Origin of the sequence: Chryseobacterium sp. UNC8MFCol (assembly GCF_000482305.1) — a bacterium.
In the GTDB taxonomy this organism is placed as follows: Bacteria; Bacteroidota; Bacteroidia; order Flavobacteriales; family Weeksellaceae; genus Chryseobacterium; species Chryseobacterium indologenes.
Genome location: NZ_AXUZ01000016.1, coordinates 115,344 through 173,014, shown reverse-complemented (window position 1 = coordinate 173,014; position 57,671 = coordinate 115,344). Strand labels below are relative to the sequence as shown.

Annotated in this window: 52 protein-coding genes and 14 tRNA genes (2 of these 66 cut by a window edge); 16 read left to right on the top strand and 50 right to left on the bottom strand. The window is 37.5% G+C overall.

Features of this window, described 5'->3' with window-relative positions:
- The 4 genes in view from M030_RS0111330 to recO are tightly spaced (at most 1 nt apart) and all read left to right on the top strand, a layout consistent with a single transcriptional unit that may run on beyond the window.
- Nucleotides 1–621, top strand: the 3' portion of a protein-coding gene (locus M030_RS0111330; protein ID WP_027373604.1) for a 5'-nucleotidase C-terminal domain-containing protein. It extends 138 nt beyond the left edge of the window; the window shows 621 of its 759 coding nt (coding positions 139–759); its start codon lies beyond the left edge, outside the window; the stop codon is at nucleotides 619–621.
- Nucleotides 621–1,571: a bifunctional metallophosphatase/5'-nucleotidase gene (locus M030_RS0111325; protein WP_027373603.1), complete on the top strand. Its 951-nt coding sequence runs from the start codon at nucleotides 621–623 to the stop codon at nucleotides 1,569–1,571. Before M030_RS0111330 ends, M030_RS0111325 begins: the two co-directional genes overlap by 1 nt.
- A gap of 1 nt (nucleotide 1,572) precedes the next feature.
- Complete coding sequence (locus M030_RS0111320) at nucleotides 1,573–3,834, top strand: T9SS type A sorting domain-containing protein (protein ID WP_027373602.1); 2,262 nt, start codon at nucleotides 1,573–1,575, stop codon at nucleotides 3,832–3,834.
- Complete coding sequence (recO, locus tag M030_RS0111315) at nucleotides 3,834–4,520, top strand: DNA repair protein RecO (protein ID WP_027373601.1); 687 nt, start codon at nucleotides 3,834–3,836, stop codon at nucleotides 4,518–4,520. Before M030_RS0111320 ends, recO begins: the two co-directional genes overlap by 1 nt.
- Nucleotides 4,521–4,555: 35 nt before the next feature.
- Here the strand turns inward: recO and M030_RS0111310 are convergent, their stop codons facing one another.
- From M030_RS0111310 to M030_RS0111295, 4 genes are all read right to left on the bottom strand, one after another.
- On the bottom strand, nucleotides 4,556–7,219 hold the full coding sequence (locus M030_RS0111310; protein ID WP_027373600.1) for an MGH1-like glycoside hydrolase domain-containing protein: 2,664 nt from the start codon (nucleotides 7,217–7,219) through the stop codon (nucleotides 4,556–4,558).
- Between the two features lie 128 nt (nucleotides 7,220–7,347).
- Nucleotides 7,348–8,157: a glucose 1-dehydrogenase gene (locus tag M030_RS0111305; protein ID WP_027373599.1), complete on the bottom strand. Its 810-nt coding sequence runs from the start codon at nucleotides 8,155–8,157 to the stop codon at nucleotides 7,348–7,350.
- Nucleotides 8,158–8,229: 72 nt separating this feature from the next.
- Nucleotides 8,230–8,703 (bottom strand): GNAT family N-acetyltransferase, encoded by a 474-nt coding sequence (locus M030_RS0111300; RefSeq protein ID WP_027373598.1) that lies wholly within the window; start codon nucleotides 8,701–8,703, stop codon nucleotides 8,230–8,232.
- Nucleotides 8,704–8,705: 2 nt separating this feature from the next.
- The gene (locus tag M030_RS0111295; RefSeq protein WP_027373597.1) at nucleotides 8,706–9,323 is read right to left on the bottom strand and encodes a DUF1684 domain-containing protein; all 618 of its coding nucleotides are present in this window, start codon (nucleotides 9,321–9,323) and stop codon (nucleotides 8,706–8,708) included.
- Between the two features lie 134 nt (nucleotides 9,324–9,457).
- Here M030_RS0111295 and M030_RS0111290 point away from each other — a divergent pair, with 134 nt between their 5' ends.
- On the top strand, nucleotides 9,458–11,038 hold the full coding sequence (locus tag M030_RS0111290) for a GMC family oxidoreductase N-terminal domain-containing protein (RefSeq protein ID WP_027373596.1): 1,581 nt from the start codon (nucleotides 9,458–9,460) through the stop codon (nucleotides 11,036–11,038).
- Here the strand turns inward: M030_RS0111290 and M030_RS0111285 are convergent.
- The 3 genes from M030_RS0111285 to mqo are packed head-to-tail and all read right to left on the bottom strand — an operon-like array spanning nucleotide 11,035 to nucleotide 13,873.
- Nucleotides 11,035–11,904 carry an AadS family aminoglycoside 6-adenylyltransferase gene (locus tag M030_RS0111285; RefSeq protein ID WP_027373595.1) on the bottom strand — a complete coding sequence of 290 codons (870 nt, stop codon included), beginning with the start codon at nucleotides 11,902–11,904 and terminating at the stop codon, nucleotides 11,035–11,037. The two genes, M030_RS0111290 and M030_RS0111285, sit on opposite strands and share 4 nt — an antisense overlap.
- A 1-nt stretch (nucleotide 11,905) precedes the next feature.
- Nucleotides 11,906–12,307, bottom strand: a complete 402-nt coding sequence (locus M030_RS0111280; protein WP_027373594.1) for a hypothetical protein — start codon at nucleotides 12,305–12,307, stop codon at nucleotides 11,906–11,908.
- A 60-nt stretch (nucleotides 12,308–12,367) separates the two neighbouring features.
- A complete protein-coding gene (gene mqo, locus M030_RS0111275) occupies nucleotides 12,368–13,873 on the bottom strand; it encodes a malate dehydrogenase (quinone) (RefSeq protein ID WP_027373593.1) in 1,506 nt (501 codons plus the stop codon).
- Between the two features lie 515 nt (nucleotides 13,874–14,388).
- Here mqo and M030_RS0111270 point away from each other — a divergent pair.
- The 3 genes from M030_RS0111270 to M030_RS0111260 are packed head-to-tail and all read left to right on the top strand — an operon-like array spanning nucleotide 14,389 to nucleotide 17,117.
- Nucleotides 14,389–15,495 (top strand): hypothetical protein, encoded by a 1,107-nt coding sequence (locus M030_RS0111270; protein ID WP_027373592.1) that lies wholly within the window; start codon nucleotides 14,389–14,391, stop codon nucleotides 15,493–15,495.
- 12 nt (nucleotides 15,496–15,507) lie between these two features.
- Complete coding sequence (locus tag M030_RS24925; RefSeq protein WP_051585017.1) at nucleotides 15,508–16,329, top strand: hypothetical protein; 822 nt, start codon at nucleotides 15,508–15,510, stop codon at nucleotides 16,327–16,329.
- Between the two features lie 11 nt (nucleotides 16,330–16,340).
- Nucleotides 16,341–17,117: a hypothetical protein gene (locus M030_RS0111260; protein WP_074942121.1), complete on the top strand. Its 777-nt coding sequence runs from the start codon at nucleotides 16,341–16,343 to the stop codon at nucleotides 17,115–17,117.
- A gap of 78 nt (nucleotides 17,118–17,195) precedes the next feature.
- Here M030_RS0111260 and M030_RS0111255 read toward each other — a convergent pair whose 3' ends face one another.
- Nucleotides 17,196–18,236: an NAD(P)H-dependent glycerol-3-phosphate dehydrogenase gene (locus M030_RS0111255; protein ID WP_051585015.1), complete on the bottom strand. Its 1,041-nt coding sequence runs from the start codon at nucleotides 18,234–18,236 to the stop codon at nucleotides 17,196–17,198.
- A 223-nt stretch (nucleotides 18,237–18,459) separates the two neighbouring features.
- Between M030_RS0111255 and M030_RS0111250 the strand changes: the two genes are divergently transcribed.
- A complete protein-coding gene (locus M030_RS0111250; protein ID WP_027373589.1) occupies nucleotides 18,460–19,479 on the top strand; it encodes a peptidoglycan DD-metalloendopeptidase family protein in 1,020 nt (339 codons plus the stop codon).
- A 252-nt stretch (nucleotides 19,480–19,731) separates the two neighbouring features.
- Here the strand turns inward: M030_RS0111250 and M030_RS0111245 are convergent, their stop codons facing one another.
- From M030_RS0111245 to M030_RS24010, 5 genes are all read right to left on the bottom strand, one after another.
- The gene (locus M030_RS0111245) at nucleotides 19,732–20,907 is read right to left on the bottom strand and encodes an MBL fold metallo-hydrolase (RefSeq protein WP_027373588.1); all 1,176 of its coding nucleotides are present in this window, start codon (nucleotides 20,905–20,907) and stop codon (nucleotides 19,732–19,734) included.
- 21 nt (nucleotides 20,908–20,928) lie between these two features.
- A complete protein-coding gene (locus M030_RS0111240) occupies nucleotides 20,929–21,582 on the bottom strand; it encodes an NAD(P)-dependent oxidoreductase (RefSeq protein WP_027373587.1) in 654 nt (217 codons plus the stop codon).
- 61 nt (nucleotides 21,583–21,643) lie between these two features.
- Entirely contained in the window at nucleotides 21,644–22,054 is a 411-nt protein-coding gene (locus tag M030_RS0111235) for an Rrf2 family transcriptional regulator (RefSeq protein ID WP_027373586.1), read from the bottom strand.
- 66 nt (nucleotides 22,055–22,120) lie between these two features.
- Nucleotides 22,121–23,071 carry a hypothetical protein gene (locus M030_RS0111230; protein ID WP_027373585.1) on the bottom strand — a complete coding sequence of 317 codons (951 nt, stop codon included), beginning with the start codon at nucleotides 23,069–23,071 and terminating at the stop codon, nucleotides 22,121–22,123.
- A gap of 155 nt (nucleotides 23,072–23,226) precedes the next feature.
- Nucleotides 23,227–23,661 carry an FKBP-type peptidyl-prolyl cis-trans isomerase gene (locus tag M030_RS24010; RefSeq protein WP_074942124.1) on the bottom strand — a complete coding sequence of 145 codons (435 nt, stop codon included), beginning with the start codon at nucleotides 23,659–23,661 and terminating at the stop codon, nucleotides 23,227–23,229.
- A gap of 363 nt (nucleotides 23,662–24,024) precedes the next feature.
- On the opposite strand from M030_RS24010, the gene M030_RS0111220 reads away from it, so the two are divergent.
- Nucleotides 24,025–25,038: a catalase gene (locus M030_RS0111220; protein WP_027373584.1), complete on the top strand. Its 1,014-nt coding sequence runs from the start codon at nucleotides 24,025–24,027 to the stop codon at nucleotides 25,036–25,038.
- Between the two features lie 80 nt (nucleotides 25,039–25,118).
- On the opposite strand, the gene M030_RS0111215 is transcribed toward M030_RS0111220, so the two are convergent.
- From M030_RS0111215 to M030_RS0111170, 10 genes are all read right to left on the bottom strand, one after another.
- Nucleotides 25,119–25,532, bottom strand: coding sequence for a nuclear transport factor 2 family protein (locus tag M030_RS0111215; RefSeq protein ID WP_027373583.1), 414 nt, complete (start codon nucleotides 25,530–25,532; stop codon nucleotides 25,119–25,121).
- Nucleotides 25,533–25,536: 4 nt separating this feature from the next.
- A complete protein-coding gene (locus M030_RS0111210; RefSeq protein ID WP_027373582.1) occupies nucleotides 25,537–26,064 on the bottom strand; it encodes a TetR/AcrR family transcriptional regulator in 528 nt (175 codons plus the stop codon).
- A gap of 168 nt (nucleotides 26,065–26,232) precedes the next feature.
- Entirely contained in the window at nucleotides 26,233–27,273 is a 1,041-nt protein-coding gene (locus M030_RS0111205; protein ID WP_027373581.1) for a TerC/Alx family metal homeostasis membrane protein, read from the bottom strand.
- Between the two features lie 89 nt (nucleotides 27,274–27,362).
- Complete coding sequence (locus tag M030_RS0111200) at nucleotides 27,363–27,971, bottom strand: TerD family protein (protein WP_027373580.1); 609 nt, start codon at nucleotides 27,969–27,971, stop codon at nucleotides 27,363–27,365.
- A gap of 72 nt (nucleotides 27,972–28,043) precedes the next feature.
- Nucleotides 28,044–28,901 carry a hypothetical protein gene (locus tag M030_RS0111195; RefSeq protein ID WP_138402244.1) on the bottom strand — a complete coding sequence of 286 codons (858 nt, stop codon included), beginning with the start codon at nucleotides 28,899–28,901 and terminating at the stop codon, nucleotides 28,044–28,046.
- A gap of 106 nt (nucleotides 28,902–29,007) precedes the next feature.
- The gene (locus tag M030_RS0111190) at nucleotides 29,008–30,183 is read right to left on the bottom strand and encodes a toxic anion resistance protein (protein WP_027373578.1); all 1,176 of its coding nucleotides are present in this window, start codon (nucleotides 30,181–30,183) and stop codon (nucleotides 29,008–29,010) included.
- 2 nt (nucleotides 30,184–30,185) lie between these two features.
- Nucleotides 30,186–30,743, bottom strand: coding sequence for a TerD family protein (locus M030_RS0111185; RefSeq protein WP_027373577.1), 558 nt, complete (start codon nucleotides 30,741–30,743; stop codon nucleotides 30,186–30,188).
- On the bottom strand, nucleotides 30,733–31,557 hold the full coding sequence (locus M030_RS0111180; protein WP_027373576.1) for a phosphoribosyltransferase family protein: 825 nt from the start codon (nucleotides 31,555–31,557) through the stop codon (nucleotides 30,733–30,735). The genes M030_RS0111185 and M030_RS0111180 overlap by 11 nt, the downstream gene beginning before the upstream one ends.
- A gap of 6 nt (nucleotides 31,558–31,563) precedes the next feature.
- Nucleotides 31,564–32,232: an HAD family hydrolase gene (locus M030_RS0111175; RefSeq protein ID WP_027373575.1), complete on the bottom strand. Its 669-nt coding sequence runs from the start codon at nucleotides 32,230–32,232 to the stop codon at nucleotides 31,564–31,566.
- Nucleotides 32,233–32,497: 265 nt separating this feature from the next.
- Entirely contained in the window at nucleotides 32,498–34,036 is a 1,539-nt protein-coding gene (locus M030_RS0111170) for a SulP family inorganic anion transporter (RefSeq protein WP_027373574.1), read from the bottom strand.
- A gap of 618 nt (nucleotides 34,037–34,654) precedes the next feature.
- On the opposite strand from M030_RS0111170, the gene M030_RS0111165 reads away from it, so the two are divergent.
- The 3 genes from M030_RS0111165 to M030_RS0111155 all read left to right on the top strand — a co-directional run bounded on the left by M030_RS0111165 (nucleotide 34,655) and on the right by M030_RS0111155 (nucleotide 36,962).
- Nucleotides 34,655–35,086 carry a transposase gene (locus M030_RS0111165; protein WP_027373573.1) on the top strand — a complete coding sequence of 144 codons (432 nt, stop codon included), beginning with the start codon at nucleotides 34,655–34,657 and terminating at the stop codon, nucleotides 35,084–35,086.
- A 44-nt stretch (nucleotides 35,087–35,130) separates the two neighbouring features.
- Nucleotides 35,131–35,436, top strand: a complete 306-nt coding sequence (locus tag M030_RS0111160; protein WP_227533167.1) for a helix-turn-helix domain-containing protein — start codon at nucleotides 35,131–35,133, stop codon at nucleotides 35,434–35,436.
- Nucleotides 35,437–36,515: 1,079 nt separating this feature from the next.
- A complete protein-coding gene (locus M030_RS0111155; RefSeq protein ID WP_027373571.1) occupies nucleotides 36,516–36,962 on the top strand; it encodes a VOC family protein in 447 nt (148 codons plus the stop codon).
- A 68-nt stretch (nucleotides 36,963–37,030) separates the two neighbouring features.
- On the opposite strand, the gene M030_RS0111150 is transcribed toward M030_RS0111155, so the two are convergent.
- Together M030_RS0111150 and M030_RS0111145 are read right to left on the bottom strand one after the other, a co-directional pair.
- Nucleotides 37,031–38,380 (bottom strand): SWIM zinc finger family protein, encoded by a 1,350-nt coding sequence (locus M030_RS0111150; RefSeq protein ID WP_027373570.1) that lies wholly within the window; start codon nucleotides 38,378–38,380, stop codon nucleotides 37,031–37,033.
- Nucleotides 38,381–38,383: 3 nt separating this feature from the next.
- The gene (locus M030_RS0111145) at nucleotides 38,384–41,080 is read right to left on the bottom strand and encodes a DUF6493 family protein (protein ID WP_027373569.1); all 2,697 of its coding nucleotides are present in this window, start codon (nucleotides 41,078–41,080) and stop codon (nucleotides 38,384–38,386) included.
- A 760-nt stretch (nucleotides 41,081–41,840) separates the two neighbouring features.
- Between M030_RS0111145 and M030_RS0111140 the strand changes: the two genes are divergently transcribed.
- From M030_RS0111140 to M030_RS0111130, 3 genes are read left to right on the top strand one after another with little or no spacing between them, the layout of a single operon-like run.
- The gene (locus M030_RS0111140) at nucleotides 41,841–42,266 is read left to right on the top strand and encodes a MarR family winged helix-turn-helix transcriptional regulator (RefSeq protein WP_027373568.1); all 426 of its coding nucleotides are present in this window, start codon (nucleotides 41,841–41,843) and stop codon (nucleotides 42,264–42,266) included.
- A 9-nt stretch (nucleotides 42,267–42,275) separates the two neighbouring features.
- Nucleotides 42,276–42,620, top strand: a complete 345-nt coding sequence (locus M030_RS0111135; protein ID WP_027373567.1) for a GIY-YIG nuclease family protein — start codon at nucleotides 42,276–42,278, stop codon at nucleotides 42,618–42,620.
- Nucleotides 42,617–43,507, top strand: a complete 891-nt coding sequence (locus M030_RS0111130; protein ID WP_027373566.1) for an alpha/beta fold hydrolase — start codon at nucleotides 42,617–42,619, stop codon at nucleotides 43,505–43,507. Before M030_RS0111135 ends, M030_RS0111130 begins: the two co-directional genes overlap by 4 nt.
- Nucleotides 43,508–43,538: 31 nt before the next feature.
- On the opposite strand, the gene M030_RS24005 is transcribed toward M030_RS0111130, so the two are convergent.
- The 25 genes from M030_RS24005 to M030_RS0111010 all read right to left on the bottom strand — a co-directional run.
- Nucleotides 43,539–45,512 carry an AAA family ATPase gene (locus M030_RS24005; protein WP_228375220.1) on the bottom strand — a complete coding sequence of 658 codons (1,974 nt, stop codon included), beginning with the start codon at nucleotides 45,510–45,512 and terminating at the stop codon, nucleotides 43,539–43,541.
- Nucleotides 45,513–45,633: 121 nt separating this feature from the next.
- Complete coding sequence (locus M030_RS0111120) at nucleotides 45,634–46,185, bottom strand: 3'-5' exonuclease (protein WP_027373565.1); 552 nt, start codon at nucleotides 46,183–46,185, stop codon at nucleotides 45,634–45,636.
- A gap of 154 nt (nucleotides 46,186–46,339) precedes the next feature.
- Nucleotides 46,340–47,353: an RNA ligase, Rnl2 family gene (locus tag M030_RS0111115; protein ID WP_027373564.1), complete on the bottom strand. Its 1,014-nt coding sequence runs from the start codon at nucleotides 47,351–47,353 to the stop codon at nucleotides 46,340–46,342.
- A gap of 3 nt (nucleotides 47,354–47,356) precedes the next feature.
- Nucleotides 47,357–47,713: a cyclic-phosphate processing receiver domain-containing protein gene (locus M030_RS24000; RefSeq protein WP_027373563.1), complete on the bottom strand. Its 357-nt coding sequence runs from the start codon at nucleotides 47,711–47,713 to the stop codon at nucleotides 47,357–47,359.
- Nucleotides 47,714–47,784: 71 nt separating this feature from the next.
- Nucleotides 47,785–48,270 carry a ribonuclease H-like YkuK family protein gene (locus tag M030_RS0111105; RefSeq protein WP_027373562.1) on the bottom strand — a complete coding sequence of 162 codons (486 nt, stop codon included), beginning with the start codon at nucleotides 48,268–48,270 and terminating at the stop codon, nucleotides 47,785–47,787.
- Between the two features lie 109 nt (nucleotides 48,271–48,379).
- Nucleotides 48,380–48,450 (bottom strand) — tRNA-Trp (locus M030_RS0111100).
- Nucleotides 48,451–48,596: 146 nt separating this feature from the next.
- A tRNA-Phe gene (locus M030_RS0111090) sits at nucleotides 48,597–48,669 on the bottom strand.
- Nucleotides 48,670–48,710: 41 nt separating this feature from the next.
- A tRNA-Leu gene (locus M030_RS0111085) sits at nucleotides 48,711–48,786 on the bottom strand.
- Nucleotides 48,787–48,966: 180 nt separating this feature from the next.
- A tRNA-Glu gene (locus M030_RS0111075) sits at nucleotides 48,967–49,038 on the bottom strand.
- An 81-nt stretch (nucleotides 49,039–49,119) separates the two neighbouring features.
- Nucleotides 49,120–49,203: transfer RNA gene (locus M030_RS25530), tRNA-Tyr, on the bottom strand.
- A 159-nt stretch (nucleotides 49,204–49,362) separates the two neighbouring features.
- Nucleotides 49,363–49,444, bottom strand: a tRNA-Cys gene (locus tag M030_RS25525).
- Between the two features lie 300 nt (nucleotides 49,445–49,744).
- A tRNA-Asn gene (locus M030_RS0111065) sits at nucleotides 49,745–49,816 on the bottom strand.
- 5 nt (nucleotides 49,817–49,821) lie between these two features.
- Nucleotides 49,822–49,895 (bottom strand) — tRNA-Met (locus M030_RS0111060).
- An 83-nt stretch (nucleotides 49,896–49,978) separates the two neighbouring features.
- Nucleotides 49,979–50,050: transfer RNA gene (locus M030_RS25520), tRNA-Pro, on the bottom strand.
- Nucleotides 50,051–50,118: 68 nt separating this feature from the next.
- A tRNA-Asp gene (locus M030_RS25515) sits at nucleotides 50,119–50,190 on the bottom strand.
- 8 nt (nucleotides 50,191–50,198) lie between these two features.
- Nucleotides 50,199–50,272 (bottom strand) — tRNA-Arg (locus tag M030_RS0111055).
- A 3-nt stretch (nucleotides 50,273–50,275) separates the two neighbouring features.
- Nucleotides 50,276–50,352 (bottom strand) — tRNA-Lys (locus tag M030_RS0111050).
- A 5-nt stretch (nucleotides 50,353–50,357) separates the two neighbouring features.
- A tRNA-Ile gene (locus M030_RS0111045) sits at nucleotides 50,358–50,431 on the bottom strand.
- A gap of 9 nt (nucleotides 50,432–50,440) precedes the next feature.
- A tRNA-His gene (locus M030_RS0111040) sits at nucleotides 50,441–50,513 on the bottom strand.
- A 569-nt stretch (nucleotides 50,514–51,082) separates the two neighbouring features.
- Complete coding sequence (locus M030_RS0111035) at nucleotides 51,083–51,211, bottom strand: hypothetical protein (RefSeq protein ID WP_034722467.1); 129 nt, start codon at nucleotides 51,209–51,211, stop codon at nucleotides 51,083–51,085.
- Between the two features lie 303 nt (nucleotides 51,212–51,514).
- The gene (locus tag M030_RS0111030) at nucleotides 51,515–52,537 is read right to left on the bottom strand and encodes a tetratricopeptide repeat protein (RefSeq protein WP_228375218.1); all 1,023 of its coding nucleotides are present in this window, start codon (nucleotides 52,535–52,537) and stop codon (nucleotides 51,515–51,517) included.
- Nucleotides 52,527–54,224: a hypothetical protein gene (locus M030_RS0111025; RefSeq protein ID WP_027373559.1), complete on the bottom strand. Its 1,698-nt coding sequence runs from the start codon at nucleotides 54,222–54,224 to the stop codon at nucleotides 52,527–52,529. Before M030_RS0111025 ends, M030_RS0111030 begins: the two co-directional genes overlap by 11 nt.
- Nucleotides 54,214–56,592 carry a hypothetical protein gene (locus M030_RS0111020; RefSeq protein WP_027373558.1) on the bottom strand — a complete coding sequence of 793 codons (2,379 nt, stop codon included), beginning with the start codon at nucleotides 56,590–56,592 and terminating at the stop codon, nucleotides 54,214–54,216. Before M030_RS0111020 ends, M030_RS0111025 begins: the two co-directional genes overlap by 11 nt.
- Nucleotides 56,583–57,326 (bottom strand): hypothetical protein, encoded by a 744-nt coding sequence (locus M030_RS0111015; RefSeq protein WP_027373557.1) that lies wholly within the window; start codon nucleotides 57,324–57,326, stop codon nucleotides 56,583–56,585. The genes M030_RS0111020 and M030_RS0111015 overlap by 10 nt, the downstream gene beginning before the upstream one ends.
- Nucleotides 57,299–57,671, bottom strand: the 3' end of a protein-coding gene (locus M030_RS0111010) for an AAA family ATPase (RefSeq protein ID WP_027373556.1). It continues 761 nt past the right edge of the window; only the last 373 of its 1,134 coding nucleotides appear in the window; its start codon lies beyond the right edge, outside the window — the gene reads right to left on this strand; its stop codon occupies nucleotides 57,299–57,301. Before M030_RS0111010 ends, M030_RS0111015 begins: the two co-directional genes overlap by 28 nt.

The following is a 57,671-nucleotide window of genomic DNA, read 5'->3' as shown; positions in this document are numbered from 1 at the left end:
TTTGTAAAGTTTATCGAACCCTACAAGCAAAAACTGGACAGAGAGATGAATCAAAAAATCTCCCATACCAATGTTGATCTTACAAAACAGGGTGATAACAGCAATCTGGGTAATCTTTTAGCAGACTATACCCTTGAAGGAGGCGATCAGTGGGCAAAAACTCATCTCAAGCAAAATGTAGATGCAGCGTTGATCAATATAGGAGGTATTCGTACCACAATTGGAAAAGGTGACATTATGCTGAAAAATGTTTTTGAGGTAATGCCTTTTGAAAATGAACTGATCATTGTCAAGATGAAGGGAGCAGATTTACCGGGACTTTTTGAATATTATGCAAAAACACAGGTAAACAACCCTGTTTCTCACCTTTATATTGAAACAAAAAACGGACAATTATCCCAATCTTTAATTAACGGAAAACTAGTTGACCCCAACAAAGACTATTATATTGCCACTTCAGACTATCTTGCTCTGGGTGGTGATAATATGAAGTTTTTCTCAAAAGGAGAAGCAATCCCAACGGGAGTTAAACTCAGAGATTTATATATTGAATGTTTCAAAAAAAATCCTGAAATTGTTCCTGCTACAGACGTTCGTTTAAATTTTATTGGTAAAAAGTAATGGATAGAAAAAGTTTTTTAAAAGCAATAGGTGGTGGATCTTTGGCAATGGCTCTGGCTCCGAATATGATGATGGCGGAAGAATTCAAAGTTCTTGACTTAAAATCTACCCATAAACTGACGATTCTTCATACCAACGATCAGCATAGCAGGATAGAACCTTTTGATGCCAGCTATACCAAAAATCCCAACCAGGGAGGTTTTGCCAGAAGGGCAAGCCTAATTCAGCAAATCAGAAATCAGGAGAGCAATGTATTGCTCCTTGATTCAGGAGATATTTTCCAGGGCACCCCTTACTTCAACTTTTTTGGAGGAGAACTGGAATTCAAATTAATGTCGATGATGAAGTATGATGCTTCTACGATGGGAAATCACGATTTTGATAACGGATTGGAGGGATTTCTGAAAGTTCTTCCCAATGCAAAATTTCCTTTTATCTGTTCCAATTATGATTTTAAGAATACCATTCTGGACGGGAAAACTTCTCCTTACAAGATTTTTAATAAAAACGGTATCAAAGTAGGAATTTTCGGACTGGGAATTCAGCTGGATGGTCTCGTAGGCAAGAAGCAATATGGAGAAACAGTATATTCAAACCCTATTGATGTAGCCCAGCACTATTCCAACTTCCTGAAAAACGAAGAAAAATGTGATCTAGTGATCTGCCTTTCACATATCGGTTATGATTACAAGGAAGAACCTGATAAGATCAGTGATAAAATTTTGGCTGCCAATACAGAGAATATTGATATCATCTTAGGGGGTCACACCCATACCTTTCTACCGGAACCTCAAACTTTCACCAACAGACAGGGGAAAAATGTTCTTGTCAATCAAGTGGGATGGGCAGGCCTTCTTTTAGGCAGGATAGATTTTTATTTTGATACAAACAAAAATGTAAAACATATCTCCTGGAACAACCAGGCAATAGACAGCAGTATAATCGCATAATATGAAAAAACTTTATATAATTTCTCTTGGTATTTTAGCCGCTCTGCAACTTACAAAAGCGCAGGTGATTTCCTCAAAAAAGTGGGCAGATCTTTTTTCCTACAACAATGTCATTGCTATGAAAGAAGACAATGGAAAAATAATTGCCGCAACAGAAAGTGGAATATTCTATTATACTATATCTACAGGAGAAATTACGAAGTTATCTAAAGCGAACGGCCTTCACAATATCGGAATCACTGCTTTTGATTATAATCCGCAGACCAAAACAGCTGTTATAGGCTATGATAATGGTTCCATGGACGTTATTACACCACAGGAAATCAAATATATCGTTGATATTCCTATTGCTACCGGTTACAACGGAAGTAAAAAAATCAATCATATTTCGATTACCGGAGATCAGGCTGTAATTTCTGTCGGCTATGGTCTTTCATTATTTAATTTGAAAAAGAAAGAATTCGGAGATTCTGCTTTTTTCATGCAATCCGGTGTTTATCAGGCCAGCAATGAAGCAGTGATATTTGGAAATAAAGTGTATACAGTTACAAATTCAGGATTAAAAAGCCATGAAATGAATACGACCTTCCCCGTATACACCACATGGACTACAGAAATTCCGGGTGCATTCAAGCATATAGATTCTGAATCTGATATTGTTTTTTCAAATGCTACTACTGCATATCTTTATAATAATGGTACTCCTACTCAACTTCCAACAAGTTTTAGCGATATCAAGGATGTGGTCATCACTCCCAACAATATTGTAGTTACCGACAACAGGATTTACACATATGGTACCAATGGTGTTTCTTTAAATGCCGTCAGTCTCGGTGAGGAATGTAATACGGCACTGATGGCGGGTGGAAAAGTATTCGGAGGAACTGTACTTTCCGGAATAAAAGATGAGGGAAATACTACCTATAAACCATCAGGACCATTTTATAATTATGCATACAAAATAAATCTGTATGACAACAACCAGATTCTTGTCTCTACCGGAGCAAGGACCGAAACATATAATTACCCTGCATACAATTCTAAAAAGCCGGGGTTTTATTACTTTAACGGTACAGAATGGATATATTCTTCCTTCTTTATCAATAATCCCAGGGAAAATATCAATGTACTGGATGCCATACTCAACCCGCTCAATAATAATGAAGTGTTTTTCACCAATTATGCCATGCGGGATCAGGGTGTATACAGAATGAAATACAACGCTACCAATAAAGATTTTGAGTTGGTAAAATATTATAACTTGGGAGCTCAGCCTTATTTAAGGCGTGCAACCGGCCTTGCAACTGATCCACAAAATAATATTTTCGCTTCTATCGGATTTGATAATGATGGAAATCCGGCGATAGGAATATATGACAAGGCTACGGATGATTTCGTTTTAAAAAAGATTGTTTTCACAAGTACAGGTGTACAAAAACCCATATTCTACGAGAATATGCTATGGATTCCTCTACCCAGGACGAATAACTTTTGGGTATACGACTATAAAAACGCAGCTAATCTTTCCGATGATTCGGACTATATTCTTAGTGAGCCCAACGGTCTCCCGAGCAGTTCTGCCGGATCACTATCTGTTGCTTTTGACAAATCCGGGGATGCATGGATCGGTACCGACAGCGGCTTAAGGGTAATGTCTAATGCAGCATCAGAAATCAGATCTTCTAAACCCAAAATGGAAGCTGTGGTCATCGAGCAAAATGGTATTCCTGAAGAATTATTCAAAGACTCTCATATCCTCCAGATTGAAGTAGACGGTGGTGATTACAAATGGGTATCTGTCGACGGAGGCGGTGTTTATTATCTATCTTCTGACGGCCAGAAAACCATTAAGCATTTCACTAAAGAAAACTCCCCACTTCCAACCAACAGTGTGACAGACATTAAAGTAGATAAAAAAACAGGAAAAGTATATTTTGCAACCTATAGCGGAATTGTGACCTATCAGGGAGATGTATCTGATGTGACGTCTAATTTTGGCGACGTAATGGTATATCCTAACCCCGTTGTATATTCTAATTTCAAAGGAAAAGTTACTATTAAGGGTCTTGCTGAAAAGACCAATATACGGATTGTAGATGCTGCAGGAAATGTAGTGCATTCAGCTGTAGCAAGAGGAGGCTATTACGAATGGGATCTTAATAATCAGAAAGGAAACAGAGTGGCCTCTGGAATTTACTTTGTTCTGATGACTAATGAAGATGGATCTGATAAAGCTACAGCGAAAATAGGAGTGGTCAATTAATGAATTCGCAAAACGGTTTTTTACTTTCATTTATTAAATATGGGGAAAATGATGCTGTACTGCATTGTTTTACTGAGGAAGAGGGTTTTCAGAGCTATTTTTTAAAAGGAATTTATTCCAAAAAAAATAAAAAGAAAGCCCTGCTGCAACCGCTGAATGAACTCTGTTTTTCTGTATCCGCAGCAAGAGGCAACGGTATAGCGTCCGTATCAAAATTTGAACTGGTAAAAAATAATGACATGTATACCGACATAAAAACCAATACAGTCATTTTTTTCATTTCAGATTTTTTGAATCAGATTCTTAAATATGAAAATAAAAACCTCAGTATTTATTCCGGAATTGACAGGTTTATCAGCGAATTGACAAACAAGAATTACCAGGCTCATTTACTTTTTCTGGTCGCTGTTTTAAAAATCCAGGGAGTTGCGCCTTTATTGGCTGACGGACATTTTTTAGATCCTGAAACCGGAACTTTTTCACCTTATCCGTCTCATCAGTTATTCAGCGAAGAAGTTTCAATGCTATGGAAACAAGCACTCAGCAGCGATAACTTATATGCCACAAAAATTCATAGTCGGTTAAGAAAAGACTTTTTGGATAGCCTTCTGGTGTATTACCATTACCATATCACTGATTTTAAAACACCAGCCTCACTGGAAATTATACAGCAGATTTTTGATTAAAACATGATAAAACAGTGAATGTTGGAAGCGATGGATCACTTCTTTTCACCGGTATCTTCCGGCATTTCAGTCTCTGATTCTGCAATTTCTTTTTGGGAAAATCTAGGCTGCAGAATTTTTGCAATAAGCCCCGTCCAGCCCGTCTGATGCGACGCTCCTACCCCACGTCCGTTGTCCCCGTGAAAATATTCATAAAACAATAGATAATCTTTAAAGTCCGGGTCTGTCTGAAATCTTTCATACTGACCATGAACAGGCCGCTTGCCCTCTGCATCCTGTAAGAAAATTTTAGAAAGCCTTTTGTTTAATGAGTTGGCAATCTGATCTAAATTGGAATAGTTTCCACTTCCGGTGGGATATTCCACCAAAAAATCAGGACTATAATAAAAGAAAAAACGTTGCAGGCTTTCAATGATTAAAAAATTAATAGGAAACCAGATAGGACCGCGCCAATTGCTGTTGCCTCCAAAAAGACCGCTATCACTTTCTGCAGGAGTATATTTTACCGTATAATCTGTTTCATTAAGATTTAAAGTATAGGGGTTTTTCTCATATTCTTTAGAAAGAGCTCTGACACCATAATCGCTTAAAAATTCATCGGGGTCCAACATTCTGCTTAACAACCTTTTCAAACGATGTCCCCGCAGCAGAGACAAAAGATGTTTGGAATCCTGTCCTTTGACTTCCCATCTTGAAACAAGGGACGCCAGTTCCGGCTTATTCTCGAGCACCCATTTCATTCTTTTCTTAAAATTGGGAAGATTCTCGATCATCTCATCATCGATCACCTCAACGGCAAACATCGGAATAAGACCTACGATTGTTCGCATCCTTAAGTACATATGTGTACCGTCACTGGAGGTAATAGCATCATAAAAGAACTCATCTTCATCATCCCACAGGCTGAATTTTTCATCCCCCATATTATCCAGTGAATGGGCAATAGAAAGAAAATGCTCAAAGAACTTCATCGCCATTTCTTCATATACATTGTTGTACAAAGCCAGTTCCAAAGCTATCCTCATCATATTCAGTGCAAACATGGCCATCCAGCTTGTTCCGTCGGACTGTTCCAGTTGCTCACCATTGGGAAGCGTAGCGTTTCTGTCAAAGACACCGATATTATCAAGTCCCAGGAATCCGCCTTCGAAGATATTATTGCCGTTGACATCTTTTTTATTGACCCACCAGGTAAAATTCATCAGCAGCTTCTGAAAAGCACTTTCTAAAAACTCCAGATCCGGCTTATCTCTTAAATATTCATCAATTTTGAATACCCTGAAAACGGCCCAGGCATGCACCGGAGGATTAACATCGCTTAAGTCCCATTCGTAAGCTGGGAGCTGGCCGTTAGGATGCATATACCATTCAAACAGAAACAGTTTCAACTGATGCTTGGCAAAATCCGGGTCTATCAATGAGAAACTGATGGTATGAAATGCCAGATCCCATGTGGCATACCAGGGATATTCCCATTTATCAGGCATCGAAATAATATGTTCGTTATTAAGATGCTTCCAGTCATAATTCCTTATTTTTTCACGGGATTTTGGGGGTGGCATTTGAGAAGGATCTCCTTTCAGCCACTTTTCAACATTATAATGATAAAACATTTTATTCCACAGCATACCGGCAAATGCCTGCCGCTGTACAAGCTTCTCATCATCTGATTTTATACCTTTCTGAATCTCCGCATAAAATTCGTCGGCCTCTCTGGTTCTTTCATCAAAAACAGTAGTAAAATCGCTGAAAGGATCTCTTATATCTTTATCGGTAATCCTGAATTCAAATGTCTTTGACTCATTACCATTAAAATCTTCATCAATAAAGAATGCGGCTTTAGTCCCGGTGTTTTCCGGATTAACGGTTGCAGAGTTTCCTGTAAGAATAAATTGATTGATACCGTCTTTACAATATTCATTTACATTAGCAGACTGATACAATCTGTGGTTATTCGTTTCATTGTTACAGAACAGCGTTTTTAAAGATTGTTTTGCATACAGATTTTTTATGTCAAGATCTTTACAATTTACTTTAATACGTCGCGCCTCTCCTCCGGAAAGCTGTGGCTGATAATCATCGTAGCCCCAGTTCCATGTATTTCTGAACCAAATAGTAGGTAACAGAACCAGAGAAGCTTCATTTTCAGATTTATTAACAACCGTTATCCTCACTAAAATGTCATTCTGACTTTCTTTGGCATATTCAATAAAAATATCAAAATATTCATTGTGATCAAAAATGCCTGTGTCAATAAGTTCGTATTCCGGTTCCTCTTTGCCCCTTCTGCCGTTGGTTGTTATCAGATCTTCGTAAGGAAAAGAGTTTTGAGGGTATTTATACAACATCTTCATGTAAGAGTGCGTGGGAGTGGAATCCAGATAATAAAAATATTCTTTCACATCTTCTCCATGATTTCCTTGTCCGTTGGTAAGGCCAAAGAATCGCTCTTTCATCATTTTATCTTTTTTATTCCAGAATCCTACCGAAAATACTAGCTTTTGAAGGTCATCACAGATTCCGCATATTCCTTCCTCACCCCATCGGTATGTTTTGGCTTCAGCCGTATCATGATTGGTGTAATTCCAGGCATCTCCGTTTTCACTATAATCTTCACGTACAAGGCCCCATTCACGGTTACTTACGTAAGGGCCCCACTTCTTCCATGAAACATCTGAAATTCTTTCTTTTTCTGACATAAACGATAATTATGAGTAATGAGTAATAGGTAATAAGTGCTGTATTGAACAAAACCTCCGGACTGACAAAGTTTTCAATGGTAAGATTTAAATTTTAAACGACAAACACGATACTGTGAATATCAGGACTATCCTCCGGTTGAAAAGCTTTCAAAAGTGGTCATTCCTCCATCCACAAAAATGCTGGTACCTGTAATATAATCCGCAAGATCACTGGCTAAGAATGCTGCAAGGTTACCGATATCCTGTGGTTGTCCGATCCTGTTATAAGGAATAAGGTTGAGAAGTGAATTCAGTGCCTGAGGTGTGCTCCACGCATCTTTATTAATCGGGGTTTGAATGGCACCCGGACAAATAGAATTAACCCGGATTTTGTCTGCACCATATTCCTGAGCCAGAGTCTGCATAAGCATCCTGATCGCTCCTTTGCTGGCAGCATAATTCGCGTGCCCAGCCCATGGTATAATCTCATGAACAGAACTGATATGAATAATTTTTCCGCAGGCTACAGACCTTGAAGGATCAATTCCCCGGCGTAAAAATTCTTTGATCGCTTCTCTGGCACATAAAAACTGACCTGTAAGATTGATCCCAATGACAGTATTCCATTGGTCTAAAGTCATTTCTGTGAACTTTGCATCTTTCTGCACTCCGGCGTTATTGATCAAAATATCTACTGTCCCGAATTGTAAAACGATGTCCTGAAACATTTTAACAACCTGATCTTCCTTAGAAACATCACATTGATAGGTTGTTCCACTTCCGCCGGCATCAGTGATTTCTTTCAATACAGCTTTTGCTTCTTCTACAGATCTTTCAGAAGAATGGTTGACAATGACTATTGCTCCTGCTGCGGCTAATGATTTTGCAATTCCGGAACCTATTCCGCTGGAGGCTCCTGTAACTACAGCAACCTGGTTATGAAGTGATACTTCCATATTTTGAATTTGATGTTACTCAAAGTTAGGGAAAGAAATCAGCAGTAAAGAAATTATGGTTTTAAAATTTTATTAAAGTTTTTTATACATCAGATATTGCGGTCCGCTCCGCCCTATTCTGGTCTTGCCCTCATCAACGTATCCGACACTGAGATAGATATGGTATGCCGCTTCATTTTTCTGGTTGACTGCCAGTACAATTTCGTTGCAGTTTCTGAAATTATCTCTTACAAAGTCGTCAACTTTCAGCATGGCTGCTTTTCCAATTCCTTTGCCCTGCATTTCAGGGTTTACAGATAATGATCGTACCAAAACAGAACTTTCATTATCTGTCAGTTCAAATTTATCTTCACCAAAATCAAGCACAAAAAAGCCTACAGGTTTTTCATCTTCGGTGATGGTCACAGCAAATCCCTTATGATCTTCCCTTAGTTCGAGATTGTGCAATGCCTGTTCAACGTTTGCCGTAAAGCGAGACTGGTTTTCATCCAGAGCATAGTTGAGTTCAGAAAGATCTCCTTTAGTAAAAAATCGTAGCTGTATCATGATTAGTGATGATAAATATCCTGATACATAACACCGGCCCTTATTTCTACGGGAAGTTTATTCTCATCAGGAACGATCGGACAGTTGTAGTCATAAGCGTTGTAAGCACAAAACGGCTGATAGGACTGGTTAAAATCCAACAAAATTGTATTTCCTTTCGGAATCTTCAGGTCCATATATTTTCCTCCACCATATGTTTCTTTTTCATTGGTAGCATCCCTGAAAGGCAGGAAAAGATCATTTTTATATTTTTCTTGCCTGATCAGATCCAGGCTTTGGTATAAAGTAACCTTGTATGATTTACCATCCAGCTTAAAGGTAGCTTTTCCATATTCCCGGTACGATTTTGTTTTTCCTGAAGAAGTTGGCAGGTCAAAAGGTTTCGGATCTTTTGTTTTCACAAATTTTGCGGTGATTCTGTATTTTAAATCAAAAGGAAAGAATGGATGTTCTTTAAAGTTTTTAAAATTATCCCCGCGTAATGGTGTTGTTTTAGGATTCAGGTATTCTTCGTTGAGATCATCCTGAAATTTCTTCACATCCATGACTTCCTGAGAAACGATCCGTTGTGAAAAAAAACATAACGGAACGAGTAAAAAAATCAATATATATTTTTTCATGAATCTAAAATTATAAAGTAAAACTATGAATTTTTCACGGGACAGCAGCGTTAAATTTGTAATAAAAAATGATAATCTGTTGTAAATAAAATATTCTTCAACATCATTAGCATACTTTTTGAAAAACAAGATTCATGGACAGAAAAGGATTTATTAAGACGAGTGTACTAGCCTTATCAGGTTTTTATTTTCTATATTCCGATGTATTAAAAGCAGTACAACCTAGAATCTCTAAACAGGAAAAAACAATAGAAGCTCCTATCATTATTATCGGGAGCGGATATGGTGGTGCTGTTTCTGCCCTTCGTTTGTGCGAAGCCGGAAAAAAAGTGATTCTTCTTGAGATGGGTCTTCACTGGGAAAAGTCCGGAATTCCTTATTCCAATTTACTGAAACCGGGCAAAAGCTCGGCTTGGTTAAAGAAAAAAACAATTGCTCCTTTTATGAACATTTTTTCTTTAACTCCTTTCACCGGAACCTTGGACCGGCTGGAATTTGAAAACATTAACATCTGGGTAGGACGGGGTGTTGGCGGAGGCTCACTGGTAAACGGTGGAATGGCTGTTACTCCCAAAGAAAGTTACTTCAAAGAAATTTTCCCTGATCTTGATTCCGGAAAGTTTTACAGTCATTATTTTCCGTTAGTACGGGAAGAACTTAAAGTCAATGTCATTGATGAGCAGTTTGTAAAGGATTGTCCTTATTACAAATTCACAAGAGTAGGTGAAGCGGAAGCACATAAAGCAGGTTTTAGGACGATAAGAGTGCCTAATGTATATGATTTTAAGTACATGGAAAAAGAATTCCGGAATGAAGTTCCCCGCTCGGCTCTCAATACAGAAGTCATCTATGGAAACAACTACGGCAAAAACAGTTTAGACAAAACATACTTAAAAAAGGCACTGGCAACCGGTAATCTTGAGATCCTTGATCTTCATCGTGTAGAACATATTCAACTCAATGATGATAAAAGCTACTCCGTCAGCACGGAGCAGATTGACACTTCCGGAAATATACTTGCCAGTAAAACATTCAATTGTAAAAAATTAATTCTTTCTGCTGGAACAATGGGAACTTTACAGCTTCTCCTGAAATCAAATGCTATTCATACCTTTCCTATCAATGAAAAAGTAGGAAAAAGCTGGGGGAATAACGGCAATTTCATGACCGGAAGAAATTGGGTACATCCTTTATCAGGAGGAACCGGCTCAAAGCAATCAACGATTCCTGTTGGAGGAATTGATAACTGGGATGATTCTGAACATCCGTTTTTCACTGAAATAGCTCCTCTGCCAATGGGTATGGATGTTGCAACCGCTTTATATTTACTGATCAACAGGGTTGACAAAAAAGGTGAAGTGACATTTGATAAGGCAAAGCAGGCTTTACAACTTGACTGGAACCAAAATCATACTGTGAAAATGCGGGAAAATGCTAAATATTTTGTCAGAAAAATGAATAAAGCCAATGGAGGCACCCGAAGTCATTTTTTGTTCAATAATGGTTTCGGAGCTGATATTTGTTACCATCCACTCGGTGGTTGTGTACTCGGGGAAGCCACTGATCAATATGGTAAATTAAAGGGTCACGAAAATCTTTATGTTCTGGATGGATCACTTATTCCCGGAACGATTGGCGTAAATCCTTTTGTAACTATTACTGCCATCGCCGAATATTGTATTGAAAATCTGATTCAGCATAATGAGTTTGCTTAAAACGATATTTCCCGTACTTCAGCCAGATAATTCCGGATATCATTTTCGAGTGTAACCGGGTAGGTGAAATTGAGTTGATAAGCCAAAGCAGTTCCCAGTTCATGAACCAGGTCAGCAAAAGCGAATAAAGCAGCCCAGTTTTCTTCAATGTTACTGCCTGAGAAGGTTAGTTCAACCTTATTCCACAATTCCTGTGAAAGATATTTTTTAAAGAGTCTGCCATGTTTATTGGTGGTGATGTTATTCCAGTCATGGGAAGAGGCAATATACCATTCTATCAATGGAACCAGGTAATCTGTCCTCAGGATATTTTCGGACATAAATTTGGCATAAAAAATATCTCCACGCTTAAGGCATTTGGCAACGTAAGTGGTGTCCCACCAAAAATCATTAAGCAGTTGTCTGAACTCTTTTTCTTCAGGCTGATGAATCATGATCGATCGGTAGCTTGGAGGTTTCATCTCTGTGGTCAATTCATCTTTATCAACCAGCACCTTGTAGCCCAAATCCCAGTCGTCGGGAAGTTTTTCAGCTTTAATTTCAGCAATAAAGTCTGAAAGCTGATACAATTTAAAATCAACCTTCACATGATCTTTATACAAAACCATTTTCATCGCATGTTTTCCCTCAAAAACTTCGTCACCTTCCTCAACCATTGAAATTGGCTGGCCGAATAGACTGATCCACTGATGATCATCTTCATAGGGTTTCCTGCTTTCAAAAACAAGTTCGACGTCCAGATCGCTGAAATCATCTACCGGTGCATAAGGATTCACTAAAGAACTCGTCAGCAGAACGACACGAACATCCCTGTTGTCGGTTGCCCATTGAATGATTTGTTCAAGCTTATCTTCTCTTATTTTCATGTTAATAGGATTCTGAGATTTTCACACGATACACATCTGTTGAATTTCTTTTAATTGATTCTACAAAAAATCCGCCTTCTTCAGGAATGACTTCTTTTAAATCAAAGCTTTTGCAATCTTTAGGAAGGCCTGAAAATATTAAAGTAAACCAGAAATCCTTCATAAAGGGAACAGGCGTCCAATAAGGGGAAATAGAAATATTTTCAGCATGAATCAGCTTACTTCTATGTTCAGACTGGTTATCAAAAAGATAAGTGGAATGCCAGATTCTAATGAGATTGCCTAAAAATGGTGAGGCCGGAAAACAACAATGAACAATAACCTGCTTTTCCTCTTCTACTTTTGTCTGAAGAGATTCAAGAAGCTCTTTTGCAATGACTGGTTTTACAACTATTTCTTCCACTTTTATAAGTATGAATAACGGGCAATTGATACTATTTGTACCTATTGCCCATTATTGATGTTAGTATTCTAATTCTAATTTTTCTTTTGTATAATTTCTTAATTCTTCTGTCAGCTCAGGATGTTCTGCCAGCTTTTTCCCATAAGAAGGTACCATTTCAAGGAGTTTGCTGTTCCATTCCCCGTTAAGTTTCTCAGGGAAACACTTTTCAATAACGGTCAGCATGGCATGTACCGCAGTGGAAGCTCCGGGTGAAGCCCCTAACAGTGACGCGATAGTACCCTTTTTGTTAACTACCACCTCTGTTCCAAATTCAAGTTTACCTCCTAATTTATCATCTTTTTTAATGATCTGAACCCTCTGTCCTGCTACTTTCAATTCCCAGTCTTCTTCTTTGGCATCTTTGATAAACTCTCTCAAATGCTGTATTCTCTGAGATTTTGTCATCGCTACCTGCTGAATAAGGTATTTTGTTAAAGGAAGATTATGCCACCATGCCCCAAAAAGCGATCTTAAATTTTTAGTATTTACACTTTCAGGCAGATCCAGGTAGCTTCCTTCTTTTAAAAATTTTGTTGAAAACCCTGCAAAAGGGCCAAACAGAAGAGCTTTTTTACCATCAATGATTCTAAGGTCAAGGTGAGGTACAGACATAGGCGGGGCATCTACCGTTGCTTGTGTATATACTTTTGCCTGATGCTTTTCTACCAATTCCTGATTGTGCGTTACCAACCATTGTCCGGAAACCGGGAAACCGCCATATCCTTCACTTTCTTTGATATCTGAACTATCCAGTAATGGAAGCGCATATCCTCCAGCCCCGATAAATACAAAGTCGGCTACTACTTCCTGCTTATGATTGTGGATTCTGTCTTTTACCTTCATCTCCCACTTTCCGTCTTCGCGAGGATCAATATCTTTCACTTCATGGTAAAGGAAAACTTCTACATTAGAATCTTCAAGCAAATGTCTTCCCATCTTTCGGGTCAATGTTCCAAAGTTCACATCCGTTCCCATATCCATCTTGGTGGCTGCCATCACTTCAGATTTATTTCTTTTGCTCATCACCAAAGGAATCCATTCTTTCAGTTTCTCATGATCTGTAGAAAATTCCATTCCGGAGAAAAGTACGGATTCAGACATTTTATCGTGGCGTCTTTTAAGGTAATCTGCATCTTTTTCACCAAATACCAGACTCATGTGCGGACAGGAATTGATAAAATCTTTGGGTTCCTGGATGTATCCTTTGCTTACCAGATACGCCCAGAATTGTTTTGAAATTTCAAATTGTTCGGCTATACTCTCCGCTTTCTTAATATCAATGGATCCGTCTTCTTTTTCAGGGGTATAATTTAGCTCACAAAAAGCCGAATGGCCAGTTCCTGCGTTGTTCCATGCTGCTGTACTTTCCTTGGCAAATCTTCCGAGTCTTTCGAAGATGGCAATTTCAAGATGTGGATCAAACTCATGAAGCAGCGTTGCTAAAGTGGCGCTCATAATTCCGCCGCCTATCAGTACAACGTCATATTTAGGTTTCGGTGTTCTGCTTGTAAGCGATTGTGACATAATTTTAAATTTTACTTCAAATTTCGGGAAAAGTTTTAAAAACAGAAACGCGTTTAACGATTTTAACACGTTATTTTTTGAAGTAAAACGACTTCTTACATACACAACAAAATGCAATGGAAAGTTTCAATAAAGTTTCATTGAAATGATTCATGAAGACAATGACAAGAAGTCTTATTTGAAATAAAAAAAATACCACATTTTCAAAGTATTTAATTCACTAATGAAGGGGTTGCATAAAGGGTAAAATTTTATAAAAACTTAAGTTTATTTAAGTTCACGATATAAAAGACTTCAACCATAATACTTTACGCCAGTACTTTTTTTCAATAAAAGGTGATAAAACATTACGAAATATTGATTAAAAATCACATTTTATTGATAAATAATCATATTTATCGATAAAAATCTACTCAAAAAATATAAAAAGAATATTTTTTATATGTATCTTTCAATAAATAAATACCATATTCCAGTGTATTTAAATTAAAATTATTTCGTAAAACATTACAAGGATGAAAATTGTTAACTTCGTGTGTACGTTTTTCGCAACAGTGGCATTTGCCCAAAGCGGAAGTGTAGGAATCAATACGTCCAAACCGGACCCCAGTGCAATTCTGCATATTGAAAATTTCAATGGAGTTCCAGCTACTGCCACTGCTACCATATCAGGAGGAGCAGTAACAGGGATTACCATTACCAATGGAGGAAGTGGATACACCACTGTCCCTACTGTCAACTTCTATGGAGGAGGATCCGTTGTAAACGGCGGCAACAAAGCACGTGCTACAGCTATACTTTCCAATGGTGTGATTACGGGTGTAACGATCAACAATGGAGGAAGCGGCTACAGTACAGCTCCTGCCGTTGTGATATCGGGAGGAAATAAAGGAATGTTATTTCCCAATCTGAATATTGCCAACCTAAGCAGCACTACCAGTCCTGTGGCATCTCCTGCCAATGGTCTTATTGCATATAATGGAGGTAGTAACAGCAACAATAAAACACTGCATACTTTCAACAGTACAACCAATCAATGGCAAAGTACCATTGATGCAGAAAATACACCTAAAGTTGCTTACCTCGATTTTACGGGATCACTATCTGCATTAGACAATGCAGTCGCGGGTGCAAACACTCAGCTTTTAGTAAATCCCCCTGCAATTTCCGGAGTATCCAACATCAATGGTTTCAAAGTTGTCCAGAACCCAAATTCGGGAGGCTATTCACTGGTTCTTCCGCAAGGAAATTATCTGGTGGAAGTAAACCTGAATCTCAATTCTCCTCAGGAGAATCCGGCCGGCCAGGGAGGAACTGCACCTTTGTCAGGCAGCACCTATTATCTGATGGGATATTTCATCGATTTTACGAATGATACGTACAACAATACGACCAATACATTCACCGGAGGTGCCAACACCAGAAAAGAAGTTCCTATAGTTTCAAAAGTGAATACAAACCATCTGGCAACCTGGTCTTATTATTACAGTGTTCCGAGTAATGCTGATGGTAATATCATCGGAGGATTGAGGTTGAGATTAGGAAGAATGCAAAACAGCACCTTTTATGACCTGGTCAATGTCATTGCTAACGGGTCTTATATTAAAATATCACAACTTTAAAAAAGCCGACCTATGAAAAAAAGTTATATCCTGCTATTATTTATCATAGCACAGACCCTATATGCTCAAGTAGGAATAGGTAAAACAACCATCAACAGCTCTGCAGCGCTTGAAATATCTGAATCTACCAATAAGGGAGTTCTTCTTCCCAGAGTTGACATAATCGATATATTAAACAAAACTACACCAGTTAATAATCCTGCGGAAGGTCTTGTGGTGTATAATAAAGGTAATTCAATCAGCCCCGGAATTTATGTATGGAAAGGCAATAAATGGACACAAATGGCAGATACGTATAATCTGGTAAGCTATATGATGCTCCAGCGCAGTACGGATTATACCGTATTGGGGAGTTTCGCGAACGGTACATTTAAAAACTTCAACGATGCAGCTTTTACTGTGATGTCTAATGATATCGGAGGTTCTTATAATGCAGCAACAGGTGCAATCACTCTTCCCGGAAACAGTGGTTATTTAGTCAACGTATGTCTGAATATCAGAACAACCCAGGAAAGCACAACAGCGGGAATCGGAGGAACCCAGGTTCATTTGCATCAGTACCTGGTCAGGCTGGTAGATCCGGTAACGGGTAATGTATATGGAAAGACCATCAGCATCAATGCTCAATCAATAGCAAGTAATAAAACGCATACACTCAATATGAGCTTTTCATTTGTCTCTACCTCTGCTACTCCTATCACATTAATTCCTTCCATCGCTCATGATGCGGGAGGCACCTATCAGATGGGAGCCGGAGGCACTGCTCCAAACAATGGTGAAATCATTATAACGAATGCAAAAGTTGACATTCAAAGATCAGCTCTTAATCAATAATCAGTATTACAATGAAAAATTATTTTTATATTGTTTGTCTGTTTACCATACTATTGGCCATACCCGTTAATGCTCAAGTAGGTATCAATACAAGCACCCCCAGCGCAAGCAGTGTTTTGGACATCACTTCTTCTAATAAAGGAGTACTTTTTCCTCAATATGACCTCACTGTACTCAACAGTACAGCAACTCCTATAGCCAATCCGGCAGATGGTTTGATGATTTATAATAAAGGAGGAGCTTCCACTTTTCCGAAAGGATACTATATTTGGATCAGGAACCAGTGGCAACGGGCTATTCTTTCGGGTTCTGAGCCTCAGGCGATGTCGCTGATCATTAATTCCGGTGTTTTAATTCCTACAGGAAGTACCAATAATACTTTGGCCAACTTTAGTGTAGCCGCCAATAAAATTACCGGTGCTTCACTGGGAGCAGATAATTCGACCATTACATTACCTGCCGGAACGTATATCCTTCGCTATTCTGTAGATTCAAGTAATGGAGGTAATAATAATGGAACGGCTAATACCCAATACCTTTCACAAAATTTTACGTGTACGCGCTCATACATGATCAATGCGGCGACCGGTACAAATATTACGGAGACGAACAGAATGTGTCAGTTATCAAGTTCTTTCACATTTTTCCAGGGAAGTTATTTTTTAACGTTAGCAGCACCTACTACGATCCGACAAAAATTTGAGTTTGATACAGGAAACGGATTTACGGCCAGCAACCTGAATATAAGATCCTCACTGGCTCTTATTATTACTAAAATGAGTCAATAAAAAAACTTAAGCATATGAGGAATGCTTAAGTTTCAGATATATTTTACAATAAGGTTCTCACTGCAGGACCTTATTTTTTTAATTCAGCTTTGCCGTCAGTTTTTTAAATTGCTTCTCTGCATTTTTACCTTCATATAAAATAGCATAAACAGTATCAATGATAGGTAACTTAAGATTCTTCTGCTTTGCTGTTTTATAAATCGAGTCAGCAGCATAATACCCTTCTGCCACCATATTCATGGATTGAATAGCTGATTTTACAGTGTATCCTTTTCCAATAAGGTTACCCAGGTTCCTGTTTCTTGAGAAAAGAGAATAGGCCGTTACCAAAAGATCTCCAAGGTAAGCACTTTCGTTTACATCTCTGGGAGCTTCATAAATTGCTTCGAGAAAAGTTTCCATTTCACGGATGGCATTAGACACAAAGACTGCCGTAAAGTTGTCTCCATATCCTAACCCACTGGCAATACCCGCTCCAATGGCAAAAATATTTTTAAGAATAGCACTGTATTCGTTACCTAAAATGTCCTTACTCGTATGTACTTTAATAAAATCTGAACTGAAAACATTTTCAAGCTTTTCAGCGATCTCGTCTTCTACTGTTGCAATCGTAAGATATGACAGCCTCTCCATTGCCACTTCTTCTGCATGGCAAGGACCGGCAATTACAGCCTGATTTCTGAATCCTATTTTAAATTCATCACGAAGATAATGAGCAACCACATCATTTACTCTCGGAATAATCCCTTTAATAGCTGAAACAAAAATTTTGTCTGAATAATCACACGTCATTTTATCCAACGCATCCGAAAGATAAATCGAAGGTGTTGCCAAGACAATGACATCGCAGGCAGAGACCAGCTCATTGATATCTGTCGTCAGTTTTAAACTTTTAAGGTTAAAGTGGGCAGCAGTAAGGTAGGTAGGATTATGCCCACGAAGTTCAATAGCCCCTTTTACAAACTCACTTCTTACGCACCAGTGTACTACTTTACAGTTTTCAACCAACATTTTTACGATAGCAGTAGCAAAACTTCCGCTTCCTACTACCCCAACAGAAACATCCTTTTTATTCTTTTTTGGATTCGAAGATTCTGAAATTATTTTCTTTTTAGCCATAATTGGAATGTGAACTGCAAATATATTAAACAAAGATTTAACACAGGGCTCGAAAATATGATAAAAACCATATTCTTAAAAAAATGCTATGCATACACAATTAAATATAAAATCTGACGTTAGATACAGAAAAAACTGAATTTTACTTAAGAATAATCACCAAAGATTATTTTTATGTAAATTTGCAGTCTTAAAAAAACCGTTTTACCCATACTGAAGAAATATGAAAAAATTTCTAAACAGCAAAAAGAACGTAAATATTCTTCTTGGAGGACTTTTACTAGTAGTTTTTGGCCAAGGTATCTTTATTGCCAAACTGTTTTCTGAAAAAGATGACAAGAACTATGAAGTGAACCTTGTGAAAATAAACACTGAAAAAGACAGTGTAGATTATTTAAAAATGAAAACTGATCTTACTCTGGTAGATCAGACCGTTGGTCAGCTGAATTCTTTCCTCAGATCCAAAGATATTTCTAATGAAAAGCTGATGATGCTCGACCAGGACAGTATTTCAAATTCCATTTACCTTTCCAAGCAAGCCAACCGATATAGTCAATACTTAATGGACCTTCAGAAAAAATTGATGGAGGTACCGCTGGGAATGCCTACAGACGGCTATATTTCATCAAACTTTGGGGTGAGAAAAAATCCCATTCCGTTTAAAACAGTCTACGCTTCGGTGAAATCTCATTCAACCTCAACAGCGGCAGTAGCAGCTCCACAACCGGAAGTCAAAGCTGAACCTGTTGAAAAAATTGTTGAACTAACCGACAGCTACGGAAATAAAAGGGAGGTAAAAGTAATGGTAACTCCAAAAGCTGCGCCGGTGGCTTCTGCGCCGACAGCTCCAACAACCGCTCAAACTGTTGCTACCAATGCCTCAAAAGCTGGTCCTGCTGAGAAGAACAATCCGCCTGCTGAGGCAGATCAGATGCAATTCCATAAAGGACTGGATATTGCTGTTGCTTTTGGATCTGACGTAAGAGCTGCTGCAGCCGGAACCGTAATATTTTCCGGGCAAAAGGGAGGTTATGGAAACTGTGTCATCGTTTCTCACGGAAACGGGCTAGCCACCCTTTACGGACATTTATCACAACTTGTTTCTAAAGTAAATGATAAAGTGAAAGTAGGTCAGGTAATTGCCAAATCAGGAAACTCAGGACGGTCTACAGGGCCTCACCTTCACTATGAAGTACACAAAAACAATACTCCGGTGAATCCGAAATTGTTTATGAATCTATAAAAGAAAGCTGTCCCTGATGAGGCAGCTTTTTTATGCTATTTAATTATTCTGTCGCTGATTGGGTTGATTTTGCAGATTTATATATATCTGCGGAATCCGTGGGAGATAGGTTCGACGCAGAGTTTTTATAAACCTTCCTATAATTTTAAGTAAGCTAAGGAGACAATCAGCCGGCTGATTGGATGAAGATTTAAGGTTAATCTTGAGGAGTAATTTATTCAAAAATCTCGGCTGCCAGAGGCAGCCGAGATTTTATTTTAAAATTTTAATAGTTCCTTTAGGATGTGTAAATGTCCCGTCAGGACCGGCAATATTAGAATAAACAATATTTTTATTATAATCCTGAATATGGGTTACATTAAAACCGAGATGGGGCTCATGCCAATACACCATAAAAACATTTCTGGATACTTCAACGGCTGTATATTCTACCGTATCAGTACTGTTCTTTGAACTTCCTTCCGTTCCTATAAATGTCATGGTTTTGTTGTCTTTAAAATCAAGAACAAATTTCACTGTTCCGAAATCTACTTCAACCTTTCTGCCGATAGCGGGATAAGGTGATTTTAAATCCCAATCCATTTCTCCGCGGAAGACTTTCACTCCCATTTCAAGCTCATCTTTTCCCGGAAGATTCGGATATTTTTTAACCATAAAATCTACAATCGCAGGTGTCGTCTTATTTTCTGTTACGGCTTTCCTGTAATTCTCAAGATAACTTTTCACAAAATCAAGCGATTGAGGAGCTAAGGATTGTTTTGCGAAGTGTGAAGGTATAACCTGCTGAGGATGCAGTGCTTTCATAGCATCAATTTGACCGATCCACTGATCAATAGCCTTTACATTCTGTGTATCTGCCATCCAAAGGTGCGAATCTACAGAAACAGAAATTCCTCCGGCAATTGTTTTGATTGATGGGATCCAGAGAAAACTGTGAGCAGGATCTTCAGGATTTTGTTTGATTTCAATTTTATTTCCTTCAAGATCAGGAATTGAAACTGCTGCTTCCGGAACAATTATCTCAGAAGGAGCATCCGTCTTCAACTGTGGCTTCCATACCGCCAATTTATCATCTTTTGAAGCTGAGATCAGATAGGCTGTTTGTGCTGTTGAAATAATTTTCACATTCGGGAAAGCTTTTTTAATCACATCCAGTCCAAAGTAAAAATCAGGATCACTGTGAGAGATAAAAACAGTGGTAAGGTTTTTACCCGTAGCCTTTATTTCTTTTACCAGCTGTTCTGCATATTGCTTCTGAAACTGTGCATCAACAAGTATCGCATCTTTATCTCCATAAATAATAGTAGAGGTAACGGGAAAAATCGCTTTTGTTCCCGGATTATACACCTTCACTTTCAGATTCCCTGCCCACACCAAGCTGACGAAGCTCAGTACTGTGATCAACGATAATAATTTCCTTTTTAACATTTTGTTCTTTTAGATTAAAAATTAGTAAGCTGCTGTAAAACGTTCACGGATGTGGTTGTTTTGTTCCAATTCATCAACTAAAACTACGGCTACATCTTCTACAGAAAGACGGCTTCTTCCATTGTCATCAAATACGGGAGTTTCCAGTGAAGTTCTGTATTTTCCTGTTCTTTCTCCTACGTTGGCCTGATTCATTTCTACAGCAGGGCTAAAGAAAGTCCAGTCTAGAGTGTTGTTTTCTTTGATTTTATTTAAATAGTCCCTTGCTGCGGTTGCTCCCGGTTTGTAAGCATCCGGAAAGTCCGGTGTGTCTACAATTTGAACATTATCAGGTGTATAAAGGCTGCCTGCACCACCAACAACGATTAATCTTTTTACTCCTGCTTCTTCTACGGCTTTTTCAATATTTTCAGACCCATGTAAGAAATCATTGTAAAGATTAGGATTCGTCCAACCTGCGTTGAAAGCACTGATTACAGCATCGCTACCTTTTAAAGCGCCTGCCAGTTCGTTTACATTGTTTACATCAACGCTCTTTGCGGTTACATTTTCCTGTGTTTTTACCTTCGATGCATCTCTTACCAATGCTTCAACTGTATAGCCTCTGTGAGCAAGTTCATTTACTATTTGTGTTCCTACAAATCCGGTTGCTCCGATTACTGCTACTTTTTTCATAATGTTTTATTTTTAAAAATTAAATTGTAATAAATCTTGTTACATTTACAGGTAAAAAATTTTAGTCGAACTGGTCTGTAAATTCCTGTAATGACTTATCGCCTAAAAATTGTGTTACCAATTGATCTGTTTCTTCAAATAAAGTATTTAAATGAATATTAATTTCTTTTCCCACACTACATGCCGGATTAGGATTTTGATTTTTCTTTCCTAATACTTCGGTATTTTTCACTGCTCTGTAGATCTGTGAAATAGTAATGCTTTCCGCATTTTTTGCAAGCTGGCTGCCTCCTTCTTTTCCCTGTCTGCTTACAATCAAACCTGCTTCCCTCAATACACTGATTTCTTTGCGTACAATGACCGGGTTGACATTAATGCTACCCGCCATCCATTCAGAAGTAAGCCACTCCTGAGGACTTTTTGCCAATAAGGTCATAATATGTACTGCCGTAGCAAATCTTGTATTATTCATTTCAATTACATGGCAAAGATATAACTTTTTTCAAATGTAACAAATTTTATTACAGTTAATTTTTTCTTAAAGTATTAATTTGTCTAAATCTAACAGTAAATAATTGATGTTTTGATTGATCGTTCGCGTTGCAGATTGCATCTGGTTAAGCATAGCTGCGCGGTTATGCAGGTCATCTGCCCGGTAAAATCCCCCGTCACTGAAAATTACTGACTGATCGGCAGCCGTTTTATTATCATCAAACTGGTAATGCAGCCATCTTGTTTTCATGTTACTGATGATGGAATGCTCTTCCCTGTTAGAAAACTTTTTCTCTGTATACATGTACCAGATAAATGGTGGAAAGTTCGGAGACTCCAGTTTTTCCCGCCATATGTCTCTTAAAAGATTTCTCTGATGGATAAACTCTACTTTTTTGCCTTTGGGATTGAGTGTTGCCAATCCAAACCCGGCTCCCAGGATACCTCCTCCGATGCCAATCGCATTATCCCATCCGTCGCTTTTTACAATTCCTCCAGCAATAGAGGAAGCTGCACCTGCAATGATTGAATATAAAATAAGTTTATTATTTCTTGAGGAGTTGAGGTTATCCACATAATTTCCGATCTGTGCTACCCTTTCCCCTTCACAGTCGAACTCTGCTGCTACGGCATCAAGCTCGGTTAAAGCAATGGTAATTCTGCTGTTGATTTTCGTTTTAAGCTGCAGGATTTTAACCTGAGAAGCCAAAGATGAATCTTTTTTAAGTTCAACAATTTTATGAACCTCATCAAGATTGTTCAAAGCGTTCAGAATTAAAATGCTTTGATCAGAAAACATAGTCTTCAGATCTTTATTCTTTTCTAAAATTGAATCTGAATTGTAGGATGGAAGTTTATTGCTGTAATTGTACTTGAAAGGAGCTTTACAGTAACTGTCCTTAAGGGTGAGAATATTTTGTTTAATAGCCTGATTTTTCTTGGAAACACAAGAAACCAACAGACCACAAACAATAAAAAGATAAAAAAGTTTTTTCATTCAGTCATATTTTTTGTGCCGTACAGCTGCCCATTGCAAACAGATTGATATTCAGGAACAATTGATTTTCTATTGCAATTGATCAACACTAAGATAATACAAATAAAAAAATTTACCTGATGTCAGGTAAATTTTTAATCTATTTTTAAGCTGTACTATTTAATATCCAGCAATTCTACTTCAAAGACCAATGTAGAGTTGGGGCCGATTTCTTTGCTGATCTGCTGATCTCCATATGCCAGATGCGGAGGGATGATTAATCTCCATTTGCTTCCTACAGGCATTAGCTGAAGAGCTTCCGTCCACCCTGCAATTACTCTGTTCAATGGAAAAGATGCAGGAGTTCCTCTTTTTACAGAGCTGTCGAATACCTTTCCGGAAATTGTAGTTCCGTGGTAATGGCATTTTACTGTAGATTTAGGTCCCGGTTTTGCACCGTCTCCTTCTGTGATGATTTCATATTGTAAGCCGCTTGGTAATTCAACTACCGTTTCTCTCTTACCATATTCTTCCATATATTCTTTACCATCTTTCAGGTTCTTTTCTGCCAATTCTTTTTTACGTTTAAATAACATGTCTGCTACTCCCATAATTTTATTTTTTTACAAAGATAGTGCTTTTTAGCATTAAGGTTAAATACCCAACCAACCACTGATTTTGCTTTTAAAGACCTTATTGATACCTAATATTGATATAAAAATCAATTATTTTATGTTTTACTGTATTCGTCTTGCCTGGAATTATTGATAACCCGCCGAAAATGAAAACTAAAGTTCAACATCACAAAACATTCTGAAAATCAAATTTTTAAACAATTATTAATTCCAAATATACAAGCTTTAAAATGATACCTTGAGTATTTCATATTTTCTTATCTATAAAATTCAAATAATTGTAATACTCTCTTAACACAGAATCCGAAACTTGGCGTTATAATTGAATTTAAAAACTAAATGCCAGATCCACTAAAATATAATAAGAAGTTCGACGAACTGAATGAAGAAGAAAAAGAACTCCTAGAGATTAACAAACAATCTATAGCAGATTTCGTTGAACAATCTTCCTCTATCAGTGACGTCAATTATGCTACCAGAAATGCCCATGCAAAAACCTATGCGGTGGCGAAAGGTACATTTTGGGTAGATAAAAATATCCCTGAATGGGTACAGCCGTTTTTTGATAACGAGAAGTTTGATCTTACCATCAGGTTTTCAAATGCCCAACTGAAAATTAAGAATTCCAGGAAAGATATCCCGGCTTATGGTTTTGCAATACAGATCAAGGATGAAAAAGGAGGATTACTGGCCAATTTTCCTCTGGTTAATTTTCCATTATTTCCTATTAACTCGGTTTCTACTTTTCTGAAACTTTTTACGGCCATTAACCGCTCTTACATCAAAAAAGGAAGCAGTCTGTTCTCTATTGCAGCACAGATAATCAAAATAATACCCTCAGTTGTAACGGGTAGCTTTTTCAAAAACACCCTGAAGCTTTTTCAAAAACGGAATGATTTTCTGCTGTCTTTTGATTATTATTCTGTCGGGGCTTATCGTCTCGGAGATTATATGATTAAAATTAAGCTGGAACCTCAATCTGTGGACAAGAATATCGGGAAGAAACAAAATATAAAAAAGACATTGCGGAATTATTTTCAAACGACAGATTTTACGGCAGATATTTTTATTCAATTTTGTTATGACCTCAAAGACCAGCCCATCAACAAACTGAATGTAGAATGGAAAAATTCTCCTTATCTTAAAATTGGTGAAGTGAAAATAAACAAAGATTCATTATTGGATCCGCGTATCTGCAGCAATGAGCTGCTGTCATTTAATCCATTTGAGAGCAAAGCTATTTTTCAACCTGTGGGCAAAATCCAGAAATTACGTGATGAAGCGTATAAAGTATCTGTACAGACAAGGAGAAAAATCAATAAACTCCTGCATGGAAAGGGTACGGAGTTGTAAACCTGGTGCTGTTCAGTCTACGAAATCTAAGCCATAAATATACTTTATAATCCGCCTGTGCATTCGTGGCAAAAAGCTATTTACCGGAACTTTCTGTCTTCTTCCCGGATTGCCAGATCATTGATACTTGCGTACCTTTTGGCCATCAACCCGTTTTCATCGAATTCCCAGTTTTCATTTCCATAAGCCCTGAACCAGTTCCCCTCTTTGGTTTGGTATTCATATTCGAAACGTACGGCAATACGGTTACCGGTATGAGCCCAATATTCTTTCTTAAGCTTATAATGCAGCTCTTTTTCCCATTTCTTTTGAAGAAATGCGATGATCTCTTCCCGTCCTGTCACAAAAGTATCCCGGTTTCTCCACTCACTGTTGACGGTATATGCTTTGGAAACTCTTTCAGGATCCTGACTGTTCCAGGCATCTTCTGCCAGTTGAATTTTCTCTTTAGCCGTTTCTAAGGTGAACGGCGGAAGCGGATGTTTCTGTTCCATACTATTAAGGTATTAAATGAATGACTATTTTCTTTGATTTTTCAATCAGTTCATTGGATTTAAAAAGCTGGCTCTCAATAATACTGCTTTCAAAAAGCATGTAGATATGATCGGATACTACGTCATCTTTCAACAATTTTAAAAAGTAATTCCGGAGATCTGCCTTATGAGATTGTATGACCTCCAGGATTTTAACATTGTCTGCAGGAATTTCAGATAGAATATTCAGGAAACTGCATCCCCTGAAATGCTCCTTCTCATTCATATAGATCAGGAAATCAAAAGCCTTTATTATTTGATCCTGAAGGCTTGTCGCCCGGGATGAAAAATTAATCAGCTCATTGAACCAGTATTCGTGTCTCACGTTGAGAAATTCTACACACAGATCTTCTTTAGATTTAAAATGCTGATAAAAACTCGCTTTCGCCACTTCTGCTTCTGCAATAATCTGATTAATACCTGTAGAATTATATCCCTGCCGGCTAAACAGGTCAAAAGTTGTTGCTACTATTCTCTCCTTTGGTGACGCCATATTATCTTATTGTAGAGCAAATGTAAGACAAAAATACATAATAGACAAACCTGTCTGTCTAAATAAAAAAGATAATTGCCTCTTCCAGTCTCCTGTTTCTATCCCATATTCCACAAAAAGCCCCTAAGATTGATTCTCAGGGGCTTTTTATATATTAAACAGTATATACTATTCTTCCAGCTTCTCTTTTTCTTCCTCTTTATCAGGAAACATAATAGACAGAATAACGGAAATAACCAATACTCCACCTACAATTCCTAGTGAAACCGGGGATGAGATGTGATACCAAGGGGCGATCAACATTTTAACTCCGATAAATGAAAGGATAATTGCCAGTCCATACGGAAGTTTGCTGAACATGTGAATAAAATTGGCCAATAGGAAATACAGTGATCTAAGACCTAAGATCGCAAAGATATTCGACGTATACAGGATAAACGGGTCATCCGAAATAGCAAAGATCGCAGGGATGGAATCTACAGCAAATAGAACGTCTGTGAATTCGATAACTCCCACTACTACTAAAAGTGGTGTTGCCATCTTGATTCCGTTCTGAATGGTAAAGAACTTGTCCCCATCGTAGTTATCTGAAACTTTCCAAAAGCTCTTGATCAATTTTGCTCCTGCAGTATTGCTGTAGTCTTCGTCATCGTCATCATCACCGTCACCCCATGATTTGATCCCTGCATACACAAGGAACAATCCGAACAGGGTCATTACAATGTTGATTTTTACTGCTTCTCCGAAAATATGCATTTCAGGAAGATAAGTCAGGTTGATAAGCCCTACTCCTGCAAAAATAAATATCGCTCTGAAAATCAATGCACCGATGATTCCCCAGAAAAGGACTTTGTGATGAAGAAATTTGGGCACTTTAAAAAATCCGAAGACCAGGATAAATACGAACAAGTTATCCACTGAAAGTGCTTTTTCAATCCAATAGGCCGCCTGGTATTGTGTAAATTTCTCTACAGCCAGCGCATGGCTCTCCGGGGTTCCGTCTGTATTGAAAACCCAATATACTACCCCTGAAAAAACCATAGACAACGAAATCCATACAATGGTCCAGATGGTAGCTTCTTTGGATGAAACTTCATGACTTTTTTTGTTGAATACTCCTAAATCCAGGAGCAGCATGATAACGACCGTTACCGCAAATCCCCACACCAGCCCCGGGTGCAGTTCTAAAATACTCTGATGTTTTTCCACTTGATTAATGTGTTATTATATATGATAAAAGCAATAAGTGTACAAGGTACAAATATTGCTGTTTACTTTATCTGTTGATTGATAATTGATTACAAATAATTCATCTGCACCGTCTGCACTGTCTGCTCCAGCTTCCTGTCAGCAGTAGGATCTCCGATGGCATTGAATTTCCATTCTCCGTTTCTTTTGTAGAATACTCCCATAACCATGGCAACATGTCCGCTGAAAGAAGCATCGTTCGCAATATCATATTTTGCAAAAACTTCTTTTACATTGGTAGGAGTTCCTTCGTAAATACGGATAGAAGCGAAAGGAATCGTTCCGAAATCCTGACCTCTGTAACTGTTTAGAACCATGGCAACGTGTTCTACATTAGGCTCCAGTTTGCTGAAATCTACTGTGATCACCTCGTTATCCAGTCCGTCATCTCCGTCAACATCTCCGGTAAGGTCATCTCCACTGTGTCTTACAGAACCGTTTCTTGATTTTAGGTTACCGAAATAAATTACTTCCGTTACATTTTTGTTTGAATCATATAAAATACAGCTTCCATCTAAGTCTACTGCTTCTTTTTTAGTTCCGAAAAATCCTTTTTTTTCAATTGCTCCCCAGTTGATTCCTACACAAGCCTGGGAAAGCTCAGCTCCGTTTTCTTTTTTAAGGTTAATTCTCTGACCTTTCTGTAAGTTGATAGCCATTTTTTTATGTTTTGTTGTTGTTTATTGGTTCAAAAAAGTGAAAAAGCAAAATACTATTTTACAATCTACCTTTTAGTTATTATTTAAATTTAAATTAAGCATTGCACGCAGAATATTTGTTTCTTCATTAAAGTCAAATATTTTACTCATAATATCAATATTTTCAAGGTTTCTGAGATAGTCTTTCAAAACGCCTTCTACTTCTGGCGGTACAATTCGTTTTCTTTCGTTCATACTGCTTTCGAGTTGTTCATTCTTTCTTTTCAGCTGATCGATAATGGTTGTTTGGTTCGACTGATTTTCAGAAATATCCAGTTGATCAAGATCTTTATCGAAAAGATATAATTTCCTTTCGTCTACACTGAAAACAAAATAATCATCCGACTGAAAGATTTTGAAAAGCTCATAATCATGGGTTCCGATAAGATAACCACATACAAAACGTACTTTAAAGCTTTGTATATTGAGTCTTCCCAACAGCTTTCTCTCAATAGAATAATCTTTATACTGATAAGCCGGAAAATTTCCGGTTTTCAACAGGGATTCATCTACATCTGTCCTGTAAAATTCCTGTGCATATTTCTTATGAAAATACAGGACATTATCCCAGTTGGCCGTGAAAATATCTTCTGTGAGATCTTTATACACGGTTTTCAGATGTTGTGAAAATATACCGCTATACATTTTACGGTCCGTTTCAAAACTATCGACTCTTCTTTCTTCGAAACCTGAAATATATTTATTGTTGATGTCAATTTCATTAATGACAGCCAGCATGTCGTTTTCCTTCTGCCTTTTAATTTTGGTCAGAAGTTCGATGAGACTGTCGGTATACTGCAGGTGGAAAAGCTCCAGTTTATTGTAATCCAGGGCCGTATTTTCCTGGAACAAATTGTGGATAATATCGGTTTTAATATAAATCGATATCATGTCAATATGTTCAAAAAAATTGGCGAGAAGCTTAAGCCGTGTTAATCTTCTTTTGCTCTGTGACCATATGGTTGCTGCATCATCCCCCACCTTTGCATCCTATAAATTAACCTCTGACATTTGCTTTTAATTCATGTTCCAATGTCTGAAGATCCTGATCCAGCTTTCTTCTGTTGTCTGCACCCTGTTTCTGAATCTGTTTCACTTCATTCAAGGTATTGATCAGCATTGAAGTAGTCTCCCTTAATGTTTCTACAGAAACGATAGTCTGTTCATTAGCTCTGGCAACATTGATAGAGTTCTGACCAAGGCGTTCCGCATTCTTTCTTAAGATCTCCTCTGTTGTATGGGAAACTTTCTGCTGGATTTCAATATTCTGCTGCTGTCTGTACATTGCTACAGCCAGTGACAGCTGATTTTTCCATACAGGAAGTGTCGTCGTAAGAATTGTCTGTGCTTTTTCTGCAATTGAAACATTATTATTCTGAACAAGTCTGATCTGTGGAAGTGACTGCATCATGATGACGCGCACAACTTTCAGGTCAGCCATTCTCCTGTCTAATCTTGCGATAAAATCTCTTTTGTCTGCAATCTGATAATCCTGGAAATTCTGAGGATTAGCTTCCATCTGCGCAAGCTCAACAGCAGCTCTTTCCATTCTGATATTTCCGGCGATGACAAGATCTTCAATCTGCTTAATAGAGTTCACATTGCTTTCAAAAATAGTCTGCAAAACGGCATTATCTTTTGTTGAAGTAATGATCCCTGCATTCACTTTGTAAGAGATCTGCTCGATATTGTTGATGATCTTATCATATTTTGCAAATAAGTTTTCCACCTGCGTCATTACCTTCTTCATGAAGGGTAATTTGCTTAAGAAACTTTTTACTTTATTTCCGTTAAGCTCTTCTACGTCCACATAGTTAAGCTCTACCAAAAGGTCATTGATAAGCCCTCCCACTTCACCGGAGTTTGATCTTCTAACATTTCCTAAAAAGCTGTCACTCTGATTGGTTAACGTTTTCTGAAGTTCTGCACCGAAATTCACAATAGAACCCGGATTCGCCTCATCGATGGAATTGGCGAGAACTTCATATTTCTGGCGTTCTTCAGTCTGTAGCTGAGTTAAGTTTACATTTCCCTCTCTGTCTACAAGAACTGCCGGCGCTGCATTTTGAGCAGACTGAGCCGGTGTTGGCGGAACCATGGGTGTAGGTTCAAATGTTCTGAGAGGCTCGATGGATCCAAGTGGATCTATAGGTTGATTTTCCTGATTGTCCATGATTACTTCTGATAAATTGATACAAATTTCTCAAGGCCGTCTCTCTGTCCTGCTCCTACAGCCTCAAATTTCCATTCTCCGTTTCTGTTGTAGATTCTTCCGAATTCTACTGCTGTTTCGATTGAGAAATCTTCGTCAAGTTCATACTTTAAGATTTCCTCATTCGTATCTGTATTGAAAATTCTGATAAAAGAATTTCTTACCTGTCCAAAATTCTGTCTTCTTGCATCTGCATCATGAATCGTTACCACCACAGTGATTTCTTTTACAGCAGCATCAATCTTTGTAAGATCAATTTTGATCTGCTCGTCATCTCCTGCGCCTTCCCCGGTAAGGTTATCCCCTGTGTGAACAACTGCTTTATCCGGAGATTCAAGGTTGTTATAAAAAATAAAGTGATTATCTGACACTAACTTTTTATCATCTCCCAACAAAAATAAAGATGCATCAAGATCGAAAGCAGTTCCTGTAGAAGTATTATTGATATCCCATCCTAAACCTACAGTGAATTTAGGTGCGTTGATGTTTTCTCTTTGTCCTTTTTGTAAGTTAATAGCCATAATATAATTCCGTTTGTGTTAAAGTATTGATGTTATTTTTATATTCTTTTATTAAATGATAATTGTTGCTGATGGCCAACTCCAACAGAAGATCCATCTGCTCTTTTTTTACTTTAGACGTAAGATAGTCAAAATTACTTGAATCCAGGCCTAAAATATATTTTACAATCCTTGTATTGAACTCAAAATTAGGTTTCTGCATTACTTCTGCAACATCTTTTACATCCTGTACTGCGTAATAATTGAAAAAATTTTCAATCTTCGGGTCAAGATCAAAGTTCATTAATTCTGCATAATAGATAAACATAAAGTCTGCTTCCACGTCATATTGATCCAGGATTCTGTTGACTGTATATTCATGGCTCCCGGTGATTTTGATATCGTCTATAAAAATACAAAGTTTTCCTCTCAAAAAATCCTTATCGATATAATAAGTATCATTGGCAATCAGATTTTTACGGTCTTCAAAGCTAAGATTCCCGTAATCTGTGATGTAGGTATGATTTCTGTTGATTTTTGATAAAATGCTTGATTTTTTCCCTTTTTGAAAAAGGTAAAAATCAAGATGTTTTTTGAAGAAAAAACATAAAAAGTTGGAAGCCGTAGGAATGGCCATGTATGGGCTTGGCAGCACTACAATTTCTTTATCTGTTTCTAAAAGGTTCTCATGTCCGGAAATAAATCCGTCAAATAATTCTTTTGCAAATTTTTCAGCATACGACTTATCGCCATATTTGAAATAGCTGTATTCAGCCGGTGAAAAACTAAACTCATCCGCCGAATGAATGTGGTGTAAGCTGTATCTTTTGTTCATGTTATATTAGTGTTTAAGTAAATGTGCACTGAAACCGAAGTCCTGAGCTCCTTTATAATCTGCAATGGGATTATCTCCGATGTGCAAAATTTTTTCAAGAGGCAGATCCTGATCTTTCAGTTGATTTTTCACTTCCTGAAAAATAAGGGGATTCGGTTTGGAACAGTTGATTTCATCAGAATAGATATGGAAATCAATATACTGATCGAGATTTTCATGAATCAGAAATTTTCTCATCGTCGTACCTTTGATAAATCCTGTGTTGCTCAGAATATTAATCGTCTTCCCATGACTTTTAATATTGTCAAAAACATCATGTATATTTTCAAAAATAACAACAGGCTTATATTGTAAAAACAAATCTTCACTTTTCAAATAAAATTCGTTAAGCTTTTCTTTGTTTAAAAGTTTTACATCCACTTCCAGAGCTCCCAGAATCATCAGATATATTTCAAAAGTATCTATATTTCCTCCTGTGATCTCATTGATCGTATTGCAAAGATCATCATAATATTTTACGGTTTTTGCAACTTCATCCATAGGTTTGTTAACCTCAAAAAATGAGGAGAACAGCTCAACTCTTTTTGCTTTAAATTCGGGATGAGATTTGATTAGAGTGAGCCACAAGTCAAAGGAAAAATGACAGTGGTTGTGAATGTCGATATCTGTTTTCAATATGTTTCAGTTAATAGTTTTATGTAGCTTTTGTTGAAAAAGATTTACTCATATTTTTCCATCAAAAAGTGTTTAATTTTCTATTCTTCCCAAAGATAAAATTTTTATCATAAATGCATTACTTTAGTTTTCTGTTTTAAGATATTTTATGATTTAAAAAGAGAATACAAAGACAAAAAATAAGGACCGTAAAATGATACGATCCCATTCTTATGCAATATTTATACGTGAATTATTACTTAAAGCGATTCACTTTGATCTTTCCTTATCTTTCCGGCATGACCTTATACGTCGGGTCTTCCTGAATATTCACTTCTACTACGGCTTCTGCATTCTTCAGCATTTTCCGGCAATCTTCACTCAGGTGGCGCAGATAGACGGTTTTATTCATTTGTTTGTAACGCTTTGATAATTTATCCAAAGCATCAATCGCACTCATATCCACAATCCGGCTTTCTTTAAAATCAACAACAATTTCCTCGGGATCATTCATCGGATCAAACTTATCGGCAAATGCTGTAACTGAACCAAAGAATAAAGGCCCGGATATTTCATAATGTTTAATTCCATGTTCATCGGTATGTTTTTTAGCCCGGATTCTTTTGGCGTTATCCCACGCAAAAACCAATGCGGAAATAATAACCCCGATCAAAACGGCCAATGCAAGATTGTGCAGGATAACCGTAATCAACGCCACGGTAATTCCGATAAATATATCAGATTTCGGCATCTTATTAACAATTCTGATGGACACCCATTGAAATGTACTGATTGCCACCATCATCATCACTCCTACCAAAGCAGCCATGGGAATCTTTTCTATAACGGGAGCACCAAACAGGATGATCATTAAAATCATCAGCGAAGCAATAATACCAGAAAATCTGGCTCTGGATCCTGCGTTAAGATTGACCAGGGTTTGTGCTACCATCGCACAACCTCCCATTCCGCCAAAAAAACCATTGGTCACATTGGCAAGCCCCTGTGCTATAGATTCTTTATTGGTGTTTCCTTTTGAATTGGTAATTTCATCTACCATGGACAAGGTCAGAAGAGATTCTATAAGACCAACTCCGGCCATAATCATCGCATAAGGAAAAATAATCTGTAAAGTTTCCAATGAAAAAGGTACCTGAGGGATATGGAAAACGGGAAGACTCCCGCTGATATGAGCAATATCCGCTACTGTTTTTGTATTGATATGGAAACCTAAAACGATCGCAAAGACCACCATAATAGCAATCAGTGAAGCCGGAACTGCTTTTGTGAGCTTCGGAAAAAAGTAGACAATGGCAATCGTAAGCGCTGTTAATGCACCCATAATGTATAGAGAGGTTCCTTGCAGCCAACTTGTAGCCCCGGTACTATCGGTAATTTTAAATTGCTCAATCTGTGCCATAAAAATAATAATGGCCAAACCGTTCAGAAAACCATACATTACCGGTTGCGGTATTAGTCTCACGAATTTACCCAGTTTAAAAATTCCTACAAGCATCTGGAGAATCCCTGCCAGAGCTACTGTGGCAAAAAGATATTCTATTCCATGAGATTGTATCAGCGCAATGAGCACAACGATGGTAGCTCCTGCTCCTCCTGAAACCATTCCCGGTCGTCCCCCAAAAACAGCTGTGACCAGCCCCATCATAAATGCGGCATAAAGTCCTGTAAGTGGTGATAGCCCTGCCAGAATAGCAAATGAAAGAGATTCCGGAATCATCGTCATGGCTACGGTAAAACCTGCCAGCAATTCATTTTTGTAGTTTATTTTTTTGGGGAAATCGGATAAGGTAATCGTATTTTTCATTGAGCTACAAAGGTATACACTTACACAGTTCTATACAATTTTTTTATTTTCACTTTTTTTTAAAAATAATTTCAACTTATCAAAATAATTCACACATCCGCTTACATAATATGTTAATTTTAATTAAAATTTGATTATAAACCCACTTTTTTGTAAATATTCATATTCCGCTTTTAATTTTTGTTTAAATTTGAAACTCATTAAGCAGATTATTTATTGCGAATTAAAAAAAACAAAGCATAATCTACTGGTTGTCAACACATACAGCCCGGCAATAAATCACCGTTTAAAAAATAGAATTGCATGACAGAACTTTAATAGGTAATATATTATTTACACAAATGGTAAGAAAAAAGAAGTTTGAAGGAGAAGAAAGTTATGAACCCATTACAATAATAAGGAATATATTTCCATGTATTAAAGCAACAATGAATACATCTTTTTTAAGAAGTTAAGTTATCCCGGAAATTTCATTTTTTATTAAAGTATTCTATGATTCCTGAATAATTTTCACTTTTCGCAATTTCAAAAAAAATTGAATTATGTCCTACAATACATAATGATATACTACCTTTTTAGTTTCGTTGCATTAGTTTAATAAAAGATAATATTCAATAAATGTTATATAAAGAGATCCATATAGGAAAGTTTATTAAGGAGAGGGTTGATGAAAATGAAGTACCAATGGAGAGGATATGTAAATTCCTGGGTAAAGATGAAGAATCTGTTGAAAAGATGTACAACAGCGCGTCACTGGATGCTGATCTTCTTCTAAGGTGGAGCAAATTATTGGAATATGATTTTTTCAGGCTCTATAGTTCACATTTAATTTTATATGCTCCTCCGGCAGCCGTTCATAAAAATCAACAGAAATCTGAAAAAATTCCTTATTTCAGAAAGAACATTTACACTCAGGAAATTAAGGATTTTATTATGAAGAGAATTCTGTCCGGAGAAATGACTCAAAGTGATGTCATCAAGGAATACTCGATTCCTAAAAGCACCCTTCACAGGTGGCTTCAAAAGACAGATAATACCAACAACGGATAAACACCATATGCATGCGGCCCAATTATAAAAAGATTTATCAGGATATGCTGAAAATGGAGTATCCTGATAAATTAAAAGATCCAAAAATAAAAGAACTTTTAGAAAAACTTTCTACTACAGAAGATGTTTTAAAGTTTAATGATAAACTTTTTAAGCCTTCCAAAGAAAATCAAAAGCTTAAAACATATGATAAAAAGACAATGCTTAAGTTGCTTCAATATCAAAAAAAGCATGGTCATTCTACAAGCTATATGTCTAAAAAATACAAAATAAGCAGAACGACCCTAGCAAAATGGAGAGCAATGTTTGAAGAAGAGCTAGAAAATACAACAAAAAATGCCGGTCAATAAATACCGGCATTTTTTTGTAAAGGTAATAATAAGAAAAAAACGGGGCTCACGTTAGCCGGAGTCGAACCGGATAGCCTTGCCGTAAAGATCGGCTACGCTATTCCTCCCCAATTGAGTACGATGGATTTCTTCCTAACGACACTTTATTTTTTAAAAAAGAGGCCGGAGGCGGAAAGAATGGACGTTGTAATGGTCTTCAGGAATTACCCTTCCCACCGGTAGAAAATTATGTTACAAAGATGATTTCCATTTTCCCGCTTCCGGCTTCCATATATCTTAAACCAAGGCAATCACTGAATATGTAATGTCGTGCTCTACCCCACTGAGCTACTCTTCCTGTGACACTTGTGTCTTTTTGGTGGAAGAGACGGGACTCGAACCCGTGTCCCCGTCGTGATGATCGAAGTAACACTATTCTACGGCACTTGTTTATTTTTTTAACCAAGGTAATAAGGCCAGAATCGTTCGTGCATTTGCTCTACCTGCTGAGCTACTTCTCCTTTTCGAGGGAAAAGGTAGGATTCGAACCTGCGACCCAATGTTTACTCAATCCGAAGTATGATTCTGAGACGACACCTGATTATGTTTTTCTATGCTAATCAATATATTTAAATAATAAAGAGGCAAGCTGTGAAAAGACTTTTACAGATCACTTTCATGATCTTTCTGGAGTCGAACCAATATCATAAGATTTACCGAAGTAAGCCTTTTCTACGGCACTCTTTTATACAATCAGGGCAATAGTGGCGGAATCTTTCATAGTTCAATACTACTTTATTCTCTTTTCTTAAAAAATTAAATTTCATGAGTTACTGTTTTTTGTTAAACATTAGGAAGATCACTTCCTCTCTGATTTCTGATGCAAAGTAAAAACGTTATTGCGCAATCTTTTTGCGTAATTAATTTTTATGTGATTTTTTTTTAGCTGTATTGTTATTCTCGAATATGGAGAAGGCTTAGCATAGTACGAACAGATATCAATTCATAAAATTCTTCTATGATTGATTTTCATGAAAGAAATCGGTATTATCAGGCTTTTGGATTCATGTTTTCTAGTTTTGTATCCATAAATTAAAGCTATGATTAAAGGACTATATGAAACACATGTTCAGGTAAGTAATTTGGAAAACGCAATTCAGTTTTACACGGACGTATTGGGATTAACATTGGCTCATAGGGATGAAACGAGACCCATTGCTTTTTTATGGATTGGTGAAAAAAAAGAGTTTATGCTCGGATTGTGGGAACAAAAGGAAAATCTTCAGACCAGACATTTCGCATTTACAAGTACTAAGGAAGATATTCTGAATTATTCGGTAGATTTTCTTACAAACAAATCTTTACAACCTTATAATTTTCTGAAAGACGGATCTGTACAGCCCATGGTGTTTGCATGGATGCCTGCACTGGCTATTTATTTTAATGATCCGGATGGTAACCAGCTCGAGTTTATCTCAATATTGGAAGGAGAAGGTAAACCGGAACTTGGGGTATTACCTTATAAAGACTGGATGAATCTTCAATAAATTTTCGGGATAAGTCCTGACAATAATACTAAGATTCCGGCAAGCCCTCTGGGCTTGCCGGAATCATTCTAATGTACTACATTTATTACTTTTTTCACAGCCAGAACGTGTTTACAGGGACCTCTTTCTCCCTGATATTTGCTAAACCATTCACAGGTGCAGCGTTCTTTTTCTTCTTCAATAATTACAGTGTGGTGTACCCCCGTTCCTTCTACCCTGGCTTCCGTTCGTTCTTCTGTATTATTCAGAATATCTACTTTCCCTTCATTGATCAGCTTTTCCGCATTTTTCATACGAGGATTTAATTCTATAATACGGTTTAGTTTAAAAGGTAATCTGCGGTAGAAAAACTCACGATCATCAAGGTCATACCCTAATAATCCCATTGCAGCAAGTCTTCCGGTAAGGTTATCAACCTTTGTCAAACTGATGTTTTCCTCTAATAACAACATTGCCGTACTGAAAGATTGATTTGCATAGGCATATTTATCAACAGCATCGATCCATTCATCTGAAACCTCTTCTATCAGATTATCCAGAAGCGCCCCTTCACCCGAAAAGCCACGCCAGCATTCTCTTGATAAAGAAAAAATAAACCTTATATTTCCCATACGTAGCTGCCAGGTAGTAGAGCGCATATTAGGATGTGCAAAAACCTGCATGCTATCAATATAGGGAAGCAAAGGTTCCAGCAGGCGGAGACGATGAAGCCCTCCGATGCATATGGCATCTGCGGATTTCACAGGCGAGAACATCGGTTTGTTTCCTCTTAAGATAAGATAATAATCAGATTTTACTATTCCTTTTGGCATCCCCCTGAAGAGCTGTTGTGTCTGAATTTTATTAAAAGTGTAGCGTTCTTCAGATTCTGATAAATATATCTGAACAGTTCCTAATCCTTTGATCCATTTTACAGGCAAGGGTACTTTTCTTTCTACTACCTTTTTTTCTTCTTTATAGAGTCCAACTTCTTTGGCACCAACTGACAGCATTATTTTTTCATTGGGGCGAATACTTCCCAAAGCCGTTATCATTCCTTGATTAAAATCTACGTTTGTAGTTCCGTTTTCCAGAAACTCCCCGTCTAACCCATCAGGCAAAACATCCACTCTTGCATATACTCCTGCACAATGGGAAAATCCTTCAAAACGGAGTTTCTCATTTCCTACAGTTACAATAGGATCTTTCAGCAAAGCCATCTGAAATGACGAAAGATTGAAACTGGACTTCACAATATTGGAAAGGCTAATCAGACACCTTGCCAGGATAAAGGGTTGATGTACATTTCCCCAGAAAAAACAGGGAACATCAGTATTTTTCCGCACCTCACTATATTGAGCAAGAAACAGTTCTTCCAGAGCATTTTTCTTTACGACTGATGATGAACCGGAATAATTGTAAATAAGCGTATCTTCCATAATTTATTTTTTGAGAAGAAGATTGCAGATTTTTTTCAGACTAGAGTTTTCTTTCCAGTTGTTTAGTTTTTCTTTAATTGCAAGATCAGCTTCCGACTGGTTCAAAGCTAATACTTCATGATACACCTCCAGAAGTTTTTTCAAATTGGTCACTGGCTTTTCCATTTGAAGCACAATATAGGTGATTAATTTTTCCAGCGCAATATTATGATTTTTACTTACATTCAGCATATGATTCTGCATAAGATCCGTCAATCTTTTTACAGGTGCCCATTCCAGCTTTTCATGCAATCCGATTACTTTACCTAAGCGTGTATTATCTATCATCTGATGAGAAACATGTTCCAGCCAGATTTCGGCTGCTGTTCCGCGGATTGTTTTATCACCGTCAAGAAAGATTGTTCCCAGAAACAGGTATCCCATTTCATCCAAAGGTTTTTTGATTTGATAGAGGGCTTGGGTTGTATTTAAAACCAGGTTTCTTTCATAGACTTCGGCAATTCCGGAATAGAAAAGACAATGTTTGATGACTTTAGCCAAAGCATTTCCCGGAGTATTAGGAAAGCACCACATCAAAGCAGGGATTTCGGAAAGTTCTTTCTGATCTGCAACAAAATATTCCATAAACAAAGGATTTTTCCTTTTTTCAAGATGATATTTTGGAATGGTAATACTTAATTCGACAGGGTAATATGTATTTTTTTTGTTATCAATTGTTTTCCACTGGTAAGCTCCAGTAAAGAATTCTGAAGGAATATTACTATATCCGAAATGACTGAATTCTTCAAAAACAGTTTGTGGCGATCGTGTAAATCCGGCAGTCATCCACCAGGAAGGATGCTCAAATTTTCCTTTTGGCTTATCATTTTTGCCAAAGAAGAAAAGCAAGAGTTCTTTATATTCACCTTGCAGTTTTTTCTCAACCATCTTTAAGGCCTCCGCTGTATCATCCAATGCGCAACGTTGTAATGCCAGCTGGAAGTCAAGATGATCGGGTTCCCTGTTATTATCCTGATAAATTATAAGCCTTTCTACTAAGCCAACGGGAGAAATCCAGCAGGGAGCATGTGTAATGGTAAACAACAACGGCATCGTATCCTGCAGTTTTATCTTCTGATGGATGCATATTGCAAATTCTTTAAAAGCTTTTGCAGCATAACCCTCTACACCCACTTTTTCTACAGGTCCCAATTTTTTATTATAATTCGAATAGCTTTCTCTTGCAGCCTCATCTTCCTTCGTTTTCTGATATATTTTTTCAAGATTTTTAAGCTGCACGGGATACTTTTCCAATAAACCTAGTCCGTAATTAATAATCAGGTTGCACAATAAAACATTCAGATAAGGGACTTCCCATTTGGAAATCGTCTTACAGGCTTTCAGGAATACCGGCTCGATCAACTTCACAGATTCTGTATCAACCTCACCTGAAAAACGGATAAATCCTGCCAATGCCACATCACAATGATAGCTGTAGGGATCGTCGATGGCCAGTGGAAGGAAAAACATCAAATCCTCGAAGCTTGAAAGTTCTCTGAGCTTATTTTCTTCGTTAATCAAAAATAGTTTTTCCGAAGATATAGCTTCCAGTTCCAGTTGTTTTTCTTCTATATATTTTGCTAAAACAGGGCGTACATTGGTGAGAATATTATCTGCATAATGTGAGAGTGCCTCTTTTATATTTTCCGATACCGGAATATATTTCACTATGATTTTTGCTGCTTTTGACTGTATACCGTCATCTTTGCTTACAAATGCAGTGCTCAGAGCAATGCCCAGCATTTCGGGGTCCAGCCTCTTATGCTGGAAAATCTTTTCCGTTAACGTTAAACTTGAAACCACTACTGTTTTCACTTCTGAACTTAAAAGGTTGGGAAGGTAATGTGAAAATTCATCACTTTTAAAGGCAGGAGCGGCCACTATTTTTTTCAAATGAGTCAGTATGGTATTGCTGGCTTTTGATTGTACGGATGCCAGCCCTGCCAGAAGCTCATCCTGCAGATCAACCAATTCCTGATCTGTAGGTTTCAGGGCAGTAAATGCATCCATAAACCAACCGGTCACATTTTTATTAAAATTTCTGTTGGCAGCCAACAGGCATTCTCTTAAAAATCTTTTTCGGTCAATTTTTTGTTCTGCTATAAGCTTTTGAACGATGGGAAACCATTCTTTACGGAACGGTAATGATTTTGAAGGAAATTCACACAGATACCAGAAATGCGTTGTAAGAGTCTCGGGATGCTGATCAAGATCAGTAGGATAATTGCTAAGATGATGACCCAGCAATTCAGGATTTGGCTGTATATAGCCTTTCTCTGACCATCTTAAAATATGCTGGTAATTAAATGCTGTAAATTCAGCATCGATGGATTCATTGATAAAATCGGAGAACCAGCTGGGACATCCCCATTTCAGTATTTCTTCCGTCTGTTGTATATTCCGGAAAACACTCCAATAATTTTTACCAAAGTTTTTCTGATCCATACATAAAAATGATGCAATATCGATAATTGAATGCTGGTTGGCAGATCCTGCAGTATGATAAGAATTCTTGGTCATTACGATCTTGCTGATCTCACGATCCATTTTTTTTATCGTGGGGATCAGTGTTTTTCTTTCGTCCTCTGTGAGTTCTTGAAGAAAAGGGACTATCTCATGTATTTTTTCCTCATTAAGGATTTCATAAAGTCTTTCTTTCATTTGTTTTAATTTGATAAATAGTTTTTTTCAGGTTATTTTCTCTTCCGTTCATCAGCTGGTCAGTAATTTTTCATCTGCTTCAGACTGATTAAGGGTTATTAGTTCATTATACAATTCTAACAGCTTTTTGAGATTAAACACAGATTCTTAACAGCTGAAAGTAGAATACCGAAACAGGCATTGGGATTGATCAAATCGGATGATCTATTCAAAACCGGCCGTTTCACTGACAGTTTCTCCACGGCATGTACTTCAAAATCTATGAAACCTCCCTATTTACCGGCACTTCAAAAGGTATACCAGAGAATGCTTCTCTTTATTAAACAAACCGGTAGACTGAATTATCGTTTCTGTTCCCGTATCAGAACCTTTAGATATCAATTCCTCTTACAAAGGGATCACTTCAATAATTCACTCAGGCATGGAAGATTAAATATTCTCCGATAAGCATCAATTTGTTCTTCTTAGCTAAAATAGCAAAATTTGATCTACAGGACATAAGTTATCCCTAAAAAGTGAATTTTTTAACAAAAATTTATGCTTTTAACACTAGTCTGAAGAGCATTTTCAAAAAGGACCTACCACAAAACAGTATTTCATTTGTCAAAATAGCACACTTTCCAGTGTGTTAATAAACTTCTCACTTAAAAAGGACAAAAATACCAACCGCCTTTAAAAACAGATTAAAAAAATAAATCTTAATTCATTAAAATGTATATATTTGCAACATACAAATACTTGATAACTCAAATACTTTTCAATGATAAGCAACGAATTATTACTTTTAATCAACATTAATAAATTACAATCCGTCATTTCAAGAAAATTTGATTCTCTCAGTGTACACGGATTAGGTTTTAATGATTTTGTAATTCTTTATATATTAAGTACTTCTGCCAAAAGTAAAATACGGAGAATTGATCTGGCGGAAAAAATAGGTTTGACTGCTTCAGGAATTACCCGTTTACTCAATCCACTTGAAAAAATCGGCCTTGTCTCCAGGGAAATAAATGAAAGAGATGCACGGGTAAGTTATGTCATTATAACACCTACAGGCAAAGCTATATTTGAAGAAGCAAAAACTACAGCAGAAATGATAACGAAAGATATTCTCAGTCCTAAAAAAAATAAATCTTTAAAAGCTTTTGCAGAGCTGTTATCTGACCTGGGAGCGAATATCCAATAACCTATTATTATGAAGAATACGATAAAAAGAGAGCTAAGAGAAAAAGCAAAAAACCACAAAACTACGATGGGTGTGCTTTCCGTTACTAATGCAACAAACGGTAAGCAATATATTCAGGGTTCGGTACATCTTGAAGCCTTGGTTAATAAAATGAAATTCCTTCTGGACGGAGGACTATTTGCTGATACTTCATTGCAAAAAGACTGGAAGGAACTGGGAAGTGAGGCATTTACCTTTGAGTTTGTTATTGTTATTCCTGAACAGGCCAATCCATACGTCAATTACCGTCAGGAGATCTCAAAAGCTGAAAAAGTATTTATTTCTGAAGCAACAACTGAATTATACAGACCATGACCGCAGTCATCAGAATAAAAGATGTTGATCTCTGCTATGAAATCTTTGGGGAAGAAGAACAGAATACTATTGTGCTGATCTCCGGATTGGGAAGTCAGATGATCCGTTGGGAAAATCCCTTTTGCGAAATGTTGGTAAGCAACGGTTTCAGAGTGATCCGTTTTGATAACAGGGATTCGGGACAATCAGTTTTCACAGCTCAATCTCCCATCGCCACAGACAAAAATATTGAGAAAATGTTTTCGACACCGGGCGAAGACGATATACCTTATCCATTGATGGATATGGCAAAGGATGTGATTGAACTACTTGACCATTTACATATTAAAAAAGTCCATATTGCGGGACGTTCAATGGGAGGAATTATTGCTCAGTTATTAGGAGTTTATTATCCTGAAAGAATGCTGTCACTCACCTGCATCATGTCAACTTCTTTGAATCCTTTACTGCCTGAACCTGATCCCGAAATTATGGGAATGATGATGAAACCGGGTACTGATCCCAACACGCAGAAAGAAACCTATATCAAGGAAAGAATAAATTTTGCTGAAAAAATTTCAGGCAGCTTATATCCTCTTGATGCAGATCACGAAAGAAATATGATCGAAGCAGAGCTTTTGCGTTCTCAAACCAAAAACGGAATCATCAGACAGCTTCTGGCCATGGGATCATATCCATATAATCGTGACATTCTGAAGGAAATAACAATTCCTGCTTTGATCATCCATGGAACAGATGATAAGATCTTTCATCCGGATTGCGGAAAGGATATCGCAGATTCTATTCCGAACTCTGAATGGCTTCTTATTGAAGGAATGGGGCATTCTATTCCCTCTGGACTTTACGCATTAATTGTTGAGCGCATTAGCAACCTGATCAGTGAATAAGGTTATGAAAAAAGACTTTTGAGAAAATGAGTTACATCTTAAAAGTCTTTTCCACTTCAGTAAGCCCCATTTTCGCAAGATGCCTGTAAACGGTTGCCACGGTAATCTTTCTCTTTTCTGCAATTTCATAAGGAGGCATTCCTTCATCAAATAATTGAAATGTGATCAGATGAGTGGGCTTTTTTACAATCACTACAGAGGTATCTACTTCGTTTTCTTTATCAAAAAGAGGAAATCCCAGCAGATCGCAATCTTTTAATCTGTCAATATAGTCTGCAAGATCATACAATAATGTTCTGGTTTCTGCATTAAAAGCTTTTAATCCTCTGGCACCTGAAGTTTCAGAATAAAAGTCCTTTAAAGGGAGGAAGAAATTTTCCACGGTATTGTTGTAAAAAAAATCGACAGCACCTTTGCATTTATCCTCAATTTCAGACCACTTCCTTTCTCCCACCGCGAAACTCTCTGACATCTGCTGAATAATTTTCTTAAACTTTCGGAAAATGTCCTCCAGCTTTCCGGCTTCTTTTTCAAAGTTCTGAAGAAGTTCTTTTAATTTTTTCTGATCCGGTATTTCTGAAGACACAGCAGAACCTTTCCAATGTATGACAGCTTCCTTCAGCCAGCCCGCATCTGAAGTCATCTGAATTTTATGCAGGCTATAAGCATATTTATCCTGTTTGACCAGCTGTTCCAAAATATCATTGGCATTCGTAGACTCTTGAAAATCTTCAATCCTTTGATCACAAAATACGGCTTCGGGGGTGATTTTAGATTTCAGAACAATTCCCTTCAAAGTACGGCAACGGCTGAGTGCGACATAGACCTGTCCACTCGCAAACGATCTTCCTGCATCAATAATGACGCGGTCAAAAGTTAATCCCTGGCTTTTATGAATGGTCACCGCCCATGCCAGTCGTATCGGGTACTGTTCAAAACTTCCGATGACTTCGGTTTTTATATTCTTTTCTGCGTCGAGGCTATATCTTTTTTGTTCCCAGACTTCTTTGGTTACGGTTATTTCTGTTCCGGTTTCTTCAAAAACAGCCTTGATCAGGTCTTCTTCCACATGCGAAATGGTGGCAAGCCGTCCGTTATAAAATTTCTTTTCGGGTGATGAATCATTTCGGATAAACATAATTTGACTTCCTTCTTTGAGTTCCAGGATTTCGTCATTCGGATATTGGGTTTCTTTGAATTCTCCTGTTACTGCAGCCTGATAAAAATGAGAAGTTCCGGATAATTCTCTCAGTTTTTTCTGATTGATATGGTCTGCCATACGGTTATGGGAGCAAAGATGAATATAGGTTTCATTTTCAGGCTCAAAGTCTGGCTGATATCGCGAATTTAGCTCTTCAAAATCAAGATTACGAAAATCTGCATGTCTTACGGCATTGAGAATTTCAAGAAATTCTTTATCCTGCTGGCGATATACTTTCATCAACTCTACGCTTATCAACGGAAGTCCCTGCAGTGCTTTGGCAGAAAAGAAAAAGGGTGTTGGATAAAATTTTGATAAGATCCTTTCTGAATCCTCTCTTACCACAGGAGGCAACTGGTACAAATCACCTATTAACAGCAATTGAGCACCTCCAAATGGCAGTTGATTTCTTCTGACCCGTCTTAGTGAATGATCCATCATATCCAGCAGGTCGGCTCTAAGCATCGAAACTTCATCAATAATGATCAATTCAATTTCGCGGAACAGATCGAGTTTATCTTTCCGGTATTTAAAATGAGGAAAAAGCTCGTTAATATTCATAGCCAAATTAGGATCCACTGGTTCTGTAGTGGGTACAAAAGTTCGTAACGGAAGTCCGAATAATGAATGAATGGTTACCCCACCCGCATTGATAGCTGCTATTCCTGTCGGCGCAACGATAATGTGTTTTTTGCGGGTTTTTTTTACAAAATCATTAAGAAAAGTAGTTTTTCCTGTTCCTGCTTTCCCTGTTAAAAAAACACTTCTGGCGGTATGTTCAAGCAATTCAACAAGTGCTTCCAATGGATACAAATTTTCATCAAAGTTAATTGATAAAAAAAGAAAATCTCAAGGTTACTATAAAAAAGACTCCCTTTTTCAAGAGAGTCAGTGTATTGAGGAATATTAAAGATGCTCCATCTTTTTAGTAATTTTTCAGGCACCAATGAAGAATTTTGGCGATGTTTTTCGCATCATCCACGCCTCTGTGGTGAGTGCCTTCCAATGTCATTCCGAGCTCGCACAAAGCCCTGTTCATACCGACACTTTTCCTTATGGTAGGATGAATTTCCCCGAATAGTGTTTTCACATTGATGTGGTCATCACTCATCGGATAATCCGTATAGAACCTTCTGGCCTGGTTCTGGAGCATATTCAGGTCGTAGTTTCCGTAGCTGGCCCATGTCAGTTCTTCTGAATCGTATTCTGCCCTGAGGATGTCAAATGCATCATCCAGCATCATTCCTTCGCTATCCAGCATATTCTGGGTCAATGTGGTAAGCTCAGTACAAAACGGACTTACTTTTGAATGCTGAGGTCTGATCAGAATTCCTTCATTTTTGGAGATCTTACCGGTTCTGGCATTCATCATACATACTCCGATTTCAATGATCTCACTTTCCTGACCTCTTGGTGGTCGGTTTTCCCAACATGTGGCCTCAAGGTCTACAATTAATATATTTTCTGTTGTTTTCACTTTGTTTAAAATTTTTGTTTCAATGGAAATCAAAACATAGAATGAAATAACTTTCAAGAGTCAAATGCTTCATTATTTTTCCATTTAATTTGTTACTTATTAGTTTAATATCCTGGTCCTGTTACATAAAAAGTTTCGGTAACCAATACCGAAACTATATTTTGAGAGTCATCAGCTCTTCTTTTACACAATCAATAACTATAGAATTCAACTTTTTGTTGATTCTTTTCTGCTCTTCCTTTTCAATGGTTGCAAAAGCTGCCGGAAAATCTTTTTCAAAATCTTCCAGAACATCCTGAGCAAAAAGACCGATTACTTTTCCTATCATTTTAGGCTCAAACTCACCGGTCTTGCTGAGCACATTATTCAATCTGTTGGCTGTCACATATTGCTGGATTTCTTCCCAGATATTCTGAGCCTGTTCGCTGAAATCAATTGGTTTCTGAGCAATTTTTGCTTGTTTTTTCACCATTTTAGATTTCTCGATCCATTTTTCATTCTTATTTTTCAGAATGACTCTTGCACCGTTGCCAAAATATCTGGTTTTCAAAGTTTTTACAATGGTTCCTTCACACATATTGTTCAATTCCGGGAGCCCTAGCCATGCCGGGATTTTAGAGTTAAAAACATTCGGGAACTTCAACGCTTCTTCCAATGTACCCTGAAACAAGGTTTTAGCATAGAAAAATCCTGTTTTTTCAAAAATAATATTGATAATATCTGTATCCAGGTAAGTAACCCCGTTTAACTTAATATCGAAGGCATAAAATTCGTTATAAGGTGCATATTCAATACCTTTTTGCACTCTTACTGCATCTTTTACCGCCTCTACATCTTTATGTTTGTAGCCGCCACCAAACAATTCTCCATAAATGACTATTGTTTGAACATCCCGATAAAGCTTTTTCACAGCATGGAATACTTCCACTACATTTTTTCTGTAACGTTCCAATATCTGATGGGCATTGAAAAATTTTTCATCATTACCGATGAATGCAGTTCTCTTCGCGATTTTAATCTCCTTTCCGTCGGTAAAGAAAGAGAAATTAGCCCCGTGAACTTTCTCCTGCACGATGAAAACCTCATCCCCAAAACCCTGCAGTCTGATTTGCTCAATGACGTGGGTTTGGTAAGCATTTTCTATAGAGTTATATGTTTTAAAAATCATTTTTTAGTTTTTTTTAAAGTTTTTTAAAAGGCTTTCAATATTTTCCTTTCCTACAGGGTTCATGGAATGGCAATAGAATTTGGGGATATTCAAAGAATGATCCAAGCAATATTCTATCAACCATTTGGCACAATCGTAGCCTGTTTTTTCAACGGATTCCTGAGAATCGTGTTGCAGATCAGCAAGGTCATGGTCAAAAGAAATCATTTCCGGAATTCCTTTTTCCAAAATCCAGTGGACGAACTGCCCGTAATTGCGAACAATATGCCAGTCTTTTCTGAGGAAAATATCCTGTCTGGTATACTTATACGCCTCAACAGGATATCTTATATCATCCAGAAATAATAATCTTTTTGTCATTTTTTTACGGTTTTGTAAGTCCGGAAGATGGATAAGGTTGTTAGAAACTTCCTTCTTCCCCTTCCGGTTATTTATACCATCATATCAGCACAATTGGAACTTGCAAAGGCAAAAGGTTTTGCTCTAAACACGTATCCCATTCCCAGAATATATCCCATAGCATCTTTCAAAGCCACATTGGATTTAAAATCCGGATCGGTATTAATGTCTGCGTGTACCTCCATTTCCACTCCATAAGTGTCCAATACAGAACAGATTGCGTACGCGATTTCAACAGATTTGTTGACCTCGTTCAGCATTCGCTCCTTGATACTGATCGTCTGTATTTCTCTTTCTTTTCTGATAAAGGTAAACGCTCCTTTTCCTTCACGAATAAATACTACTGCCGTAGCATAGCTGATAGCGTCTCCGTATACATGAGAGTCTGATCCCACACATACTTTCAGACGATGTCCGTTTGCCTGTTCGCGAATGATGGCTTCTTCTACCAGCTGCGTGATAGAATTACGGAAAATTTTTCCATTCATATTCTGCCATGTTTGTTGTTGCGTTTCCATTTTTTCTACATGTTTTAAATTTTGTTTTAAATTAATTTGTGAATTTGTAAATCGTCAATTTTTACAGCCATTTGCAAAGCAAAATTCACTATTGACAATTTACTTTTTGAACTCCGAACCGGATTCGAACCAGTACTGTCAGTTTTGGAGACTGAGATACTGCCGTTACACTATCGGAGTAAACTGTGTTGATTCATCAGGGCTCGAACCTAAACTCCAAGAATCAAAATCTTGTGTGCTGCCTATTACACTATGAATCAATTTGATGAGCAATGAATACGATTCAAATCCATTTTGATAATGTTTTCATGGTCTATTACTTATTGTGGAACAGACAGGAATTGAACCTGTACCTTTAGTTTTTCAGACTAACGTGCAGACCTTCTACACCACTCTTCCTTTTTATATGAGTGATTACTCACTACTTATCCTGTATATTCTGGTACGGGAAGAGGGACTCGAACCCCCAACGGCCTGATCCTAAATCAAGAGTGTCTACCATTCCACCATTCCCGCAGTTTTTATAATAAAAAAGAAAGGCTGTCCTTATTTTTATTGATTAAAGATCTTCTGCTCCCGGGCAGCCCTTTTCTCTTTTCTTTATTTTTTGAATGGTAACCGGCCAATTTTTTTTCAACATCTGAACTTTCATGGTATTATTATCAATTCAAGATTGACCGGTTCATTCACATCCAGTACTCTATAAGGGAATCGAACCCTTGTTTTCTGCTCGAAAGGCAGGCGTCCTTACCGTTAGACGAATAGAGCAAAAACCAACCGACCGGGAATCGAACCCAAACAACAAGAGTACATTTCCTGCATGCTGCCATTACATTATCGGTGGTATAGTGGAAGTAGTAGGATTCGAACCTACTCAGCTATGAAGCAACAGATTTACAGTCTGCCCCGACTCTCCAACTTCGGCGTACTTCCTTTTTTCATGAGTAATCAACAATGAACAGTACATCGTTTTTGCTATTCTTTCTCATTGGAGTCAATAAAGCTTGTCTTAATTTTTTTGTTTGATATAAGAACTTCTATGCCCGACAAGCTTTATTTTTTCTCCTGAACTGATCTCATTTTAGGAATTTGAGATGGCTATGGGATTCAAACCCACTCAGTTTACACAACGGTTTTGCAGACCGCCCCGACTCTTCCACTTCGGCGAACCATCATTTAACCCATAATGATTGACGGGTAATGCGCGTCTTTCACTATTTGTTTTTAGCTTTTTAAAAAGAAAGGCCCGTCTGTATTTTGATTAAAGACCTTCTGCGCTTGACAGGCTTTTCTTTTTCAATAAGGATATTCTGTAAAAGAGATTATCATTTTATTACTCTCTGTTTTTACATTTTAATTTGATAATCATCGGAGAAACAAAAGCTTGTCTATATTTTTTGTATTTGGCGTAAAGATCTTCTGCTCCCGACAAACTTTCATTTTTCTCCTGAAACAATTAACATTGAGTTATCTGCGATTCTGGAAAGATTCGAACTTTCAACTTCCGGTTTAACAGACCGGTGCTCTACCATTGAGCTACAAAATCATTTGTAGTTTCGGAAGGGCTCGAACCTTCAACCTCCGGCTTATGAAACCGATACTCTAGCCACTTGAGCTACGAAACCTTTTGTATTCCATAAGGGGATCGGAACTTCGTCTTCCGGTAGAAAGCCGAATGCACTTACCCCTATGCTAATGGAACCAATTGTCTGGAAAGCAAGATTTGAACTTGCGACCTCCCGCGTCCAAGACGGGTAAACAACCACCGTTATCTTTCCAGTTTTACAGATTCACGTTTACCTTTCTTTTCCGGGAGACAGCCGGAACTTTATGGTGTGGGAATCTTTGCGGTCTATGCGAGAATCGAACTCGCAGTGCCCAAGAGACAGTCGGGCAGGTTAGCCATTACCTCAATAGACCAATTTTTGTGATTCCGAAAGGATTCGAACCTCTAACCCTGGGTTTAGAAAACCCATGCTCTATCCGGTTGAGCTACGGAACCGTTTGGTAATCCCAGAAAGATTTGAACTTTCAACCCCCGGTTTAAAAGACCGGTGCTCTAACCATTTGAGCTATGAGATTTTTTGTAATCCCAGAAGGATTCGAACCTTCAACCTTCGACGTATCAGGTCGATGCCCTAACCAATTGAGCCATGGGATTTTATATTTTGGGTTTCTCCGGGGATCGAACCCTGTTCTCCGGTTCCACAGACCGGCGCTTTACCAGATAAGCTAAAGAAACCATAAAAAAAGCGCCTCTTTCGGGAGGCGCTTTATATATTTTTACGTAAAAGATCATTAGCTGACCCACGTATATAAGCACCTTTTATCCACAATTTCAAGATCAAGAATACACAGACTCATTACCGGCTCCTGTCCGAATAGTCTTGAATATTGATTGAATATGTTGTGTAATTGTTTCATTTTATTTTTTGTTTGCTTTTAAATTATTTTTTGTTGAATCCTGAAAACCTGTTGCTTTCAATTTTCGGTTGCAAAGTAAATATGAATTTTTGAAACCACCAAATAAATTTTTAACTTAAGTAATTGAAAAACAGTTATTTACATCAAAAATAAAGCATAAGAAATATGTGTCCGCAATATTTTGCAGATCTCTTAATTACCTAAATGACTGTCTCTCATCGGGTTGCTTATCACTCTATTTTATCGTATTAAAGTTTCATTGTTAATTAAAAAATTTTCATGTTTATGGTTATTTTTTTTCATTCTAAATAATTTCTGACCTAAAAAACAAAAAACGCCTCGAAAAATCGAGGCGTTTCTGCAATATTTTGATTAATTTTTTACGAATTTACAGTAAATAATTTCCAAAGTCAGCACATTTCACCTCATTCCATATCATCTCATCATACGTGAATAATCCTTTATTTAAAGGACTTTTGCATAGTTCTGCATTGATATGTGCTCTTTGTATTGTCATAATTTTCTGTGGCAAAGATACTGTTTTTTGCTATTATTTTATGATGTTTACAGCAAGGAGGCATGAAAAATGGCTTTAGAATGGCACTTTCTGAAGTTTATCTCCTATGGACTTCTAATGCTGACTTTTTCCGAAAATGCTGAAGATTGATTTTTTGAAATGGTTAGTTTTAGCTAAAGTCAATAGGATGTGGTTATTTTTGAATAGTTCGGTTAAAAGCCCAATCCTATTGATGTAGTGGAATAATATTGAAATTTAAAAGACAATATCTTGTATCTTGTATCTTGTATCTTTTATCTTTTATCAATTTCTAAACATCTTATTTCTTCCGGTTTTATATCTGGAGATATCTTTTAAAATCACCTCATCATCGGGATTGAAGTGTTTTAACTCATTGACAATTTCAGAGCGGCTTTCTACTTTTTCTGCAATAATTTCGTAGGCTATATTTCGGGTGACGGCTTGCAGCTTGGGATCTTTTTTAAACTCATGCTTCATGGCATCCAGATAAATGATTTTTTTGTAAAAAGGAGTTTTATCGTAAAGGTTACGGATTTCTGTTTCAAGTTTTCGGGTATCAGATATATTGGCAAAATAATTATTCAAACAATTGAAGGAGTCTTTATTCTCTTCCCAACCTTTCAATAAGACTTTTTGTGCCTCTTCGGTATTTTCCATTTTTTTCCGGTATATCAAAGAAGCTTTTACCATTTGATGATTGGTAATATACTCATCTGCCACCATTTGATAATAGGCATGGGCATTTTTCAGATCACTCATTTCTTTATAGAGGTCTCCCACTTTCTCCTTTTGCTCCATTTCTTTATAAAGGTCAATGGCTTTTTTATATTGTTTGGCCTTTTCATAACATGCTGCGGCATCAGATTTATTTTTTAATTTTTTAAGATAGACCGCTGCAGCTTCATTATAAAAGCCACCATCTTCCAATGTTTTTGCGCCTCGATAATTATCCTGAAGCAGGTTCATATAAACTTTTGCCGCCTTTTTGTAATCCTTCTCGGCAATGTATTTTTGTGCCAGTTCTTCATATTTACTTCTGATCTTATCAAACAATGAGTTTTCGAGATAAAAGTTACCACCGCCACCACTTCTTTTCCGGGAATTTCGTTCATTCTGTTCTTTATCTTTCAAAGCAGCAATCACCATAAAAATAATAAAGGCTACGATAAGAAAAAGGAATAATGTTCCTACAACACTCCAGAAGCTCTCATGAAACAGCTGAGCGACAATTCCGATGATTTTAAACATGGCCAGCAGGACAAAAGCAGCCATAAATTTGTCGATAAACTTCTGTCTATTCATCATCTTCTGAGTTTAAAATTGTTTTATCTTCCCTGAAAAGACGGTACAGAAGCAGCATCACGCAGATTACAAGCAGCCATACAAACCAATTATAACCGAACATTTTCACCAACGGATAAAAAAGATACACCAGCATTGCCACCAGGACCGCAATCAGGAAAAATTTGATCCATCCCGGCACATGATCTCCACCGAGATTAAAAAATTTGCCTTTGGCAATGAAAGAATATAACCCCACTGCACCAATCATCGCTATCACCAGATATAAAACATCCGACACCGGAGTGTCTTCCTTCTTTATACTTCCTCCTGTATCAATTCCTGTGATTTTTGAGTTTTTCCCGTAATACCGTGAAGGATCAGCCAGGTCAACAGTTCCGTATAACCTTCCCAGAGAGTCTTCGATGAGTGCCTGTCTTTTCTTCAAAAGGTATTTGACAACCTCCCCATTTACAGGTTTTCCTTTGGTATATTGTTTCAGGGAATCTGATATTTTACGTTTTAAATTTTCTGTTTTTTCTTCAATATGCTTTTTAATTCTTTTGGTGTAAATGATTTTAAGTGAATCCCTGCTTTTTTGTTCTCTGTTTCCCAGTTTTTCAATATCGTGTCCTATTTCACTTACTTCCCTGCCTCCTGATTTTTTATATTCTTTTTTCTCCTTTTCATTTTTGGCTTCCATCATACCAGCTGTAAGAAGTTCATTGGAAAGACCTCTTCTTTTGAGGAAGTACATAGAATCTATTTTCTGATCGATTTCAGAGGTTCCTGACCGGAAGGCAATCATATCTGACGGGGCCTTTACAGCATCAGTTAAAACAGTTCCCGACGATTTTCCCGTTGTCTCTCCTTCTGATGTATTTTTATCTGATGGTAATACAATTCTTAAAACAATAGCTATGGCAATGACTGCCCAGAAAATTTTACGAAAATTTTTGGTCCCGGCAGTCTCCGGTTTACCTTCCTGGTTAGTTCCGAATAAGCCTTCCAGCCAGGTAAATTTTGCAAAGCCATTTCCACGAGACGTTCCCATGACATCCAGAGGAACTCCCAATTCTATAGCCCTTTCCGGATATTTTTCAATATATTTTAAATACTTTTCTATTTCTTTTTTGTTTCCGGCCATTACTTTTTTAAGATCAAATGGCAGGTTATTCATCCATTCTTCCTCAGTTTGTCGCGGTTCTAATGTTTCAAGGACTTTTTCATCATCCATTTCAACCGTATAACTTTCTATTTTCTGAGGGATTTTTACTCCGTTCAGCGGCCTTCTGACGGGCTCACTGATTTTTCCCGGATCCTGAATTAATGCTATCCAATCTATAGGTTCGGACAGTTTTACCAGTCCAAATCCGGGATGCATGATAATAAAAGGGGCATCCAGCTGTTGCCAGTCTTCAGGAGTAATTTTAGGATAAAATGTACTATTTTCCGGAATAAAAAGCCTGTCATCTACCCATTGAAAATAGGCATTCCTGCCAATTTCCTGAGGAGCATGATCTTTAAAAACGAGAAAACATCCATAGAGAATATGGGGTTCGTTATCCGGAATAGCATATGCCTGTACACCGCTAAGGTCAATACCGAGGATTTCCATTTCCTGAAGCCATATCACCGGTGAAGCCCCTTTAATTAAAAGGCCTTTTTTAGGATAATTATTTTTCGGAAAAGGGTGTATTCTAAGCTCCATAATCCAAAATCTGCTCTATAAATGCTTTCAAAAACCGTTGACACATTTCATCCATTGTTTTTACCTTCAACAGGGCTTGTTCCGGAAGATAATATTCGGAGCCTCCAAATTCGGTATACGTCGCAAGTGCCAGATACCCATTAAGGGTTGAAGGAATAAAAAATTCTTCAATTCCTTTATTGCTGCTTCTGAAAGTCAGCATTCCACGGGAATCTGTAATGATTTCACTTCCGTCAGGGAAGGTAAATTTATTTTTATTCTGTTCTGCAAAAATTGTAATTTCACCTCTGTTTTTGGAAAAATCCAATGTATTTTCAGAGGCACTGTACAGTTTATTTCCGGAAACAACAAGATCTCCGGAATTAGTGATCCCGATTCCATTAAAATTACTAATGATTTTCAGTCCGCTTCTGTTCAGTTTGGCCACTTCTGCCTGTGCCTTGATATTGTTTTTTTCTATTTCTCTGTCTTTAGTGGAAATGACTTCTACTGAGATTTTTCCGTCCCTATTTATTCTGTAAACAGTATCATTTGAAGGTTCATGCAGGTAAAAGCTTTTACCGAAATAAATTAAATGATAAGATTCAGGAATATGTAATCCCGTAAGATTCTGTTCCGAATATTCCCTTGTATTCAGATTCAGCTTGGAAACTAACTTTTTATCATATTGGTACTGGCATAAAATAAAATGCTGTTGCTTATTTTTTGCCATAGCAAACTGTCCCCTTGGTTTTACAGATATATTTTCAAATAAAACTTCACAACCATGGAAGGTTTTATAGTAATCATAGGAATGTCTATCGTAATAGTTATCTGAAAGGTATGTTTTCAGCAACTGTTTTTTAGAACTGAGGATGTAAAACTCTCCTTCATATAAGAACCGGGCTATTGTATTAACGGGTGCGGGAAACAAAATAGGATAATTTTGTGGCAGATCGGTTTTCTTTCCATTTCTGTGATCGTTCTTTTGTTTTTGTTGTGGCGGATTGGCCCATAGCTCCTGAAGAGGAAGTTTTATTTTCTGAATATGCTTCCTTGTTCCCAGATGATGTTTATAAAAATTAATCTCTCCATCAGCGGTAGTTGTTACCAGAAATTTAAGTCTGTCTCTGTTTTCATGGATAATTTTCTGAACTTTTTCATCAGCCATATTTTCCTGATGGGTAATGAAAAACACCTCAATATCTTTTTCGGTATGCTGTTCGGTAAAGAATTTTCCCAGTGCTTCCGACACTTGCAGAACAGAGCTTACCTGATTAAGGTTTTCAATCACATCCTCCACTTTATCCAAAGAAATCGGAATTCCTGATTGTCCGAGAGCAAAAACTTTACATTCTGAGTGGGCTTTAGGGTGTTTAATGACAGCGAGAGCGGAGGCGAACGCCAGTACTTTTGGGGTGCCCCAGTTTCTTAGAGAGGTATCGATTAAAATAATTCTTTCAAAAATATTTTCTTCCGGCGGTATTTCCCTTTGGATGTATAAGACTTCGTTATTGGCTACACGATTCATAAATACTTCCTCATCGTTCGCAAATTCTGAAAGGAGCATCCTGTGAAAATCTCCTTTGTTGGTCATATCGGATATTCCTCCGACAGGTTGTTCTCCCGGGGAAAGATGGCGCATCGGAATTTTTAATCCGCTCCATATTCTTTTGATCAGGCTTCCTACCTGAAAGGTTTTAGGATCTTCGGTAAGCTCTCTGATAAAGTCTTTATCTGTATTGGCTGTGGCTTCTTCCTGTATCACCTCATCATCCAGTTCCGGCTCTCCAATGAGATCTTTCATGGCATCAATGATCGATTGAACGTCAGGAAATTTCGTGTTCAGGTCTAAAGCGCTTAAATCTCTATTTAAATCAGAAGGCCTTGCATGTTTCTTTTCAGCGCAGGTCTCAATTTCATGAGGTCTCTTACTATAAATTTGTAGATTGAAGGCTGCAACTACTGATGATGTTCTATTATGCCCATTTTTGAATAAGGTTTGGAGAAGAACAATTTTATTTTGCTTTTGTTTGTAAATTTTGGGAAGAGATTGTACCTTTTTAAGAAATTCAATCTGCTTTTCTGCTTTGAAATCAACATCACCTACGCTGTAAAAGTTTACGGTCTTTCTCAAAGGTTTCTCAAAATCGATGTATCCGTCCTGCATGGCATACAAAACCATTAGCAATGCCCCAAATGGCGGCCAACCTTGTGGCTGAAGTTCTTTTAAAATTTCCATTACGTAAGGCCTGTACGCAATGGCCCCTACTCCCGGTACTGAGAGAAGGTTGTTGTTGTGATATCCGGAATCACCGGGAACATCTTCATCGGTTTTCCATTCCCAGAAATAATTTTCGTAGGACTGGAAATAGGCCTTTAATTCCATTCTTTTGATTTTATGGTAAGACGGAAAGAACTTACTGATAGTGGTTGGAAATCAGAGTTCCCGATGGAAAGGAAATTTCCGTTTTCATCCCACAAAAGCCATCCGTCTGAATCTTTATTATATTTTTGTTGCAGAAATATGCTCATATTTTTAAACTCAAAATCAAAACCTGCTGGTAGTAAATGTCCGTCTTTTTCCCAAAAGGCTTTTCCGGGAAGGCTTACAATAGGGTTTCCTATGAAAAGCGCATATTCTCCTATCAAAGTCCATTTTATTTTTTCAAGTTTAAATTTTGGAACTCCTGCTATAATTTCTTTAATGTCTGATATTTTTGTTAATAATGCGATGGCTGGCTGTTCTTCACTTAATTCTTTTATATTGATTGTTATCTTTTCATCAATTCCGAAATAATTTTGATTGGAAGCGGGAAATCTTAGCCGTAAAGCTTTATCAATAGGGGTCCAGAGAAGTCCGGTTCTCATTTTTTTACTGGGAACCAATGCCTCTTTTTTAAACAGAAGTCCTTCACGAAGTTCATACAGCAAAAAATCCGGCAGCTGGTGAATTTTCGCAGATAAAGCCTGTTCATCGGTGAATCCTTTAAGCCATATGGTTTGATCATCTGTTGCAATATGGATATTCTTCCAGTCTCTGACAGAGCCCAGAAAATCTTCTCCTGCACGGGGTAATTCCGCCCAGAATTCTTTTATATGGTCTGAAGAATTTTCTGCCATAAGCTTTCAATTTCCTGCTGGATATATTGTTTCTGTTCGGGATTTCTGATCCAGTCACAACGGGTCTGCAGATATCTTAATTTATCTTTGATCACATTCTGTTCTTCGAAACTCAAGGTTCCTTCATTCCATTTATCAACAAGAATTTTCACGTCTTTCATCACGTCTTCGGGATTGGGGGTTTTATTCTGCATGGCCTGCGGATGTGAACGGGGATGATCATCTTTTTCAATGGTCCTGTTGATGATGCCTTCAAGAATTTCGATTTGTTCTTCTGTATCCCAAATATGCTTCAATACCCAAAGGTCAGACAGGACGGCTTCATTTCTTCCACAGATTAAAGCA

Coding starts and splice junctions, on each gene's coding strand:
- M030_RS0111190 (WP_027373578.1), bottom strand. CDS start 30,183: ATGGACAATCAGGAAAATCAACCTATAGATCCACTTGGATCCATCGAG.
- M030_RS0111245 (WP_027373588.1), bottom strand. CDS start 20,907: ATGTTAAAAAGGAAATTATTATCGTTGATCACAGTACTGAGCTTCGTC.
- M030_RS0111320 (WP_027373602.1), top strand. CDS start 1,573: ATGAAAAAACTTTATATAATTTCTCTTGGTATTTTAGCCGCTCTGCAA.
- mqo (WP_027373593.1), bottom strand. CDS start 13,873: ATGTCACAATCGCTTACAAGCAGAACACCGAAACCTAAATATGACGTT.
- M030_RS24925 (WP_051585017.1), top strand. CDS start 15,508: ATGAAAAAAAGTTATATCCTGCTATTATTTATCATAGCACAGACCCTA.
- recO (WP_027373601.1), top strand. CDS start 3,834: ATGAATTCGCAAAACGGTTTTTTACTTTCATTTATTAAATATGGGGAA.
- M030_RS0111160 (WP_227533167.1), top strand. CDS start 35,131: ATGCTGAAAATGGAGTATCCTGATAAATTAAAAGATCCAAAAATAAAA.
- M030_RS0111290 (WP_027373596.1), top strand. CDS start 9,458: ATGGACAGAAAAGGATTTATTAAGACGAGTGTACTAGCCTTATCAGGT.
- M030_RS0111270 (WP_027373592.1), top strand. CDS start 14,389: ATGAAAATTGTTAACTTCGTGTGTACGTTTTTCGCAACAGTGGCATTT.
- M030_RS0111255 (WP_051585015.1), bottom strand. CDS start 18,236: ATGGCTAAAAAGAAAATAATTTCAGAATCTTCGAATCCAAAAAAGAAT.
- M030_RS0111115 (WP_027373564.1), bottom strand. CDS start 47,353: ATGATTTTTAAAACATATAACTCTATAGAAAATGCTTACCAAACCCAC.
- M030_RS0111150 (WP_027373570.1), bottom strand. CDS start 38,380: ATGGAAGATACGCTTATTTACAATTATTCCGGTTCATCATCAGTCGTA.
- M030_RS0111220 (WP_027373584.1), top strand. CDS start 24,025: ATGCCAGATCCACTAAAATATAATAAGAAGTTCGACGAACTGAATGAA.
- M030_RS0111210 (WP_027373582.1), bottom strand. CDS start 26,064: ATGGCGTCACCAAAGGAGAGAATAGTAGCAACAACTTTTGACCTGTTT.
- M030_RS24010 (WP_074942124.1), bottom strand. CDS start 23,661: ATGGGAGTAGCAGACATGTTATTTAAACGTAAAAAAGAATTGGCAGAA.
- M030_RS0111260 (WP_074942121.1), top strand. CDS start 16,341: ATGAAAAATTATTTTTATATTGTTTGTCTGTTTACCATACTATTGGCC.
- M030_RS0111250 (WP_027373589.1), top strand. CDS start 18,460: ATGAAAAAATTTCTAAACAGCAAAAAGAACGTAAATATTCTTCTTGGA.
- M030_RS0111285 (WP_027373595.1), bottom strand. CDS start 11,904: ATGAAAATAAGAGAAGATAAGCTTGAACAAATCATTCAATGGGCAACC.
- M030_RS0111165 (WP_027373573.1), top strand. CDS start 34,655: ATGTTATATAAAGAGATCCATATAGGAAAGTTTATTAAGGAGAGGGTT.
- M030_RS0111325 (WP_027373603.1), top strand. CDS start 621: ATGGATAGAAAAAGTTTTTTAAAAGCAATAGGTGGTGGATCTTTGGCA.
- M030_RS24000 (WP_027373563.1), bottom strand. CDS start 47,713: ATGACAAAAAGATTATTATTTCTGGATGATATAAGATATCCTGTTGAG.
- M030_RS0111155 (WP_027373571.1), top strand. CDS start 36,516: ATGATTAAAGGACTATATGAAACACATGTTCAGGTAAGTAATTTGGAA.
- M030_RS0111145 (WP_027373569.1), bottom strand. CDS start 41,080: ATGAAAGAAAGACTTTATGAAATCCTTAATGAGGAAAAAATACATGAG.
- M030_RS0111135 (WP_027373567.1), top strand. CDS start 42,276: ATGAAGAATACGATAAAAAGAGAGCTAAGAGAAAAAGCAAAAAACCAC.
- M030_RS0111200 (WP_027373580.1), bottom strand. CDS start 27,971: ATGGCTATCAACTTACAGAAAGGTCAGAGAATTAACCTTAAAAAAGAA.
- M030_RS0111130 (WP_027373566.1), top strand. CDS start 42,617: ATGACCGCAGTCATCAGAATAAAAGATGTTGATCTCTGCTATGAAATC.
- M030_RS0111295 (WP_027373597.1), bottom strand. CDS start 9,323: ATGAAAAAATATATATTGATTTTTTTACTCGTTCCGTTATGTTTTTTT.
- M030_RS0111140 (WP_027373568.1), top strand. CDS start 41,841: ATGATAAGCAACGAATTATTACTTTTAATCAACATTAATAAATTACAA.
- M030_RS0111170 (WP_027373574.1), bottom strand. CDS start 34,036: ATGAAAAATACGATTACCTTATCCGATTTCCCCAAAAAAATAAACTAC.
- M030_RS0111105 (WP_027373562.1), bottom strand. CDS start 48,270: ATGGAAACGCAACAACAAACATGGCAGAATATGAATGGAAAAATTTTC.
- M030_RS0111020 (WP_027373558.1), bottom strand. CDS start 56,592: ATGGAATTAAAGGCCTATTTCCAGTCCTACGAAAATTATTTCTGGGAA.
- M030_RS0111300 (WP_027373598.1), bottom strand. CDS start 8,703: ATGATACAGCTACGATTTTTTACTAAAGGAGATCTTTCTGAACTCAAC.
- M030_RS0111035 (WP_034722467.1), bottom strand. CDS start 51,211: ATGACAATACAAAGAGCACATATCAATGCAGAACTATGCAAAAGTCCT.
- M030_RS0111185 (WP_027373577.1), bottom strand. CDS start 30,743: ATGGCTATTAACTTACAAAAAGGACAAAGAGAAAACATCAACGCACCT.
- M030_RS0111215 (WP_027373583.1), bottom strand. CDS start 25,532: ATGGAACAGAAACATCCGCTTCCGCCGTTCACCTTAGAAACGGCTAAA.
- M030_RS0111305 (WP_027373599.1), bottom strand. CDS start 8,157: ATGGAAGTATCACTTCATAACCAGGTTGCTGTAGTTACAGGAGCCTCC.
- M030_RS0111235 (WP_027373586.1), bottom strand. CDS start 22,054: ATGAATAATACAAGATTTGCTACGGCAGTACATATTATGACCTTATTG.
- M030_RS0111195 (WP_138402244.1), bottom strand. CDS start 28,901: ATGATATCGATTTATATTAAAACCGATATTATCCACAATTTGTTCCAG.
- M030_RS0111240 (WP_027373587.1), bottom strand. CDS start 21,582: ATGAAAAAAGTAGCAGTAATCGGAGCAACCGGATTTGTAGGAACACAA.
- M030_RS0111310 (WP_027373600.1), bottom strand. CDS start 7,219: ATGTCAGAAAAAGAAAGAATTTCAGATGTTTCATGGAAGAAGTGGGGC.
- M030_RS0111025 (WP_027373559.1), bottom strand. CDS start 54,224: ATGGAGCTTAGAATACACCCTTTTCCGAAAAATAATTATCCTAAAAAA.
- M030_RS0111015 (WP_027373557.1), bottom strand. CDS start 57,326: ATGGCAGAAAATTCTTCAGACCATATAAAAGAATTCTGGGCGGAATTA.
- M030_RS0111180 (WP_027373576.1), bottom strand. CDS start 31,557: ATGAACAAAAGATACAGCTTACACCACATTCATTCGGCGGATGAGTTT.
- M030_RS0111230 (WP_027373585.1), bottom strand. CDS start 23,071: ATGAAAAAACTTTTTTATCTTTTTATTGTTTGTGGTCTGTTGGTTTCT.
- M030_RS0111030 (WP_228375218.1), bottom strand. CDS start 52,537: ATGATGAATAGACAGAAGTTTATCGACAAATTTATGGCTGCTTTTGTC.